50 protein-coding genes, 1 tRNA gene and 1 pseudogene (1 of these 52 only partly in view) are annotated in these 57,671 nt (G+C 53.8%); 29 read left to right on the top strand and 23 right to left on the bottom strand.

The window, feature by feature from the left end:
* The 7 genes from OMR58_RS09325 to OMR58_RS09295 form a co-directional block, all read left to right on the top strand.
* A protein-coding gene (locus OMR58_RS09325; RefSeq protein WP_264545770.1) for a ComEC family protein crosses the window boundary here: on the top strand, positions 1-362 show its final stretch. The gene continues 1,903 nt to the left of window position 1, outside the view; the window shows 362 of its 2,265 coding nt (coding positions 1,904-2,265); its start codon lies beyond the left edge, outside the window; the stop codon is at positions 360-362.
* A 35-nt stretch (positions 363-397) separates the two neighbouring features.
* Complete coding sequence (msbA, locus tag OMR58_RS09320; protein ID WP_264545769.1) at positions 398-2,146, top strand: lipid A ABC transporter ATP-binding protein/permease MsbA; 1,749 nt, start codon at positions 398-400, stop codon at positions 2,144-2,146.
* Positions 2,143-3,117, top strand: a complete 975-nt coding sequence (gene lpxK, locus OMR58_RS09315; RefSeq protein ID WP_264545768.1) for a tetraacyldisaccharide 4'-kinase — start codon at positions 2,143-2,145, stop codon at positions 3,115-3,117. The genes msbA and lpxK overlap by 4 nt, the downstream gene beginning before the upstream one ends.
* Positions 3,118-3,177: 60 nt before the next feature.
* Positions 3,178-4,401, top strand: a complete 1,224-nt coding sequence (locus tag OMR58_RS09310; protein WP_264545767.1) for a winged helix-turn-helix domain-containing protein — start codon at positions 3,178-3,180, stop codon at positions 4,399-4,401.
* A gap of 79 nt (positions 4,402-4,480) precedes the next feature.
* Positions 4,481-4,663 carry a Trm112 family protein gene (locus OMR58_RS09305; protein ID WP_105593439.1) on the top strand — a complete coding sequence of 61 codons (183 nt, stop codon included), beginning with the start codon at positions 4,481-4,483 and terminating at the stop codon, positions 4,661-4,663.
* Complete coding sequence (gene kdsB, locus OMR58_RS09300) at positions 4,660-5,406, top strand: 3-deoxy-manno-octulosonate cytidylyltransferase (protein WP_264545766.1); 747 nt, start codon at positions 4,660-4,662, stop codon at positions 5,404-5,406. The genes OMR58_RS09305 and kdsB overlap by 4 nt, the downstream gene beginning before the upstream one ends.
* Before the next feature lie 138 nt (positions 5,407-5,544).
* Positions 5,545-6,438 carry a YcbJ family phosphotransferase gene (locus tag OMR58_RS09295; protein WP_264545765.1) on the top strand — a complete coding sequence of 298 codons (894 nt, stop codon included), beginning with the start codon at positions 5,545-5,547 and terminating at the stop codon, positions 6,436-6,438.
* On the opposite strand, the gene elyC is transcribed toward OMR58_RS09295, so the two are convergent.
* On the bottom strand, positions 6,415-7,203 hold the full coding sequence (gene elyC / locus OMR58_RS09290; RefSeq protein WP_200561432.1) for an envelope biogenesis factor ElyC: 789 nt from the start codon (positions 7,201-7,203) through the stop codon (positions 6,415-6,417). The genes OMR58_RS09295 and elyC overlap by 24 nt on opposite strands.
* Positions 7,204-7,329: 126 nt before the next feature.
* Between elyC and cmoM the strand changes: the two genes are divergently transcribed.
* The 7 genes from cmoM (at position 7,330) to OMR58_RS09255 (ending at position 18,015) form a co-directional block, all read left to right on the top strand.
* Positions 7,330-8,115 (top strand): tRNA uridine 5-oxyacetic acid(34) methyltransferase CmoM, encoded by a 786-nt coding sequence (cmoM, locus tag OMR58_RS09285; protein WP_200545785.1) that lies wholly within the window; start codon positions 7,330-7,332, stop codon positions 8,113-8,115.
* Positions 8,112-9,434 carry a chromosome partition protein MukF gene (gene mukF / locus OMR58_RS09280; RefSeq protein WP_264545764.1) on the top strand — a complete coding sequence of 441 codons (1,323 nt, stop codon included), beginning with the start codon at positions 8,112-8,114 and terminating at the stop codon, positions 9,432-9,434. The genes cmoM and mukF overlap by 4 nt, the downstream gene beginning before the upstream one ends.
* Positions 9,415-10,134 carry a chromosome partition protein MukE gene (gene mukE / locus OMR58_RS09275; protein WP_105593433.1) on the top strand — a complete coding sequence of 240 codons (720 nt, stop codon included), beginning with the start codon at positions 9,415-9,417 and terminating at the stop codon, positions 10,132-10,134. The genes mukF and mukE overlap by 20 nt, the downstream gene beginning before the upstream one ends.
* A complete protein-coding gene (mukB, locus tag OMR58_RS09270; RefSeq protein WP_264545763.1) occupies positions 10,135-14,592 on the top strand; it encodes a chromosome partition protein MukB in 4,458 nt (1,485 codons plus the stop codon).
* Positions 14,593-14,755: 163 nt separating this feature from the next.
* On the top strand, positions 14,756-16,609 hold the full coding sequence (gene ldtD, locus OMR58_RS09265) for a L,D-transpeptidase (protein WP_105593431.1): 1,854 nt from the start codon (positions 14,756-14,758) through the stop codon (positions 16,607-16,609).
* Positions 16,610-16,794: 185 nt separating this feature from the next.
* The gene (locus OMR58_RS09260) at positions 16,795-17,343 is read left to right on the top strand and encodes a YcbK family protein (protein WP_264545762.1); all 549 of its coding nucleotides are present in this window, start codon (positions 16,795-16,797) and stop codon (positions 17,341-17,343) included.
* A gap of 42 nt (positions 17,344-17,385) precedes the next feature.
* Complete coding sequence (locus OMR58_RS09255; RefSeq protein WP_200561426.1) at positions 17,386-18,015, top strand: MBL fold metallo-hydrolase; 630 nt, start codon at positions 17,386-17,388, stop codon at positions 18,013-18,015.
* Positions 18,016-18,062: 47 nt separating this feature from the next.
* Here OMR58_RS09255 and OMR58_RS09250 read toward each other — a convergent pair whose 3' ends face one another.
* The 5 genes from OMR58_RS09250 to pncB all read right to left on the bottom strand — a co-directional run bounded on the left by OMR58_RS09250 (position 18,063) and on the right by pncB (position 24,063).
* Complete coding sequence (locus OMR58_RS09250; RefSeq protein ID WP_264545761.1) at positions 18,063-19,253, bottom strand: amino acid aminotransferase; 1,191 nt, start codon at positions 19,251-19,253, stop codon at positions 18,063-18,065.
* 111 nt (positions 19,254-19,364) lie between these two features.
* Positions 19,365-19,655 carry a hypothetical protein gene (locus OMR58_RS09245; RefSeq protein WP_200561422.1) on the bottom strand — a complete coding sequence of 97 codons (291 nt, stop codon included), beginning with the start codon at positions 19,653-19,655 and terminating at the stop codon, positions 19,365-19,367.
* 232 nt (positions 19,656-19,887) lie between these two features.
* Entirely contained in the window at positions 19,888-20,991 is a 1,104-nt protein-coding gene (gene ompC, locus OMR58_RS09240; RefSeq protein ID WP_279355976.1) for a porin OmpC, read from the bottom strand.
* Between the two features lie 298 nt (positions 20,992-21,289).
* Entirely contained in the window at positions 21,290-22,690 is a 1,401-nt protein-coding gene (asnS, locus tag OMR58_RS09235) for an asparagine--tRNA ligase (RefSeq protein ID WP_264545760.1), read from the bottom strand.
* A gap of 167 nt (positions 22,691-22,857) precedes the next feature.
* Positions 22,858-24,063 carry a nicotinate phosphoribosyltransferase gene (pncB, locus tag OMR58_RS09230; RefSeq protein WP_264545759.1) on the bottom strand — a complete coding sequence of 402 codons (1,206 nt, stop codon included), beginning with the start codon at positions 24,061-24,063 and terminating at the stop codon, positions 22,858-22,860.
* 262 nt (positions 24,064-24,325) lie between these two features.
* Here pncB and pepN point away from each other — a divergent pair, with 262 nt between their 5' ends.
* On the top strand, positions 24,326-26,941 hold the full coding sequence (pepN, locus tag OMR58_RS09225) for an aminopeptidase N (protein ID WP_264545758.1): 2,616 nt from the start codon (positions 24,326-24,328) through the stop codon (positions 26,939-26,941).
* A 51-nt stretch (positions 26,942-26,992) separates the two neighbouring features.
* On the opposite strand, the pseudogene ssuB reads toward pepN, so the two are convergent.
* The 4 genes and pseudogenes from ssuB to ssuE all read right to left on the bottom strand — a co-directional run bounded on the left by ssuB (position 26,993) and on the right by ssuE (position 30,395).
* Positions 26,993-27,781: pseudogene (gene ssuB, locus OMR58_RS09220) on the bottom strand (aliphatic sulfonates ABC transporter ATP-binding protein).
* Entirely contained in the window at positions 27,778-28,569 is a 792-nt protein-coding gene (ssuC, locus tag OMR58_RS09215; protein WP_264545757.1) for an aliphatic sulfonate ABC transporter permease SsuC, read from the bottom strand. Before ssuC ends, ssuB begins: the two are co-directional and overlap by 4 nt.
* Positions 28,570-28,643: 74 nt before the next feature.
* Positions 28,644-29,789, bottom strand: coding sequence for an FMNH2-dependent alkanesulfonate monooxygenase (gene ssuD, locus OMR58_RS09210; RefSeq protein ID WP_264545756.1), 1,146 nt, complete (start codon positions 29,787-29,789; stop codon positions 28,644-28,646).
* Between the two features lie 54 nt (positions 29,790-29,843).
* Positions 29,844-30,395 (bottom strand): NADPH-dependent FMN reductase, encoded by a 552-nt coding sequence (gene ssuE, locus OMR58_RS09205; protein ID WP_105593418.1) that lies wholly within the window; start codon positions 30,393-30,395, stop codon positions 29,844-29,846.
* A gap of 257 nt (positions 30,396-30,652) precedes the next feature.
* On the opposite strand from ssuE, the gene pyrD reads away from it, so the two are divergent.
* On the top strand, positions 30,653-31,663 hold the full coding sequence (gene pyrD, locus OMR58_RS09200; protein ID WP_105593417.1) for a quinone-dependent dihydroorotate dehydrogenase: 1,011 nt from the start codon (positions 30,653-30,655) through the stop codon (positions 31,661-31,663).
* 172 nt (positions 31,664-31,835) lie between these two features.
* Entirely contained in the window at positions 31,836-32,381 is a 546-nt protein-coding gene (locus tag OMR58_RS09195; protein ID WP_105593416.1) for a cell division protein ZapC, read from the top strand.
* 17 nt (positions 32,382-32,398) lie between these two features.
* On the opposite strand, the gene OMR58_RS09190 is transcribed toward OMR58_RS09195, so the two are convergent.
* Entirely contained in the window at positions 32,399-33,508 is a 1,110-nt protein-coding gene (locus OMR58_RS09190) for a YcbX family protein (RefSeq protein WP_264545755.1), read from the bottom strand.
* Between the two features lie 136 nt (positions 33,509-33,644).
* On the opposite strand from OMR58_RS09190, the gene rlmKL reads away from it, so the two are divergent.
* The 6 genes from rlmKL (at position 33,645) to rmf (ending at position 41,608) form a co-directional block, all read left to right on the top strand.
* Positions 33,645-35,762: a bifunctional 23S rRNA (guanine(2069)-N(7))-methyltransferase RlmK/23S rRNA (guanine(2445)-N(2))-methyltransferase RlmL gene (gene rlmKL / locus OMR58_RS09185; RefSeq protein ID WP_264545754.1), complete on the top strand. Its 2,118-nt coding sequence runs from the start codon at positions 33,645-33,647 to the stop codon at positions 35,760-35,762.
* A 6-nt stretch (positions 35,763-35,768) separates the two neighbouring features.
* Complete coding sequence (locus OMR58_RS09180; RefSeq protein ID WP_200561404.1) at positions 35,769-37,682, top strand: ABC transporter ATP-binding protein; 1,914 nt, start codon at positions 35,769-35,771, stop codon at positions 37,680-37,682.
* 18 nt (positions 37,683-37,700) lie between these two features.
* Entirely contained in the window at positions 37,701-38,975 is a 1,275-nt protein-coding gene (gene pqiA / locus OMR58_RS09175) for a membrane integrity-associated transporter subunit PqiA (RefSeq protein ID WP_105593413.1), read from the top strand.
* On the top strand, positions 38,962-40,602 hold the full coding sequence (pqiB, locus tag OMR58_RS09170) for an intermembrane transport protein PqiB (RefSeq protein WP_200561402.1): 1,641 nt from the start codon (positions 38,962-38,964) through the stop codon (positions 40,600-40,602). Before pqiA ends, pqiB begins: the two co-directional genes overlap by 14 nt.
* Positions 40,602-41,162: a membrane integrity-associated transporter subunit PqiC gene (pqiC, locus tag OMR58_RS09165; RefSeq protein ID WP_200561484.1), complete on the top strand. Its 561-nt coding sequence runs from the start codon at positions 40,602-40,604 to the stop codon at positions 41,160-41,162. The genes pqiB and pqiC overlap by 1 nt, the downstream gene beginning before the upstream one ends.
* 278 nt (positions 41,163-41,440) lie before the next feature.
* The gene (rmf, locus tag OMR58_RS09160) at positions 41,441-41,608 is read left to right on the top strand and encodes a ribosome modulation factor (protein ID WP_105593410.1); all 168 of its coding nucleotides are present in this window, start codon (positions 41,441-41,443) and stop codon (positions 41,606-41,608) included.
* 88 nt (positions 41,609-41,696) lie between these two features.
* Here rmf and fabA read toward each other — a convergent pair whose 3' ends face one another.
* Both fabA and OMR58_RS09150 read right to left on the bottom strand, forming a co-directional pair.
* A complete protein-coding gene (gene fabA, locus OMR58_RS09155) occupies positions 41,697-42,215 on the bottom strand; it encodes a bifunctional 3-hydroxydecanoyl-ACP dehydratase/trans-2-decenoyl-ACP isomerase (RefSeq protein WP_105593409.1) in 519 nt (172 codons plus the stop codon).
* Between the two features lie 68 nt (positions 42,216-42,283).
* Positions 42,284-44,050: a Lon protease family protein gene (locus OMR58_RS09150; protein WP_264545753.1), complete on the bottom strand. Its 1,767-nt coding sequence runs from the start codon at positions 44,048-44,050 to the stop codon at positions 42,284-42,286.
* A 185-nt stretch (positions 44,051-44,235) separates the two neighbouring features.
* On the opposite strand from OMR58_RS09150, the gene matP reads away from it, so the two are divergent.
* Complete coding sequence (gene matP / locus OMR58_RS09145) at positions 44,236-44,691, top strand: macrodomain Ter protein MatP (RefSeq protein WP_105593407.1); 456 nt, start codon at positions 44,236-44,238, stop codon at positions 44,689-44,691.
* An 88-nt stretch (positions 44,692-44,779) separates the two neighbouring features.
* Here matP and ompA read toward each other — a convergent pair whose 3' ends face one another.
* Positions 44,780-45,850: a porin OmpA gene (gene ompA / locus OMR58_RS09140; RefSeq protein ID WP_105593406.1), complete on the bottom strand. Its 1,071-nt coding sequence runs from the start codon at positions 45,848-45,850 to the stop codon at positions 44,780-44,782.
* A gap of 348 nt (positions 45,851-46,198) precedes the next feature.
* Positions 46,199-46,705 carry an SOS-induced cell division inhibitor SulA gene (gene sulA, locus OMR58_RS09135; protein ID WP_105593405.1) on the bottom strand — a complete coding sequence of 169 codons (507 nt, stop codon included), beginning with the start codon at positions 46,703-46,705 and terminating at the stop codon, positions 46,199-46,201.
* 214 nt (positions 46,706-46,919) lie between these two features.
* Here sulA and OMR58_RS09130 point away from each other — a divergent pair, with 214 nt between their 5' ends.
* Complete coding sequence (locus tag OMR58_RS09130; protein ID WP_200545806.1) at positions 46,920-47,528, top strand: TfoX/Sxy family DNA transformation protein; 609 nt, start codon at positions 46,920-46,922, stop codon at positions 47,526-47,528.
* A gap of 9 nt (positions 47,529-47,537) precedes the next feature.
* Here the strand turns inward: OMR58_RS09130 and yccS are convergent, their stop codons facing one another.
* Together yccS and OMR58_RS09120 are read right to left on the bottom strand one after the other, a co-directional pair.
* Complete coding sequence (gene yccS / locus OMR58_RS09125; RefSeq protein ID WP_264545752.1) at positions 47,538-49,691, bottom strand: YccS family putative transporter; 2,154 nt, start codon at positions 49,689-49,691, stop codon at positions 47,538-47,540.
* An 8-nt stretch (positions 49,692-49,699) separates the two neighbouring features.
* Positions 49,700-50,146, bottom strand: coding sequence for a YccF domain-containing protein (locus OMR58_RS09120; RefSeq protein ID WP_200545808.1), 447 nt, complete (start codon positions 50,144-50,146; stop codon positions 49,700-49,702).
* A gap of 135 nt (positions 50,147-50,281) precedes the next feature.
* On the opposite strand from OMR58_RS09120, the gene helD reads away from it, so the two are divergent.
* Positions 50,282-52,336: a DNA helicase IV gene (helD, locus tag OMR58_RS09115; protein ID WP_264545751.1), complete on the top strand. Its 2,055-nt coding sequence runs from the start codon at positions 50,282-50,284 to the stop codon at positions 52,334-52,336.
* 12 nt (positions 52,337-52,348) lie between these two features.
* On the opposite strand, the gene OMR58_RS09110 is transcribed toward helD, so the two are convergent.
* The gene (locus OMR58_RS09110; RefSeq protein WP_105593400.1) at positions 52,349-52,807 is read right to left on the bottom strand and encodes a methylglyoxal synthase; all 459 of its coding nucleotides are present in this window, start codon (positions 52,805-52,807) and stop codon (positions 52,349-52,351) included.
* A gap of 82 nt (positions 52,808-52,889) precedes the next feature.
* The gene (locus OMR58_RS09105) at positions 52,890-53,534 is read right to left on the bottom strand and encodes a DUF2057 family protein (protein WP_264545750.1); all 645 of its coding nucleotides are present in this window, start codon (positions 53,532-53,534) and stop codon (positions 52,890-52,892) included.
* A 188-nt stretch (positions 53,535-53,722) separates the two neighbouring features.
* Here OMR58_RS09105 and OMR58_RS09100 point away from each other — a divergent pair, with 188 nt between their 5' ends.
* Positions 53,723-54,142, top strand: a complete 420-nt coding sequence (locus OMR58_RS09100) for a CoA-binding protein (RefSeq protein ID WP_264545749.1) — start codon at positions 53,723-53,725, stop codon at positions 54,140-54,142.
* A 26-nt stretch (positions 54,143-54,168) separates the two neighbouring features.
* On the opposite strand, the gene hspQ is transcribed toward OMR58_RS09100, so the two are convergent.
* Together hspQ and rlmI are read right to left on the bottom strand one after the other, a co-directional pair.
* Positions 54,169-54,486, bottom strand: a complete 318-nt coding sequence (gene hspQ / locus OMR58_RS09095) for a heat shock protein HspQ (RefSeq protein WP_105593397.1) — start codon at positions 54,484-54,486, stop codon at positions 54,169-54,171.
* Positions 54,487-54,549: 63 nt separating this feature from the next.
* Complete coding sequence (gene rlmI, locus OMR58_RS09090; protein WP_264545748.1) at positions 54,550-55,740, bottom strand: 23S rRNA (cytosine(1962)-C(5))-methyltransferase RlmI; 1,191 nt, start codon at positions 55,738-55,740, stop codon at positions 54,550-54,552.
* 89 nt (positions 55,741-55,829) lie between these two features.
* Here rlmI and yccX point away from each other — a divergent pair, with 89 nt between their 5' ends.
* Entirely contained in the window at positions 55,830-56,108 is a 279-nt protein-coding gene (gene yccX, locus OMR58_RS09085; RefSeq protein ID WP_200545813.1) for an acylphosphatase, read from the top strand.
* 2 nt (positions 56,109-56,110) lie between these two features.
* Here the strand turns inward: yccX and tusE are convergent, their stop codons facing one another.
* Both tusE and yccA read right to left on the bottom strand, forming a co-directional pair.
* The gene (gene tusE, locus OMR58_RS09080; protein ID WP_264545747.1) at positions 56,111-56,437 is read right to left on the bottom strand and encodes a sulfurtransferase TusE; all 327 of its coding nucleotides are present in this window, start codon (positions 56,435-56,437) and stop codon (positions 56,111-56,113) included.
* A 109-nt stretch (positions 56,438-56,546) separates the two neighbouring features.
* A complete protein-coding gene (yccA, locus tag OMR58_RS09075; RefSeq protein WP_105593393.1) occupies positions 56,547-57,203 on the bottom strand; it encodes an FtsH protease modulator YccA in 657 nt (218 codons plus the stop codon).
* A gap of 216 nt (positions 57,204-57,419) precedes the next feature.
* Between yccA and OMR58_RS09070 the strand changes: the two genes are divergently transcribed.
* A tRNA-Ser gene (locus tag OMR58_RS09070) sits at positions 57,420-57,507 on the top strand.
* Positions 57,508-57,671 lie beyond the last annotated feature (164 nt).

The following is a 57,671-nucleotide window of genomic DNA, read 5'->3' as shown; positions in this document are numbered from 1 at the left end:
CCGGGGATATTGAGCGCGAGGCAGAGCTGCAGCTCGTTGCCGAACAGCGCGCCGCGCTGAGTGCCGATCTGTTGCAGGTTCCGCATCACGGCAGCCGTACCTCATCAACCCCGCCGCTGCTGCGTGCGGTAGCGCCGAAGGCCGCCATTGCCTCTGCTGCACGTTACAGCGCCTGGCGGTTACCCGCATCGAAAATAATTATGCGCTATGATGAAAATCGGATCATCTGGCGCGACACCGCACTTTCCGGGCAGATTAGCGCGCGCTTTTTCGTTGATAACTGGCATCTTTTGGGGTTAAGAGAACAAATAATGAACCGTTGGTATCATCAGTGGTTTGGCGTACCCAGGGAATCCAGGTAGAATGAGCGGCTATTTCAACTAAAGCTGGTTAAATAATGCATCTGGATAAAGATCTCTCAACCTGGCAGACATTTCGTCGTCTCTGGCCAATGATTGTGCCTTACAAGGCGGGATTATTTGTGGCCGCAGTCGCGCTGATCCTTAACGCGGCGGGCGATACGCTTATGCTGTCACTGCTGAAGCCTTTACTCGATGATGGTTTTGGCAAGGCGGATAGTTCTGTTCTGATATGGATGCCGCTGGCCGTTATCGGTCTGATGCTGATTCGTGGTATTACCAGCTATGTCTCAAGCTACTGTATATCCTGGGTGTCCGGTAATGTGGTCATGGGCATGCGCCGCAGGCTGTTCAGCCATATGATGGGAATGCCGGTCTCGTTTTTCGATCAGCAGTCGACCGGAACTCTGCTTTCGCGTATTACCTATGACTCTGAGCAGGTTGCGTCTTCGTCTTCCAGCGCGCTGGTGACGGTTGTACGTGAAGGGGCCTCGATCATCGGCCTGTTTATCATGATGTTCTACTACAGCTGGCAGCTGTCGTTGATCCTGATTGTTCTGGCACCGATTGTATCCTTTGCTATTCGCAGCGTGTCAAAACGCTTCCGTAATATCAGCAAGAACATGCAGAACACCATGGGGCAGGTGACCACCAGCGCCGAGCAGATGCTGAAAGGACACAAAGAAGTGCTGATCTTTGGCGGTCAGCAGATCGAAAGCGAGCGTTTCGACCGCGTCAGCAACCGTATGCGCCAGCAGGGGATGAAGCTGGTTTCAGCTTCATCCATCTCTGACCCCATTATTCAGCTGATTGCTTCGCTGGCGCTGGCATTTGTACTGTATGCGGCAAGCTTCCCAAGCGTGATGGAAACGCTGACCGCCGGTACGATTACCGTTGTGTTCTCATCGATGATTGCGCTGATGCGTCCGTTGAAATCACTGACCAACGTTAACGCCCAGTTCCAGCGCGGTATGGCTGCCTGCCAGACGCTGTTCTCGATTCTGGACAGCGAGCAGGAAAATGATAAAGGCACCCGTACCGTCGATCGCGTGAAGGGGGATATCGAGTTCCGAAATGTGACCTTCGCTTATCCAGGCCGTGAAATCCCTGCGCTGAAGAATATTAATCTCAATATTCCGGCGGGAAAAACGGTTGCACTGGTCGGGCGCTCAGGCTCAGGCAAGTCCACTATCGCCAGCCTGCTGACGCGCTTCTACGATATTCAGCAGGGTGAAATTCTGATGGATGGCCACGAGCTGCGCGAATATACCCTGTCGTCGCTGCGTAATCAGGTGGGGCTGGTTTCTCAGAATGTGCACCTGTTTAACGACACTATCGCCAACAATATCGCCTATGCGCGCAGCGAGCAGTACAGCCGTGAAGATATTGAGAAGGCGGCGATCATGGCCCATGCGATGGACTTTATCGGCAAAATGGAACATGGTCTTGACACCGTCATTGGTGAAAACGGCGTGCTGCTTTCCGGCGGCCAGCGTCAGCGTATCGCCATTGCCCGCGCACTGCTGCGGGACTGCCCGGTACTGATACTGGACGAGGCCACATCGGCGCTGGATACGGAATCCGAGCGCGCGATTCAGGCTGCGCTGGATGAACTGCAGAAAAACCGCACTTCGCTGGTCATTGCTCACCGTCTGTCGACTATCGAAAAAGCCGATGAAATTGTGGTGGTGGAAGACGGGCAGATTGTTGAGCGGGGCAGCCATGAAACGCTGCTGGCTGAACGTGGTGCCTATGCCCAGCTACATAAGATGCAGTTTGGTCAATGATTGAGCGTATCTGGAGCGGCCGCTCTGCGGTGTACGTGCTGCTGTTGCCGCTAAGCCTGCTCTACGGACTCATCAGCAATTTGTTGCGGTTGAGCTACGTTTGGGGCTGGCGCAAAGCGTGGCGTGCTCCGGTTCCTGTGGTGGTGGTGGGTAACCTCACCGCCGGTGGCAATGGTAAAACTCCGGTGGTTATCTGGCTGGTACAGGCCTTGCAGCAGCAGGGTTTGCGGGTTGGCGTGGTCTCACGCGGCTATGGCGGCAAGGCTGCGCGCTATCCCCTGGTGTTGGATGTGGAAACCAGTACGGCTGAAGCGGGTGATGAGCCGGTGCTGATTTATCAGCGTACCGGTGCTGCCGTGGCAGTATCACCCAGCCGCCGGGAAGCCGTTGAGGCCCTGCTTGCAGCCGGACCGATAGACATTATCGTTACAGATGACGGATTGCAGCATTACGCGCTGGCACGTGATATTGAAATTGTGGTTGTGGATGGCGAGCGGCGTTTTGGCAACGGCTGGTGGTTACCGGCGGGTCCGATGCGTGAGCGTGCCGGTCGGCTAAAACACGTCTCTGCGGTGATCAATAACGGCGGCGTGACGCAGCCGGGTGAACTGGCGATGCAGCTGGTGCCCGGTAAGGCGATTAACCTGTCCTCGGGCGCTGAACGTGATGCGTTAACGCTGAATAACGTCATTGCGATGGCGGGTATCGGTCATCCCCCGCGATTCTTCAATACGCTACGTAATCTGGGTATTTCTCCGGTAAAAGAGGTCGCTTTTGCCGATCATCAGAATTATAGCGCCGAGGAGCTTGGCGCTTTAGTTGAATCCGGGCAAACGCTGCTGATGACCGAAAAGGATGCGGTGAAAGCCCGGGCATTTGCCTGTCCAGACTGGTGGTATTTACCGGTGGACGCCGTTGTGCAAGATGCCGATGCGCTACTGGCTCGTATTCTGGCGCTGAGCAACGGCTAACGGTCGATCTCTGTTCTGCCGGTCAGCGCTTAACTAACCTGTTCGTTGACGGAGCGCGCCATGATCTCCTCAGATCTTTCTTTGAACCATGCCCGTCAGCTTCAGTTGGCGGCACAGGGATTATTACGGCCACTGCGTCGGAAAGCCCTTTTCGACGATCTGCTTGCCAGCATCCGGCAAATGTCTTTACTGCAAATCGATACCATTCATGTAGTGGCTCGCAGCCCCTATCTGGTGTTGTTCAGCCGCCTTGGTGGTTATCCCCCTGAGTGGCTGGAGCAGGCGCTGGCTCAGAAACAGCTGTTTGAATACTGGGCACATGAGGCCTGTTTTATTCCCATTGAGGATTATCCTCTGCTGCGCCACCGCATGTTGAACCCCACGGCGCTCGGCTGGAAATACAATCAGGCCTGGATGGATCAGCATCATCAGGAGATAACCGGACTGCTCGAGCATATCCGCGAACGGGGACCGGTCCGATCCGCTGACTTCGATGCTCCGCCGGGTCAGATACCGGGCTGGTGGTCGTGGAAACCACACAAACGCCATCTGGAGAATCTGTTCAGCGCCGGGGAATTAATGGTGACCGAACGGCGAAACTTCCAGCGGGTGTACGATCTGCGCCAGAAAATAATGCCGCAGTGGGATGACCGGCTGCACGCGCTGAGCGAAGAAGATGCGGTGCAGCAGATGCTGGAACGCAGTGCGGCCAGTCTCGGTATTTTCCATCCGTCGTGGCTGGCCGATTACTATCGACTGAAGCGTGCGCCGGTAGCATCTTATCTGGCACAGCGGCTGGAACAGGGGCTGGTTCGCGCGGTGCGGGTGGAAAAACTCGGTGAGCTGTACGTTCACCATACTCGCTATTCGCAGTTGGAAAACCCGCAGACAGCAACGCACACTGCAATACTCTCTCCGTTTGATCCGCTGGTCTGGCATCGTAAGCGAGCTTCGGAGCTGTTTAATTTCGACTATCGCCTTGAATGCTATACCCCCGAAGCCAAACGCCAGTACGGCTATTTTGTGCTGCCGATTTTGCACCGTGGTGCCTTAAAGGGGCGGCTGGATGCCCGTATGCTGCGCAAAGAGCGCGTTTTGCAGATCCGGGAACTGTGGCTGGAACCGGGTACGCGAATCAGTCAGCAGCTTCTGGATGATTTACCGCGTGCGCTGACCAACTTTGCCCGCTGGCAGGGCGCGGAATATGTCAGGCTGGACGCGCTGCCATCGGAGTTAGCGCATCGCTTGCCCGCCGTCTGGTCCACAGGGCCAGATAGCGATTAATCCCGAAGTTAGCAACAGCACCGGCGGCAGCTATGGTATTCTTTACCTACTGTAATTCCGGGTCCATTACGGAGGAACCATGGATCATCGTTTACTCGAAATCGTCGCTTGTCCTGTTTGTCACGGCAAGCTGTACTTTAATAAAGACCAGCAGGAGCTGATTTGTAAGCCTGACGGTCTGGCCTATCCGGTTCGTGACGGCATTCCTGTTTTGCTGGAAGTGGAAGCCCGCTCTCTGACGCTGGAAGAGACTCATCCATGAGTTTTATCGCCATTATTCCTGCCCGTTTCGCTTCCACTCGTCTGCCGGGTAAGCCGCTGGTTGATATCCACGGTAAGCCGATGGTTGTCCACGTCATGGAGCGCGCGCTTGAGTCCGGCGCCGAACGGGTTATTGTGGCGACCGATAACGCGGATGTGGCCCGAGCGGTTGAGGCTGCTGGCGGGGAAGTCTGCATGACGCGTCCCGATCATCAGTCCGGCACGGAACGCCTGGCGGAAGTGATTGAGAAGTATAACTTCCCGGACGATGCGGTTATCGTCAACGTGCAGGGTGATGAGCCGATGATCCCACCGGTGATTATTCGCCAGGTTGCGGACAATCTGGCTCAAAGCACGGCAGGCATGGCGACGCTGGCCGTCCCGATCACCTCTGCTGAAGAGGCGTTTAACCCGAACGCGGTAAAAGTGGTGCGCGATGCCAACGGTTACGCGCTCTATTTCTCGCGGGCCACCATTCCGTGGGATCGCGAGCGGTTCAGCTCTTCACGTGATGAGATTGGCGATACCTTCCTGCGCCATATCGGTATCTACGGTTATCGTGCCGGGTTTATCCGTCGCTATGTCAGCTGGGAAGCCAGCCCGCTGGAGCAGATCGAGCTGCTGGAGCAGCTGCGCGTGCTGTGGTACGGCGAGAAAATCCACGTTGATGTCGCAAAAGCGATTCCCAGCGTAGGTGTTGACACGCCAGAGGATTTACTTCGCGTCCGCGAAGCGATGCAGTAATGTCTGCGGGGCCGGTTATCTGGCCCCCTTATTCTTCGCTGAAATTGATCCCGCACGGGGTAAATTCCCCGCCTCAGCGCCATCATAGATACCCGCATTGTCCACAGGGTATGGCCCTCTGACCTGACAGGAGGAGAGATGGAACAACTTCGAAACGAACTGGCACTGGTACTGGGCGAAGCGGTCAGCCGCGTTGAATGTATTAAACGCCAGCCGGATGCCAGCCTCTACACGCTTTATGACGATAACGGCTATTCGCTGCCGATGGTCGCCAAGTATTTCCGCATTAAGGGCATCGCTGCACAGGAAGCGCACAAGTTGTCGTTACTGGCGCGTGAAGGAAAGGTGCGCGTTCCGGCAATCTATGGCCTGGTGATCAGCCAGCAGACGCCGCTGCATGAGGTTTTGCTGATTGAGCGGATGGGCGGCGTGTCGGTTGAGGCACCCTCCCGTACCTATACTCGCTGGCAGCAGCTACAGCAGCAAATCGTTGAAGGGCTGCTCAGCTGGCATAAAACCGATAGCCACGGGCTGGTGGGCACGGTGGACAGCACCCAGAGAAACACGTGGCCAGCCTGGTATAAGCAGCGGGTGGAAGTGATATGGGCGACGCTCAGCTATCTGAAACCGCCGCAGCTGACGCAGGAGGATCGGCAAATTCTGTATCGCAGCCGCGAGCACCTTGCCGCTCTGTTTCACGGTTTTGACGATCCCTGCGTACTGGTCCACGGTAATCTGGCGCTCAGCAGTATCCTGAAAGATGCCCGGGGAGACCAGCTACTGGCGCTTGTCAGCCCGGGTAACGTGCTGTGGGCCCCGCGTGAGTTCGATCTTCACCCCCTGTGCGGTAGTACAACGGGTGAAGAACTACTGGCCTGCTACCTGCAACGGGCACCGGTAGCTGAAGAGTTTGTTGCACGTCGCTGGCTGTATATCCTCTGGGAAGAGATGCAGCGGCTGATTTTTAACGCTCAGTTTGACCGCCAGCGCTTTGATATTGCAGCGACATCACTCCTTCCCTGGCTGCGTTGACGCGGCTTCTTCAGGCTTTATTGCCTGCCAGAGACGCCCGATCCACTCATATGCTGCGCGTTCGCTGTGCCCCAGCCATAAAGCTGACGGGGTATATTTATCCCAGTAGCTTATAGGAGAGTCGATAGCCATCTGGTTGGCCGGTGCGGGCCATGGCTGTAACCCCTGACGCTGGAAGAAAACCATCGCCCGGGGCAGATGGCTGGCTGAAGTCACCAGTGCGAAAGACTTTTTGCCAACAATTTTTGCCACTTCCTGTGCTTCTTCCTCGGTATCACGGGGTTTATCGAGGGTGATGATCGCTTCCGCAGGCACACCCAGCGACTGTGCCACACGTGAACCAACCTCAGCCGTGCTTAGCGGATTGGTCCTGGCCGCCGCGCCGGTGAAGATCATCTTTGATCCCGGATTGGCCTGCCAGATGCGGATGCCTTCCGTCAGGCGCGGCAGACTGTTATTAATCATGTTGGAGCTGGGGGCCCACTCCGGGTTCCAGGTATAGCCGCCACCGAGGACGACAACATAATCCACCGGGTGCTGATTTTTCCAGGTGGGCCAGCGGTTTTCCAGCGGCCTCAGCAGGCTGTCGGCCACCGGTTGCAGACCCAGCAGCAGCAGCAGCAGCCATGCAGCGGAGATAAGCGTTTTGCCACTTTTCTGCCAGCGACTGAACCAGAGCAGCAAAATCCCCACAGCCATGAGTATCAACAGCACTGGCAAAGGAAGCAGCAGCCCGCCGATGACTTTTTTTAAGGTAAAAAGCATGAAAACAGGTTCCTTTTGTCCGAAAAAACATCACCCGGAAGCCGCGTGATGACTGAAAGGTTTATTATCTGCCAGTGTATGCGAAAATGAGCGTCTGAATCACCCCTGAAAGCCGGAGCCGTCAGCATGCAGGATCGCAACTTCGATGATATCGCAGAAAAATTCTCCAAAAATATTTACGGTACGACTAAAGGCCGTATTCGCCAGGCCATTCTCTGGCAGGAGCTTGATGCGCTGCTGACAACGTTACCCGCTGCTCCACTGTCCGTTTTGGACGCGGGTGGCGGAGAAGGGCAAACGGGCTGCGGAATTGCCGCGCGGGGGCATAACGTTGTTTTATGCGATCTTTCAGCGGAAATGCTCAGCCGTGCACGTCGCCTCGCCGAAGAAAAAGGTGTGAGCGACAACATGCAATTTAAACAAATCAGCGCTCAGCAGGCAGGCCAATATTTGGATAAGCCCGTTGATCTGGTATTGTTTCACGCTGTACTCGAATGGGTGGCAGAACCGCAGCAGGCGCTGCGCGCGCTTTATGATGTACTCAAACCGGGTGGCGTATTGTCGCTAATGTTCTATAACATCAATGGTCTTACTATGCAGACCATGGTGCTGGGGAACTTTGGCTATTTACAAGCGGGATTAGGGAAGCGCAAACGTAAGACGCTGTCCCCCGACTACCCGCGCGATCCGCAGCAGGTTTATGGCTGGTTGCAGGAGTGCGGTTTCACAATTGAAAACAAAACCGGCATTCGGGTATTCCACGACTATCTGCGTGACAAGAATAAGCAGAGTGAACGATTTGATGAGGTTCTGGCGCTGGAGAAGCAGTACTGCCACCAGGAGCCATTTTTAAGTTTAGGGCGTTACATCCACGTCACAGCGCGGAAACCCATTCAAAAGGACGAGTTATGAGTGAATTTTCCCAGACTGTACCTGAACTGGTGGCCTGGGCGCGAAAAAATGATTTTTCCGTCTCTTTGCCAACCGAACGTCTGGCATTTTTGCTGGCCGTTGCGGCTTTAAACGGCGAGCGCATGGATGGCGAAATGAGCGAAGGCGAATTGATAGATGCTTTTCGCCACGTCAGCGACGGATTTGAGCAGACCAGTGAAACCGTTCTGGTACGTGCTAACAATGCCATTAATGACATGGTTCGTCAGCGCCTTCTCAATCGCTTTACCAGCGAATTTTCCGAAGGGAATGCTATTTATCGCCTGACTCCGTTGGCGATTGGCATCACCGATTACTATATCCGCCAGCGTGAATTCTCAACGCTGCGGCTGTCTATGCAGCTCTCTATTGTGGCGGGTGAATTAAAGCAGGCTGCCGATGCCGCCCAGGAAGACGGCGATGAGTATCACTGGCACCGCAATGTTTTCGCCCCGTTAAAGTATTCGGTCGCTGAAATATTCGACAGTATCGATATTACTCAGCGCATTATGGATGAGCAGCAGCAGGCGGTAAAAGATGATATTTCTCAACTGCTGAATAAAGACTGGCGCGCGGCGATTTCCAGCTGTGAGCTTCTGCTGAATGAAACGTCCGGTACGCTGCGCGAACTGCAGGATACGCTGGAAGCGGCGGGGGATAAGCTGCAGGCAAATCTGTTGCGGATTCAGGACTCAATTATGAACAGTCCGGACCTCGGCTTTATTGACAAGCTGGTCTTCGATCTGCAAAACAAACTCGACCGCATTATCAGCTGGGGCCAGCAGGCTATCGACCTGTGGATTGGCTACGATCGCCACGTGCATAAATTTATTCGTACCGCGATCGATATGGATAAAAATCGCGTCTTTGCGCAGCGACTTCGCGTCTCGGTGCAGAACTATTTCGATATGCCGTGGGCACTCACCTACGCCAATGCCGATCGCCTGTACGACATGCGCGATGAAGAACTGACGTTGCGTAATGAAGAGGTGACCGGTGAATTGCCGTCCGAACTGGAATACGAAGAGTTTAATGAAATTCGCGAGCAGCTTGCCGCGATGATTGAAGAGGCGCTGGCAATTTATAAAGCGCAGAAGCGGCCGCTGGATTTGGGCGCGGTGATGCGTGATTACCTGGCACAGTACCCGAGAGTGCGTCATTTTGACGTCGCGCGTATTGTTGTCGACCAGGCCGTGCGCTTAGGCGTGGCCGAAGCAGATTTCTCCGGTCTGTCCGCTGAGTGGCAGGCCATTAATGATTACGGAGCCAAGGTGCAGGCACATGTCATCGACAAATATTGAACAAGTGATGCCGGTTAAACTGGCGCAGGCACTGGCTAACCCGATTTTTCCAGCGCTGGACAGTCAGTTGCGCGCAGGCCGTCATATTGGTATTGAAGAGTTAGATAATCACGCTTTCCTGATGGATTATCAGGAGTTTCTGGAAGAGTTTTACTCGCGCTATAACGTTGAACTGATCCGCGCACCGGAAGGTTTTTTCTACCTTCGTCCGCGCTCCACAACGCTGATCCCGCGCTCGGTCCTGTCCGAGCTGGACATGATGGTCGGAAAAATTCTCTGCTACCTCTATCTCAGCCCGGAACGCCTGGCGAATGAAGGGATCTTTAGCCAGCAGGAACTGCACGATGAGCTGATGTCGTTAGCGGATGAAGGCAAGCTGCTGAAGCTGGTGAACCAGCGCTCAACGGGCTCTGACCTTGACCGGCAGAAGCTGCAGGAAAAAATGCGTGCGTCACTGAACCGCCTGCGCCGTCTGGGCATGGTCTGGTTTATGGGCAATGACAGCAGCAAGTTCCGCATTACCGAGTCGGTATTTCGCTTCGGTGCCGATGTGCGCAGCGGCGATGACGCCCGCGATGCGCAGCTGCGGATGATCCGCGACGGTGAGGCGATGCAGCTGGATGGCGGACTGGCGCTGAACGATGAAAATGATGACGGTGAAGCAGACCACAGCGCGCAGGAAAGCGGAGAGGAAGAATAAATGATTGAACGTGGCAAATTTCGCTCACTGACGCTGATTAACTGGAACGGTTTTTTTGCGCGTACCTTTGACCTTGATGAACTGGTCACCACGCTTTCCGGCGGTAACGGTGCCGGTAAATCGACCACCATGGCGGCCTTCGTTACCGCGCTGATCCCCGATTTGACGCTGCTGCATTTCCGTAACACCACGGAAGCCGGTGCAACGTCGGGCTCCCGCGACAAGGGGCTGCACGGCAAACTGCGCCCGGGCGTGTGTTACGCCGCGCTGGACGTGGTGAACTCCCGCCATCAGCGAGTGATCGTCGGGGTGCGCTTGCAGCAGGTGGCGGGGCGCGATCGTAAGGTGGATATCAAACCGTTCAGCATTCATGGCCTGCCAACGGCAATCAATCCGACGGAAATCCTGACCGAAACGGTCAATGCCCGCCAGGCACGCGTGCTGCCGCTCAGCGAACTGAAAGACAAGTTCGAAGCGATGGAAAGCGTACAGTTTAAACAGTACAACTCCATCACCGATTATCACTCGGTGATGTTTGACCTGGGCATTGTTGCTCGCCGCCTGCGCTCTGCCGCTGACCGCAGCAAATACTATCGCCTGATTGAAGCTTCGCTGTACGGCGGTATCTCCAGTGCGATCACCCGCTCGCTGCGCGATTACCTGCTGCCGGAAAACAGCGGCGTGCGTAAGGCATTCCAGGACATGGAAGCCGCGCTGCGTGAAAACCGCATGACGCTGGAAGCGATCCGCGTGACCCAGTCCGATCGCGATCTCTTTAAGCATCTGATTTCTGAAGCAACCAGCTACGTTGCCGCAGATTATATGCGGCACGCCAACGAGCGGCGTATTCATCTTGATGGTGCTATTCAGCTGCGCAGCGAGCTGTTTACCAGTCGTAAACAGCTGGTCGCCGAGCAGTTCCGCCACGTTGAAATGGCGCGTGAACTGGCCGAACAAAACGGCGCTGAGAGCGATCTCGAAACCGACTATCAGGGCGCCAGCGATCACCTCAATCTGGTGCAGACCGCGCTGCGCCAGCAGGAAAAAATCGACCGCTATGATGCAGACCTCGAAGAGCTGACCTTCCGCCTGGAAGAGCAGAACGAAGTGGTGGCGGAAGCGCGGGAAGTTCAGGAAGTAAACGAAGCGCGCAGCGAAGCGGCCGAGCTGGAAGTGGACGAGCTGAAAAGTCAGCTTGCCGACTATCAGCAGGCGCTGGACGTACAGCAGACCCGCGCTATTCAGTATCAGCAGGCGCTCCAGGCGTTGCAGCGTGCCAAAGAAATTTGTCAGCTGGGCGATCTCAGCGTGGAAAATGCCGAAGAGTGGCAGGAAACCTTCCAGGCTAAAGAGCAGGAAGCGACCGAAAAACTGCTGCAGCTGGAACAGAAAATGAGCGTGGCGCAAGCCGCCCACAGCCAGTTTGAGCAGGCTTTTGAGCTGGTTACGCGAATTGCCGGTCCTGTTAGCCGTGCCGATGCATGGCAGACCGGGCGCGATATGCTGCGTGATGCTGCCAACCAGCGTTATCATGCGGAGCAGCTTCAGCCGCTGCGTTCCCGTCTTTCCGAGCTGGAGCAGCGTCTGCGCGAACAGCAGGATGCAGAACGTCTGCTGAATGAGTTCTGTAAACGCCACGGCAACCGTGTTGAAGCTGATGAACTTGAGGCGCTTCACGGCGAACTGGAAGCGCAGATTGAACTGCTGAACGACAGCGTCGCCGATGCCGGCGAGCGCCGCATGGCACTGCGCCAGGAGCTGGATCAGCTGCGAGAACGCATTACGCGCCTGACCCGCCAGGCTCCACAGTGGCTGGCTGCGCAGGAGATCCTGACCCAGCTCAGCGAGCAAACCGGGCAGCCGCTGGAAAGCAGCCAGCAGGTAACCGAGTTCATGCAGCAGCTGCTGGAGAGCGAGCGAGAAACCACGGTTGAGCGTGACGAAGTTGCTGCCCGTAAGCGTGAACTCGAACAGCAGATTGAACGGCTGAGCCAGCCGGGCGGGGCGGAGGATAACCGTCTTAATGCCCTGGCCGAGCGCTTTGGCGGCGTGCTGCTGTCAGAAATTTATGATGATGTGACCATCGACGATGCGCCTTACTTCTCGGCGCTTTATGGTCCGTCTCGTCATGCGATTGTGGTGCCCGATCTTTCTCTGGTCCGCGATCTGCTGGACGGGCTTGAAGATTGCCCGGAAGACATCTATCTGATCGAGGGCGATCCACAGTCGTTCGATGACAGCGTATTTAACGTTGAGGAACTTGAAAAAGCGGTGGTGGTGAAAGCCGGCGATCGCCAGTGGCGTTATTCCCGCTTCCCGAAAGTACCGCTGTTTGGTCGCGCTGCGCGTGAAAATCAGCTTGAGCTGCTACACGCCGAGCGTGAAACCCTTGCCGAGCGGTTCGCCACGCTTTCCTTTGACGTGCAAAAAGCGCAGCGTCTGCACCAGTCCTTCAGCCGCTTTGTCGGTAGCCACCTTGGCGTGGCGTTTGAATCCGATCCGGAAGCGGAAATGCGCCAGCTTAACGCCCGGCGTAGTGAAGTTGAACGGGCGCTGAGCAATCACGAAAGTGAAAATCAGCAGCAGCGCCAGCAGTTCGACCAGGCCAAAGAGGGCGTCGCGCAGCTGAACCGCCTGCTGCCGCGTGTCAGCCTGCTGCTGGATGACACGCTACAGGACCGTTACGACGAAGTGCTTGAGCGTCTGGACGAGGCGCAGGAAGCTGCGCGGTTCATTCAGCAGCATGCTGCGCATCTGGCTAAGCTGGAGCCGATCCTTTCAGTATTGCAAAGCGATCCCGAACAGCACGAACAGCTGAAGCTGGACTATCAGCAGGCACAGCAGCAGCAGCGTGATGCGCGCCAGCAGGCTTTTGCGCTGACTGAAGTCGTTCAGCGCCGCACCCACTTCAGCTATACCGACTCTGCCGGGATGCTCAACGGCACCAGCGATCTGAATGAAAAACTGCGCCAGCGTCTGGAGCAGGCGGAAGGGGAACGCGCCCGCGCCCGTGAGCAGCTTCGACAGCATCAGACTCAGCTGACCCAGTATTCTCAGGTGCTGGCGTCGTTGAAAAGTTCGTATGACGCCAAGCGCGACATGCTGAAAGAGCTACAGCAGGAGATGCAGGATATCGGCGTGCAGGCCGATGCCAGTGCTGAAGAACGCGCGCGTCTGCGCCGGGATGAACTCTACAGCGCACTGAGTAATAACCGTGCGCGCCGTAACCAGCTGGAAAAACAGATCACCTTCTGTGAAGCCGAGATGGATGCGCTGCAGAAAAAACTGCGCCGCGTTGAGCGTGAGTACCATCAGGGTCGTGAGCAGGTGGTCAATGCCAAGGCAGGCTGGGTAGCGGTACTAAGACTGGTGAAAGATAACGGCGTTGAACGCCGTCTGCACCGCCGTGAGCTGGCTTATCTGGGGGGCGATGAACTGCGCTCCATGTCGGATAAGGCGCTGGGTGCGCTGCGTCTGGCCGTGGCGGATAATGAGCATCTGCGCGATGTGCTGCGCCTGTCGGAAGATCCGAAACGTCCGGAGCGTAAGATCCAGTTCTTTATCGCCGTCTATCAGCATCTGCGTGAGCGTATTCGCCAGGATATTATTCGCACCGACGATCCGGTTGAAGCGATCGAACAGATGGAGATTGAACTGAACCGTCTGACCGAAGAGCTGACCGCCCGCGAGCAGATGCTGGCGATCAGTTCACGCAGCGTGTCGAACATTATTCGCAAAACGATCCTGCGCGAACTGAACCGCATTCGTCAACTGAACCAGGGACTTCAGGCGGTCAGCTTTGGCCAGGTTAACAGCGTGCGGCTGAACGTCAACGTCCGTGAAGCGCACTCAACGCTGCTGGATGTGCTTTCCGAAGAGCACGAACAGCACCAGGATCTGTTTAACAGCAATCGCCTGACCTTCTCAGAGGCGCTGGCGAAGCTGTACCAGCGCCTGAATCCGCAGATTGATATGGGGCAGCGTACGCCGCAGACCATCGGTGAAGAGCTACTGGACTACCGTAACTATCTTGAGATGGAAGTGGAAGTTAACCGTGGTTCCGACGGCTGGCTGCGTGCAGAGAGTGGGGCGCTTTCTACCGGTGAAGCAATCGGTACGGGGATGTCGATTCTGGTGATGGTGGTACAGAGCTGGGAAGAAGAGTCACGCCGACTTCGCGGTAAGGATATTTCGCCGTGCCGGCTGCTGTTCCTGGATGAAGCAGCGCGTCTGGATGCGAAATCGATCGCCACGCTGTTTGAGCTGTGTGACCGTCTGGAGATGCAGCTTATCATTGCGGCACCGGAAAATATCAGCCCGGAAAAAGGCACAACCTATAAGCTGGTGCGTAAAGTATTTAATAATACCGAGCACGTGCACGTCGTCGGGCTGCGCGGATTCTCCGCTGATATTCCGGCGAATTCAGGTGCAACGGAGAGCAGCACCGGGGCTGGCTGACGCAGAATTATTACCGGGTAGAAGTGGTAAAATCCCTGTTAGCGGATTACTCTCAATAACGGCATTTGCAACGTAAGAGGCAAATGCCGTTTTCTGTTTATATACTTAAAATAGATGTTCACTATCGCTCAGCATTAGTTGCTGACTTATACAGGGAGCAAGGATGTTGCTGCAGAAATCTTCTATCGCTAAGGCCATTGTTATCGGCTGTAGCCTGATGTTTGGGCTGGCATACGTGTCTCCCTCTTTGGCAGGAATCCCGCCTGTTTCTGCTCCGGTTAATCATCGTGTTACCGTGGCGCAGAGTCAGGCTGACATTACCGCAGCGATGTCGCGCTTCGGTTCCCCGTTTTATCTAAAAACGTTGGCTCCGCTCTATGCTAATCGCGGTATGCAGCCGATGTGGCAGGATCGTCAGGCAATCCAGCAGTTCCAACAGCAGCTTGCCGAAGTGGCCATTTCTGGCGTTCAGCCGCAGTTTACCCAGTGGGTTAAGATGCTGACCGATAAAAATATCAGCGGGCTGGCACGTGACGTGGTGCTTTCTGATGCGCTGCTGGGCTATTTGCAATTCACCTCAAGTGTTCCGAGCAAGGGGGAAGTCTGGCTGTACAGCAATGTGCCGTATAAAATGGAAACCCCTCCGCTGTCGGTGATCAATCAGTGGCAGAAATCGGTGACGCATGGCAGCCTGAACGGTTTTATTCTCTCGCTGGTTCCGCAGCATCCGCAGTATTCGCGCATGCACAATGCCCTGAAAACGCTGTTAACGGATAGCCGTCCCTGGCCGCAGTTGACCGACAGACAAACCCTTCGCCCGGGGCAAATCAGCAACGATGTGCCCGCGCTGCGAGATATTCTGCAGCGTACAGGGATGATGTCTCCAGAAAATGAGCCGCCTAAGCCTGCCGATGAGGTAGTCGGTGCCGTTGATGCACCAATGGTGCATGACGATGATAATGCGCAGCCGGATGTCACAGCAGGGCAGAACCAGGCCGTCAACAGCGCTGTTGTTAGTCCTTCCGCCACCACTACCACCGATGTGCAGCCAGAAACACCGAATAACATCGGTAACGTGCAGGGCACGGTGGTGCCGGTAAACAGTGATAATGTTTACACGCCCGACCTGGTAGATGGTCTGAAGCGCTTTCAGCGTTGGCAGGGACTGGAGGCGGATGGTTTAATCGGCCTGCGTACCCGCGAATGGCTGAATGTTTCGCCTCAGCTGCGCGCTTCACTGCTGGCGTTAAATATCCAGCGACTGCGGCTGCTGCCCGATGACATGCACAACGGCATCATGGTCAACATCCCTAACTATTCACTGGCCTATTATGTTAACGGTAATGAAATTCTGTCCTCGCGGGTTATCGTTGGGCGGCCGGATCGTAAAACGCCGTTGATGCGCAGCGCATTGAACAATGTGGTACTTAATCCACCGTGGAATGTGCCGACTACGCTGGTACGCAAGGACATTGTGCCAAAAGTGAAGCAGGACCCCAGCTATCTTTACAAGCACAATTATACGTTGCTGTCTGGGTGGAGCGGTGAGTCGGAAGTCATCGATCCTTCAATGATCAACTGGAGCATGGTGTCCGCTGATTCATTCCCATACCGTATCCGTCAGGCACCGGGACCGACCAACTCGCTCGGACGTTATAAATTCAATATGCCAAGTTCAGATGCGATCTATTTACACGATACGCCGAACCACGGTCTCTTCCAGCGAGATATCCGCGCGCTAAGTTCTGGTTGTGTACGTGTAAATCGCGCTTCCGATTTGGCGAATTTGTTATTGCAGGATGTCGGCTGGAACGATACGCGTATTTCCGGTGCGCTGAAGGAAGGTAATACCCGATTTGTTTCTATCCGCCAGCGTGTTCCCGTGAACCTTTACTATCTTACCGCGTGGGTTGCTGATGACGGACAACCACAGTTTCGTACAGATATTTACAATTATGACAGTACCGCTCGTTCAGGGGCTCAGATCCTGAAGCGCGCTGGTCAGTTATTGCTCTAGCGGTTGATTATTCAGCAGTTCTGTGGCGGACAGCAAAACCGTCGCCGACCGGCGCAGCGGGAGTGTATAGCTTCTCTGCGCCGGTTTACATTTTGTCGGGTTGACGGGGGTTTGTTACATCGGTAAGGTTTTGGGCAGTGTTGTAAAAGCACGTTTCCAACTACTTTTCCAGGTAATACTGATTAATGGACAAATTCGACTCTAACCGCCGTAAATTGTTGGCGTTAGGGGGGGCTGCGCTTGGCGTTGCTCTCTTTCCGACACAGGCATTTGCTTCGCTTTCCACCTCCCGTCCTCGGGTATTGACGCTAAGCAATCTGAATACCGGTGAAAGCCTGAAAACGGAATTTTTTAATGGTAAAAAATATGACAAGGACGAATTAGCGCGTCTGAATCATTTTTTCCGCGATTACCGGGCGAACAAAATAAAGACTATCGATCCACATCTCTTTGATCAGCTCTTCCGTTTACAGACCATGCTGGATACTCGTAAACCTGTACAGCTGATTTCAGGCTATCGTTCACTCGCGACAAATAACTCCCTGCGATCCCATAGCCGTGGCGTGGCTAAACACAGCTACCATACCCTCGGCCAGGCGATGGATTTCCATATTGACGGCATTGCTCTCAGCAATGTGCGCAAAGCTGCTCTCGCTCTGCGAGCGGGTGGTGTAGGATACTATCCGAGTAGTAACTTTGTGCATATTGATACCGGTCCTGTAAGGCACTGGTAAAATGGAACGCCGGCCTTTTGTCGTTGCCGGCAGTGGAGCGTTATGAACTATCATATTATTCCCGTTACGGCTTTCTCGCAGAACTGTTCGGTGATTTGGTGCCCGGAAACCCGGGAAGCCGCTCTGGTCGATCCGGGTGGTGATGCGGACAAGATCAAACAAGAAATTGCCGCTCTGAATGTGGAACTGAAGCAGATTCTGTTGACCCACGGGCATCTCGATCACGTCGGGGCCGCCGCCGAGTTAGCAGAACACTACGGTGTTAAGATTGTCGGACCTCATAAAGCTGACCTGTTCTGGCTGGAAGGATTACCGACTCAGAGTCAGATGTTTGGCTTTGGTTACTGTGCACCCCTGACGCCAGATCGCTGGCTGGAAGAGGGCGAAACGGTGGCTGTAGGTAACGTTACGCTGGAAGTCCTGCTTTGCCCGGGGCATACCCCAGGCCACATCGTGTTTTTTGACCGGGTTGGTCGGCTGCTGGTTTCTGGCGACGTCATTTTCAACGGTGGCGTAGGGCGGTCTGATTTCCCACAGGGCAACCACAGCGATTTGATCGCTTCTATCCATACGAAACTGTTACCACTGGGAGATGACGTGACGTTCATTCCCGGTCACGGCCCAATCTCAACGCTTGGGCGGGAAAGAATCAGCAATCCTTTCCTGCAATAAATAAAAAAGCCTGCAAACGCAGGCTTTATTATTTCGTCCGTAGCGAATTACAGTACGGCGACGATTGCTTCACACAGCGCTGACATATTATCAGGTGTCATACCCGCCACGTTAACGCGGCCGGAATTAACCGCATAGACACCAAACTCATCACGCAGGCGTACGACCTGGTCTTTTGTCAGGCCGCTGAATGAGAACATACCGTTCTGGCTGATGATAAAGCTGAAATCACCCTTCGCGCCTTTTTCCTGCAGCGTATTAACAAATAGCTGACGCATACGCTGGATGCGCTGGCGCATATCGGCCAGTTCCTGCTCCCATAGCGCGCGAAGAGCCGTGTTACTGAGGATAGTCGCGACGACAGCTGCACCGTGAGACGGTGGGTTAGAGTAGTTAGCACGAATTGTCGCTTTAACCTGGCTAAATGCGGTATCTGCAACGGCTGCTTCAGCGGCCACCAGCGTAAATGCGCCTACGCGCTCGTTATACAGGCCAAAGTTCTTCGAATAGGAACTGCAAACAATCAGCTCCTGGTGGCTGACGGCAAAGATGCGCAGGCCTTCTGCGTCTTCTTCAAGGCCACGTGCGAAGCCCTGATAGGCGAAGTCGAACAGCGGTAGCCATCCTTTAGCCAGCGATAGTTTTGCCAGTGCTTGCCACTGTTCTGCCGTTGGGTCGATGCCGGTCGGGTTATGGCAGCAGCCGTGGAACAGAACCACGTCTCCGGCCTGCGCGGCGTCCAGGCTGCTGACCAGTGCATCAAAATCGAGAGCATGATTAGCGGCATCGTAATACGCGTATTCACAGACTTCCAGCCCGGCAGCGGCAAACACGTTCTTATGGTTCGGCCAGCTAGGATTGCTCACCCAGACGCGTTTAGCGCTGGTCTGGTTAGCAATAAAGTCCGCAGCAATACGCAGCGCACCGGTACCACCTGGCGTTTGTGCCGTGCGCGCACGTTTAGCGCTGATGATGGCGCTGTCGGCTGAAAACAGAAGTTCCTGCGTGCAGCGAGCAAAGTCAGCAATACCGTCAATGCTAAGGTAATTTTTGGTTGTTTCGTTTTCCAGCAGATACTGCTCAGCTTTTTTTACGCTGGCCAGCACCGGCGTTTTGCCGGTTTCATCTTTATACACCCCGATACCGAGGTTGATCTTATTTGGGCGATCGTCAGCACGAAACAGGTCGGCTAAACCAAGAATGGGATCGGCGGGTGCAGCTGCAATACGTTCAAACATAATTGAAGTCCGTTAGCTTAATCTAAAGCGAAGTGAGCAATCAGGTTACCGTCAGAAAGCTGAAATTGCCAACCGTTTGCGCTAAAAAAGCCGGGTAAAGATCAAGCTTCATTAAAAGAAAACTTTGACGATGGTCATGCAGGTAGCGGCAATGGCGACGGCGGTAGCAATTATCCAGCGAGTCTGGTTAGTTATCTCTCGGTGCATACTGCCAATCTCTTTGTGCATGCCGCCCATTTCTTTATGGATGCCCACCAGGCTCTGATGCATTTCCGTTCTCAGCTCCGCCAAATCAGTTTTGGTGGCAAATGTTTCTGAGCGCGCCATCAGGCAGGCGAGGTCGATTTTAATTTGGCCGGTGTCTTTTTCAAGCTGTTCAATACGATTGATCATGATGTCCATACTCTCTTCCTTATGCAGGTCCTTGCCTGAGAATGAGTGTACGGCAGCTGTTGGAAATATCACCCTTTATATCTAGACGAGCGTGGATTTATCACCGGGCTGGGAAGGGGATCGCAGAGTCTGTGTAATGGGCTGTAAATTGGCAGAACGGGGATAATGGAAAAACAAAAACGGGGCCGAAGCCCCGTTTGTTGCAAATTGCGCGGTGGGATATCCCACCGGCAAAAGGCAATTAGAACTGGTACTGCAGGCCAACACCAACAACGTCGTCGGTAGAGCGACCGGCTGCACGGGTGTAATCAGTGTCATCCAGCAGGTTGATTTTGTAGTCAACGTAGGTAGACATGTTTTTGTTGAAGTAGTAGTAGGTACCCACTTCGATGTATTTAACCAGGTCAGCATCGCCGCCGCCGAAGGTAGAACCGTTACCGCTGAAGCCGTCCAGTTCCTTACCTTTAGACTGCAGGTAAGCGATGGATGGGCGCAGACCGAAGTCGAACTGGTACTGTGCAACCACTTCGAAGTTGGTTGTTTTGTTAGCAGCTACGCCGGTGTTGCCGTAGTTGGTGGTGTTACGGGATTCACCGTAGAACGCCGCCAGGTATACGTTGTTCGCGTCATATTTCAGACCCAGACCGTATGCATCCGCTTTGTCGCCGGTGCCGTCTGCTTTCTGATCAACGGTACGGTTAGCAGAGAAGTAAGAACCTACTGCGCTGATGCCCATGCCGGTGTCATAGGCTACAGAAGTACCCCAGCCGTCGCCGTTCTGAAGTTGAACTTCACGGCCTTCGTTTTTGCCCTGGTACTGTACAGCGAAGCTCAGGCCGTCAACCAGACCGAAGAAGTTGCTGTTACGGTAAGTAGCAACACCTGAAGAACGACCGATCAGGAAGTTGTCGTTGTCCTGGTACAGGGTGTCATCGCCGAACACTGGCAGCTGGTCAGTGTAAGACATTGCGTCGTAGATCACGCCGTAGTTACGACCGTAGTCGAATGAACCCGCGTCGCCGAATTTCAGACCAGCAAAGCCCAGACGGGTTTTGTTACCGTCTTGAACGTCAGCGCCGCCTTCAGTGTGGTTAGCCTGGACGTTGTATTCCCACTGGCCGTAACCGGTCAGCTGGTCATTGATCTGAGTTTCGCCTTTAAAACCGAAACGCACATAAGTTGCATCGCCGTCGTCGCCAGCGTTGTCAGAGAAAGTGTGACGCGCATCAACTTTACCGTACAGATCCAGTTTGTTGCCGTCTTTGTTGTAGATTTCTGCTGCGTTGGCTGCACCAGCTGCTAACAGAGCTGGGATTACCACTGCAAGAATGTTGCGCTTCATCATTTTTATTACCCTCATTGGAGTTATTTGGACACCTGCCACTGCCGTCAATAATTCGTTACAGAACTATGATGAGAGTTTGGTGTCTTCCTGTGTCTGCACGCATCTTTCCATTCGTAGCGCGGTTAATCTAGTTGGAAAATGCTACTAATATCCTATTCTAGTTACAATAAGAAAATGTGTGTAACAAGATGTAAAAAACAGGGAACTTTGTGAGTCAACTCAAAATTTACAAAAATAAAAAAAGGCCAGCGTGGCTGGCCTTTGTATATATATGAATTTCTTATATTTAATTCTGAAATCAGAAAGAAGCGTTCCGCGGCGTACGTGGGAATGCGATAACATCCCTTACATTTTGTACCCCGGTGACATAGGCGATTAATCGTTCGAAACCTAAACCGAACCCTGAGTGAGGAACGGTACCGTAACGACGAAGATCGCGATACCACCAGTAATCTTCTTTATTCAGCCCCATTTCTGCCAGACGTGCATCAAGAACGTCTAAACGTTCTTCACGCTGGGAACCTCCGATGATTTCACCAATTCCCGGAGCCAGAACGTCCATCGCCGCAACGGTTTTACCGTCATCGTTCAGGCGCATATAGAACGCTTTGATGTCTTTCGGATAGTTTTTCACTACGACCGGGGCTTTGAAATGCTTCTCGGCCAGGTAACGTTCGTGCTCAGAGGAGAGATCGATACCCCATGAAACCGGATTCTCAAAGGCCTGGCCGGATGCCAGCAGGATCTCTACCGCTTCGGTGTAATCGACCTGGGCAAAGTCGGTGGTAACAAACCGCTCCAGGCGAGTGATGGCATCTTTATCTACGCGCTCGGCGAAGAAGGCCATATCATCGGCACGTTCTTCCAATACGGCTTTAAAGACGTATTTCAGCATCGCTTCGGCCAGCGCGGCGTTATCTTCCAGATCGGCAAAGGCGATTTCAGGCTCCAGCATCCAAAACTCAGCCAGGTGACGGCTGGTGTTAGAGTTCTCGGCGCGGAAGGTTGGGCCGAAGGTGTAAATTTTAGAGATTGCGCTGGCGTAGGTTTCACCGTTCAGCTGGCCAGATACGGTCAGGAACGACTCTCTGCCGAAGAAATCTTCTTCGTAGTTGACCTTGCCTTCCGGCGTGCGCGGCAGGTTTTCCAGATCCAGCGTGGATACGCGGAACATCTCACCGGCACCTTCGGTATCGGAAGCGGTGATCAGTGGAGTAGATACCCAGAAGAACCCCTGCTCGTCAAAGAAGCGATGCAGCGCCTGGGCCAGCGTATGGCGCACGCGGGCAACCGCGCCAATCAGGTTGGTACGCGGGCGCAGGTGAGCCACTTCTCGCAGATATTCAATGCTGTGGCGCTTAGCCGCCATCGGATAAGTATCCGGATCGTCAACCCAGCCAACCACTTCTACGTGGGTCGCCTGAATCTCAAAGCTCTGTCCTTCGCCCGGAGATTCCACCACTTTGCCGGTAACAATCACTGAACAGCCGGTGGTCAGACGCAGTACTTCATCCTGATAATTATTCAGAGAATTATTGACCACAGCCTGAACGGGATTAAAGCAGGAGCCGTCATAAACGGCGATAAAGGAAATACCGGCTTTTGAATCTCTTCGGGTACGCACCCAGCCACGTACGGTGACTTCGCTGTCAACCGCAACCCGGCCGTGCAGTACATCCGCTACAGGCACAACGCTCATATAAGTCTCTCACTATTGATCTGAATAGGAATGGTTACCCCAAATTTTGGGTCTTGCTATGTTACTTGCCGGGCGAGGAGAAACAAGAGGAATTCAATGAATGTGGGGAGATTTATTCAGTATTGGCGGAGTTGCGGGCCAGAAAGCATCTGGCCCTGATGGAAGTCCTAACTGGCTTTCTTCACCAGCGGCAGATCGAAAGCTTTACGCAGTGCGCGAACGAAGGCCTGATCCTGGCAAATCGTTTTGCCGGGGCTGTCGGAAAGCTTGGCTACCGGTTTGCCGTTACACTCGACCAGTTTAATGACGATGTTTAGCGGTTTAACCTGAGGAATATCGCAGGTCAGGCGTGTGCCAATACCGAACGCCACGTTAATACGCTGGCCGAAATAGCGGTAAAGCGCCACGGCGCTGTCGAGATCCAGATTATCGGAGAACACCAGTGTTTTGCTGAGCGGGTCGATTCCCAACTGCTGATAATGGGCAATCGCTTTTTCTCCCCACTCCTGGGGTTCACCGGAATCATGGCGCAACCCCTGATAGGCGCTGGCAAAGTTGCGGCCAAAATCGCGCAGGAAGGCATCCATCGTAATGCAGTCGGTGAGGGCGATACCCAACTGATCGGGGTACTCTTCCAGCCAGGCCTGCAGTGCTGCGCGCTGACTGTTCGCCAGTACCGGGCTGATTTGCTGATGTGCCTGGAACCATTCATGGGCCTGCGTGCCCATTGGCGCGATATCCAGCCGACGGGCAATCTCATAATTGCTCGAACCTACCAGCCAAGGGAAATCCTGCTTCAGCGTGCTGACAATCGCCAGATGCACATCCCACGAGAAGCGGCGGCGTGTGCCAAAGTCCATCAAACGGAAGCGCGACATATCCAGATCGGCGGTCAAATCGGCGAACTGGTCGAGCTTGCTTTTGAGCTTATCGACGGCCATTTCAGCCGTCACCAGCGGAGAGCGGTGGCGATGCACGACTTCACTGATCAACGCAAGTAGTGGGACTTCCCACATAATTACTTCACGCCACGGGCCGCTGATACGGATATCCAGCTTGCCCAGATTATTGCGTACCTGAACCTGTTGCGGATCGTATCGGAATTCCCTTAGCCAGGCGAGATAGTCAGCGGTAAAGAAAGGCAGGCCGGAGAGATAGGTGAACTCTTGATCGTTCAACGCCAGCGTAGCCATCATCTTTATCTGCTGCACGATTTCATCGGCATACAGGCCCAGCATATCGTCACCACGGCAGCGAAATTCAGCTGCAACCGTAACGTCATGATACCGGTGAAAAACCGCCTGCTGCATATGAAGTTTGTAGGCGTCGGTGTCCAGAAGCGTAGTCAAAATCGGGGAAGCGTGTCGTGTCATGGTGCGTTTCAGCATCCTCTGGCGAAGAGCGTTATCCCTGGTTCAAATGGAAAAAAGTCGCAGGAGTATAACCCGAATACTCATTTATTGAACCCGATCACAGCACAATTCAGACGGGCTGGTCGAGGACATTATGTGCTCATGTTAACAGTATGTATCATTTTCCATCAATCCCGCGTTTCGTGTGGAATCAACGTGGCAACCGTGCGATAACAGGAATAAACTTGAAATGTTAAATTAATTATCGACGTGAGAAGGACTTATGACGCAACTGCCGCAAGCTAAGAACCGCCATGATTATCGTGCACCCGACTACACGATTACCGATATCGATCTGACGTTCGATCTTAATGCCAGTACTACCAGGGTGACCGCCGTTAGTCAGATTAAGCGACTGGCGCACTCTGACGCTGAGCTGCGTCTGGACGGCGAAGATCTGTCGCTGGTGTCGATTGCCGTCGATGAACAGCCCTGGGAGCATTATCGGCTGGAAGAGGGGGCGTTAATTATCAGCCACCTGCCTGACGCGTTTACGCTGAAAATTGTTAATGAGATCCACCCGGATAAAAACACCGCACTTGAGGGATTGTACAAATCCGGCGAGGCCCTGTGTACCCAGTGTGAAGCGGAAGGTTTCCGTCATATAACCTGGTATCTTGACCGCCCGGACGTACTGGCCCGCTTCACGACAACCATTATTGCCGAGCAGGCGTTGTATCCTTATTTACTGTCGAACGGCAACCGAATTGATGGCGGCGAACTTGAAGGTGGCCGTCACTGGACCAAATGGCAGGACCCGTTCCCGAAACCCTGCTACCTGTTTGCGCTGGTTGCCGGTGATTTTGACGTGCTGCGTGACAGTTTCCACACCCGCTCCGGCCGCGATGTGGCGCTGGAGATCTTTGTCGATCGCGGCAACCTTGACCGCGCCGACTGGGCGATGACCTCGCTGAAAAACAGCATGAAGTGGGATGAAGAGCGCTTCGGTCTGGAATATGACCTGGATATCTTTATGATCGTGGCCGTTGATTTCTTCAACATGGGCGCCATGGAAAATAAAGGCCTGAACGTCTTTAACTCTAAATACGTACTGGCGAAGGCGGAAACCGCGACCGATAAAGATTATCTCGGTATTGAGGCGGTGATCGGCCACGAATATTTCCATAACTGGACCGGAAACCGCGTGACCTGCCGCGACTGGTTCCAGCTCAGCCTGAAAGAGGGGCTGACCGTGTTCCGCGATCAGGAGTTCAGTTCGGATCTGGGCTCCCGCCCGGTTAACCGTATTGACAACGTGCGCGTGATGCGCGGCGCGCAGTTTGCGGAAGATGCCAGCCCGATGGCGCATCCGATTCGCCCGGAGCAGGTGATCGAGATGAACAACTTCTACACGCTGACGGTGTATGAAAAAGGTTCGGAAGTGATCCGCATGATGCACACGCTGCTGGGCGAAGCGGGCTTCCAGAAAGGCATGCAGCTCTATTTCGAACGTCATGACGGCAGTGCGGCAACCTGTGATGACTTTGTGCAGGCGATGGAAGACGCATCGAATGTCGATCTGTCGCAGTTCCGCCGCTGGTACAGCCAGTCGGGTACACCGGTACTGAGCGTGCGCGATGACTATAACCCTGAGCTTGAGCAATATACGCTGCACGTCACCCAGATGACACCGCCGACCGCCGATCGTCAGGAGAAACTGCCGCTGCATATTCCGCTGGATATTGAGCTGTACGACAGCAAAGGTCAGGTAATTCCGCTGCAGCACAATGGCCACCCTGTACATAACGTGCTGAACGTTACCGAAAGCTTCCAGACGTTTGTTTTTGATGGCGTTCCAGTCCAGCCTGTACCTTCGCTGCTGCGTGAGTTCTCCGCACCGGTCAAACTGGATTACAACTGGAGCGACGCGCAGCTCACCTTCCTGATGCGCCACGCGCGTAACGATTTTTCGCGCTGGGATGCTGCGCAGAGTCTGATGGTGAATCATATCCGGCTGAACGTTGCCCGCTATCAGCAAGGGCAGCTGCTTTCTCTGCCGCTGCACGTGGCGGATGCCTTCCGCGCAGTGCTGTTAGAAGAGAACAGCGATCCGGCGCTGATGGCGTTAATCCTGACGCTGCCGAGTGAAAATGAAATTGCCGAGCTGTTCGATACCATCGATCCACAGGCAATCGCGGCGGTACGCGAAGCGCTGGTACGCACGCTGGCTGAGGAACTGACGGATGAGCTGCTGGCAGTATATCGGGCGAATCAAACCGCTGAATATCGTATTGAACATGCGGATATCGGCCAGCGTGCGCTGAAAAATGTCTGCCTGAGCTATCTGGCGTTCGGTGATGCGGCGGCGGCGGATAAACTGGTCAGCGATCAGTATCACCATGCTAACAATATGACCGACAGTATCGCTGCGCTGGCCGCGTCTGTCGCAGCACAGCTGCCGTGTCGTACTGAGCTGCTGGCGGCGTTTGATGAGCGCTGGCATCATGACGGACTGGTGATGGACAAATGGTTTGCCCTGCAGGCAACCAGCCCGGCTGAGGATGTGCTGACCCAGGTCAGAGCATTGCTGAATCACCGTTCGTTCACTCTCGGTAACCCGAACCGCGTTCGCTCGCTGGTCGGGGCGTTTGCCGCAGCCAATCCGTCGGCGTTCCATGCGCAGGACGGCAGCGGCTATCAGTTCCTGGTTGAAATGCTGACCGATTTGAATACCCGCAATCCGCAGATTGCGGCACGGCTGATCGAACCGCTGATTCGTCTGAAGCGTTACGATGCCTCCCGCCAGGCGTTGATGCGTAAAGCGCTGGAGCAGTTGAAGGGGCTGGATAAACTTTCTGGCGACCTGTTCGAGAAAATCGAGAAAGCGCTGAACGCCTGAATTTGGTGCCAGCGTTAAGCAAAGGGGGCGATTACATCGCCCCCTTTATTTTTAGCGCTGTGCGTAGCGCGGTTCAGCGGGAGCTGCCGGGCGCTTCAGCACGCGATCGAGGACTTCGGCTTCCAGCTCGGCCAGCCGTACGGAGCCTTTCCGTCGCGGGCGCGGCAGGTCAATACTCAGATCGAGGCCAATATTTCCCTCCTCTATTAACAGCACGCGGTCTGCCATCGCCACCGCTTAGCTGACGTCGTGCGTCACCAGCAGCACGGTAAAATGATGCTGCTGCCACAGCGATTCAATCAGGTCCTGCATTTCAATCCGCGTTAAGGCATCCAGCGCACCGAGTGGCTCATCCAGTAACAGCAGTCCTGGACGATGAATCAGCGCTCTGGCCAGTGCCACACGCTGTTTCTGACCGCCCGAGAGGGCCGCGGGCCATTCTCCGGCGCGATCGGCCAGCCCGACGGCGGCAAGTGCCTCCAGCGCATTTTGCTTCCAGTCACGCCCTTTTAGTCCCAGGCCGACGTTATCAATGACGCTTTTCCACGGCAGTAATCGGGCATCCTGAAACATTAGCCGGATATCTTCGCGCGCCTCGTTGAGCGGTGCGCTGCCGGCGAGAAGTTCGCCGCTGCTGGCTTTCTCCAACCCGGCCAGCAGCCGTAACAGGGTACTTTTACCGCAGCCGCTGCGACCGACCACTGCCACAAATTGTCCTGAGGGAATATGCAGATCGATGCTGTTCAGTACGGTGCGGCCATTGTACTGTTTGCTGACACCGTTAATGTTTAACGGTGTCCCTGCGTTCAAACGCGCCGGAGCAGAACTTAGCTCGCTCATGCATTCTCCTCTTTTAGTTGATATGCCGGATGCCAGCGCAGCCAGACGCGCTCCAGTAGCTGGGCGCTGACATCAGCCAGTTTCCCCAGCAGGGCGTAAAGAACGATCGCCACCACGACCACATCGGTTTGTAAAAATTCGCGGGCGTTCATCGCCAGATAGCCGATACCTGAATTGGCGGAAATTGTTTCAGCGACAATCAGCGTCAGCCACATCAGACCAAGAGCGAAGCGTACGCCAACCATAATTGAGGGCAGCGCACCCGGCAGCACGACCTGGATAAACAGGCTCCAGCCAGAGAGTCCATAGCTGCGCGCCATTTCCACCAGGCCGCGATCGACATTACGGATGCCGTGATAGGTATTCAGATAGATGGGGAACAGGGTGCCGAGGGCGACCAGAAAGATCTTGGCGGATTCATCAATGCCAAACCACAGTATTACCAGCGGTATTAGCGCCAGGTGAGGGACATTGCGCAGCATCTGTACGGAAGTGTCCAGCAGGCGCTCGCCCAGGCGTGACATGCCGGTTATCAGGCCCAGCAGCAGACCAATTGAACCACCTATGCCAAAGCCCAGCAGGGCGCGCCAGCCGCTGATAGCCAGATGCTGCCACAGTTCCCCGCTGGCGGAAAGTCGCCAGAAAGTGACAAGCACCGACTCGGGGGACGGCAGAATACGTGTGGAAAGCCAGCCGGTTTGAGATGCCAGCTGCCAGACAACGACCAGCAGTACCGGTAGCGCCCACGGCAACAGGGCATTGGTGATATGTTTAGTTGCTTTACTCATGCCTACCTCTGAACCCTCTCGGCGGGTATTGCTGTAAAACCAAAACGTCCGCACATCAGCACGGCGGGGCGTTGTTAGCTTTGAGAAACTTTCTGCGGCGCGAAATCATGCGCAACGTGCTCACCGTGGGCATTGATTTTCGCAGGCTGCGGTACCTCCGGGATCGCCAGATCGAGATGCGGGAACAGCAGTTCACCCACACGATAGGCCTCTTCCAGATGCGGATAACCGGAAAGAATAAAGGTTTCAATGCCGAGGTTAGCGTACTCCTGCATTCTTGCGGCTACCGTCGGGCCATCACCGACCAGGGCCGTACCGGCACCGCCGCGCACCAGACCGACTCCGGCCCACAGATTCGGCGCGATCTCCAGTTTGTCCCGCTTGCCGCCGTGCAGAGCGGCCATCCGCTGCTGGCCGACGGAGTCGGTGCGAGCCAGTGCGGCCTGGGCTTTGGCAATGGTGGCATCATCAAGATGGGAGATCAGTCGGTCGGCGGCCTGCCAGGCTTCCTCATTGGTTTCGCGGACGATCACGTGGAGGCGGATACCAAAGCGTACTTTACGACCCAGTGCGGCGGCTTTTGCCTGTACCTGAGCAATTTTTTCTTTTACCTGTGCAGGAGGTTCGCCCCATGTCAGATAGACATCGACCTGTTCCGCCGCCAGATCCTGAGCGACCTCGGATGAGCCGCCGAACCACAGCGGTGGCCTTGGCTGTTGTACCGGTTTAAACATCAGCCGTGCGCCGCGCACATTGACATGCTTACCTTCATAATCAACGGTTTCGCCTTCCAGCACCCGGCGCCAGACGCGGGTAAATTCTGCTGACTCAGCATAGCGTTCGCGGTGGTCGAGGAACACGCCGTCACCCGCCAGTTCTTCCGCATCCCCACCAGTCACCAGGTTAAACAGGGCGCGGCCGTTGGAAAGACGATCGAGCGTCGCGGCCTGGCGAGCCGCATGGGTCGGTGATGTGACGCCCGGACGAAGAGCAACCAAAAAGCGCAGACGCTGTGTCACCGGAATCAGCGAAGCAGCAACCAGCCAGGCGTCCTCACACGATCGCCCTGTCGGGATTAGCACACCGCCAAATCCCAGGCGGTCTGTTGCCTGGGCAATTTGTTGCAGATAGGTGTAATCCACCGGGCGGGCACCCTGGTTGGTACCCAGATAATGACCATCACCGTGAGTGGGAAGGAACCAGAAGACGGACAGGCTCATCGTTTTACTCCTTAATTCAGGGGCGTGGCTGCGCCAGCAGAAAACAGAAACGGGTTAAACGGCTGCGGCCAGCGGTTGATGGCGGCGGGCCAGCGCATGCCAGAAGGTATCTACCGATTCCTCAAGGCGTGCAGCCAGTCCAGCGGATAATTCAGGCTGACGGTCGTAGTGGGCGATCTGGCTGTCGTCGGCAAATACGCCGTGGAGTACTTCCTGTGCTTTCAGGGCGTTAAGCACCGGCTTCAGCGCATAATCGACCGCCAGCAGGTGGGCAACGGTGCCGCCGGTGGCCAGCGGCAGAACCACCTTATGTTCCAGCGCGCGTTCCGGCAGTAAATCGAGCAGGGTTTTCAGCGCACCGGCAAAAGACGCTTTATAGACCGGCGTTGAAACGATCAGTCCGTCGGCTTTTTCCAGATCCTCCTTAAAGGCCAGCAGGGCAGGGGAGTCAAAGCGCGCGTAAAGCAGATCTTCAGGATGGAAGTTATGCAGATTCCACGGAGTCACCTCAACGCCGCGCTGTTCAAGGGCATGCTGGCACACCGTCAACAGTGCGGTGGAGCGAGAGGGAAAGCGGGGGCTTCCCGCCAGAGTAATAACGCGCATAACCACTCCTTATAGCTAAAAGTTATTAATTAAACACATTCAAGAACTGATTGGCTTATCCTGACAGAGCAGGAAGAGGGGCTTAAATGATTTATCCGGCATTTTTTTGCCATTTTTTTCATATAGCGGCTGGCGGTGTTGACGGTGTCGCTAACATGACGCACTTTTTTTTAGCTTTTACGCCACGACGTTTCCATTTAGTGGCTGAATACCGGATAATACGACCCCGATTTTCTATCGGGACCTCAGGAGTGACCATGTACTATCCCCTCGTTCGTAAGGCGCTGTTCCAGCTCGATCCTGAGCGCGCGCATGAACTGACTTTGCAGCAGCTGACGCGCCTTTCCGGCACCCCCTTCACCGCCCTGATCCGCCAGTCATTACCGTTTAAACCGGTTAATTGCATGGGGCTGACGTTTAAAAATCCGCTGGGGCTGGCTGCCGGGCTGGATAAAAACGGTGAATGCATTGATGCCTTTGGCGCAATGGGGTTTGGTTTTATTGAAATTGGTACGGTCACCCCGCGTCCGCAGCCGGGTAATGATAAGCCTCGCATGTTCCGCGTTGTAGAAGCGCAGGGCATCATTAATCGCATGGGATTTAATAATCTTGGCGTTGACCATCTGGTAGAGAACGTTAAGAAAGCCCACTATGACGGCATTCTCGGCATTAATATCGGTAAGAATAAAGACACGCCGGTTGAGCAGGGAAAAGAAGATTATTTAACCTGCATGGATAAAATTTATCCGTACGCGGGCTATATCGCCATCAACATTTCCTCGCCGAACACACCGGGCCTTCGCAGTCTGCAATACGGTGAAGCGCTGGATGATTTGCTGCAGGCGATTAAAACCCGGCAGGGTGAACTTCAACAGCTTCATCATAAATATGTTCCTGTCGCGGTGAAGATCGCGCCCGATCTTTCTGAAGAAGAATTGATCCAGGTTGCCGATAGTTTGCAGCGACACAATATTGATGGCGTTATTGCGACCAATACGACCCTCGATCGTTCTTTGATTAAAGGGTTAAAACATTGTGATGAAGCCGGTGGGCTGAGTGGCCGTCCCGTACAGCTGCGCAGTACGGAAATTATTCGTCGACTCTCAGCTGAGCTGAAGGGCAGCATGCCAATTATTGGCGTGGGCGGTATTGATTCCCTGGTTTCAGCGCGTGAAAAAATGGAAGCGGGAGCTTCACTGGTACAAATATATTCCGGCTTTATTTACAAAGGTCCGCCACTAATAAAAGAAATTGTGACCCATATTTGAGTAAAAAATGCCAGGGGCTTTATTTTCGCCTCTGGCTCGTTTATATTTTGTTCTGTTAGATCGCTATTAAGTCATTTTGGCGTGTTGCTGTAAGTTAAAAAACAGCCGTTTTTTTCCCGGACCATGAATATTTTTCCGGACATCTGTAACCCTTATTACTACAGGACTCATCATGAGGATAAAACCGGACGATAGCTGGCGTTGGTTTTTCGACGCAGAACAAGACCGTATGATGCTGGACCTGGCTCGTGAACAGCCATTTCGCTCACGTTTTCCCCGCAAGATGCTCACGCCGGATGCCTTTGATGTTTCAGGCTTTTGTGTCGATGACGCTGCACTATTTTTCACCTTTGCTGAGCGATGCCGCCAGGCAGAGCTGGATTCTGAACAGCACGCTGAATTGGTGCTGAACGTGCTGGTGGCGACCCGTTTCCTCAAGCCGCTGATGCCGAAGAGCTGGCATTTTGTGACTCAGACGCACGGTGGCTTCCGTCCTGAGGAAGGCGATCTGGTTTGCGTTACCGTTAGCGATAGCGGTGAGCAGGCGACAATGATCGTCGTTGAATCGGGTGAGAACGCGGCGCTTTGCCTGCTGGCTCAGCCGGAGCTCATTCTGGCCGGCCGCAGTATGATGCTGGGTGATGCGATAAAAATTATGCACGATCGTCTTACGCCTCAGGTTAAACCTGATGCGCTGCGGTTTGCTCGCGCGGTGTAACTCACCGCGCAAGATCCTTAGCGTAGAATCAGATCCCCTGACGGGATACAGCTGCAGCTGAGTATAGTTCCATCCTTCCGTATTGCTCCTTTTTTCAATGCGCTGACCTCACCACTGACCAGAGTGACTTTGCAACTGCCGCAGATCCCTGCCCGGCAGGAGTAGGGAATACGAATCCCCTGCATTTCCAATTGCTCCAGCAGCACCTGCTGATTGTTGCCGCTGAACGCCTGACCGTTCCAATTCAGGGTCACCTCACCGGGCGGTTGTGTATCGACGGTCAGCGTTTCGGTAACTTCACCGCTGCCGTAGGCGCGGGCAGGCTGGCGTTTAATCACCTCAAGCCTGTCGCCACTCCGGATGACGCCGCTGCTGCGGGCGACCAGATTCATTCCGAAGTCGATATCTCCGCTGCCGTCCTGCGCGCTGCGAAAACGCTGGAGCGTGGACAGCGGTTCACCGCTGGGATGTTTGCGGCCACGCTGTGGGCTGATGGTGGTGAACACGCAGCGGCTGCAGGGTTTGGGCAGATCGAAAAGCACATCGCCGATCTTCACCGTTGACCAGCCGTCTTCGGCCCAGGCGTCCGCACCGGTAATCACCAGGTTTGGGCGGAACTGTTCCATCCTCACGCCTGCCGGGCAGCGCTGTTGTAAATCAAACAGTGAGGCTTCATTAACCAACAGATAGGGGAAACCATCGGCGAATCCGAGAGGAACCTGATCAAAATGTTTTACCCGGCGGGTCATGCGGGGGCCAACCCAACGTAGCTGAAGTGGTCGGGGGAAAAAGCTGCTCAGCCACTGGTTGATATTGTCTGGGGCAATCAGGGCGCTGAAGTGGCTTCCCCAGACTTCAGTGGGCTCACTGTCGGGGAGAAAATCCTCAAACAGCACCGTTGCGCTACTGCCATCGGGTGCGCTGAGCTGTAAACCACCCATAATTAAAGCCGGAGTGAACAACACCATTTCGGGATACTGGCGCGCGGTAATAAAGGTGCCATCAGGTTCGGTAAGCATAAAGATGCGATCGAAGGCAAGGCCGCTCTCTAAAGCCTGAGCATGCGAAACCTGCATGCCGCGCATGGATTTTACCGGGTGAATAAATAACCGTGACAGTGTGATCATGGTGCTGACTCCTTGTGCAGCCGGTATATGCCCCCTGTTAAGCCAGGGTTTCTGCAGCAAAAGAAGCTAACTTTATGACATGACGCCATGATTAGCTATAATGCGCAGCAATTTTCTGATGACGATAAGTGACACTATGAATTCTCTGTTTGCCAGTACGGCGCGTGGGCTCGAAGAGCTGTTAAAAAGTGAACTGGAAGCCCTTGGCGCGCAAAGCTGCCAGGTCGTCCAGGGCGGCGTACATTATCAGGGTGACGATCGTCTGATGTACCAAAGTCTGATGTGGAGTCGTCTGGCCTCGCGTATTCTGCTGCCGCTGACAGAATGCGGTGTTTACAGCGATCTGGACCTCTACCTCGGCGTGCAGGCTATTGACTGGCCGGCAATGTTCGGCAGCGATAAAACTTTCGCCGTGCATTTTAGCGGTCTGAACGAGGTTATCCGCAACAGTCAGTATGGTGCGCTGAAGGTCAAAGACGCCATTGTTGACAGCTTTACCCGTAAAGGGCTGGCGCGTCCGGATGTCGATCGCGAACTGCCGGATATCCGCGTCAATGTCTGGTTGAATAAAGACACGGCCAGCATCGCGCTTGATCTCAGCGGCGAAGGCTTGCATATGCGCGGTTATCGCCAGCAAACCGGTCAGGCACCGCTGAAAGAGACACTGGCAGCCGCTATTGTGCTGCGCTCCGGCTGGCAGTCGGGTACGCCACTGGTCGATCCGATGTGTGGTTCCGGTACGCTGTTGCTGGAAGCCGCCATGATCGCCTGCGATCGTGCACCGGGCCTGCACCGCAATCACTGGGGCTTTACCGGCTGGAGTAAATTTGATGCGGCGCTTTGGGGTGAAGTGAAGCAGGAAGCGCAGGCGAGAGCAAAGAAAGGCCTGCAGGATAATACCTCGCGCTTCTTCGGCTATGACAACGATCCGCGCGTGATTGAAAGTGCGCGGGCCAACGCCCGTCGTGCTGGCCTGGCTGAGCGGATTAGCTTCACCCTTCAGGATGTGCTGAAGCTGCAAAATCCGCTGCCGGAAGGTCCGGCGGGTACGGTGCTGAGCAATCCACCTTACGGTGAGCGTCTGGAAAGTGAACCTGCGTTGATCGCGCTGCACAGTCAGCTGGGCCGCCTGATGAAAGCTCAGTTTGGCGGCTGGAATCTGTCGCTGTTCAGCGCTTCACCTGAGCTGCTGAGCTGCCTGCAGCTGCGTGCAGATCGTCAGTTCAAAGCAAAAAATGGTCCGCTGGACTGCGTGCAGAAAAACTATCAGCTGGCCGCGAACCCGTCTGGCGGTGCCGTAGCACAGCTGGCGGATGATTATGCCAACCGCCTGCGTAAGAATCTGAAGAAGCTGGATAAGTGGGCGCGCCAGGAAGGGATTGAGTGCTATCGCGTCTATGATGCCGACTTACCGGATTATAACGTCGCCGTTGACCGCTACGCTGACTGGGTGGTGGTGCAGGAATATGCGCCGCCGAAAACCGTTGAGCCAGCTAAAGCGCGCCAGCGTCTGTTTGATGTCATTGCCGCAACGCTTAATGTCATGGAGTTACCGACCAACCGGCTGGTGCTGAAAACCCGTGAAAGGCAGAAAGGGAAAAATCAGTATCAGAAACTGGGCGAGAAGGGGGATTTTTTCCAGGTCAGCGAGTTTAACGCCAAACTGTGGGTCAATCTGACGGATTATCTCGATACCGGTTTGTTCCTCGATCATCGCATCGCCCGCAAAATGCTGGGCCAGATGAGTAAAGGCAAAGACTTCCTTAATCTGTTTGCCTACACCGGTAGTGCCAGCGTTCACGCCGGCCTTGGCGGTGCGCGCACCACCACCACGGTCGATATGTCGCGGACCTATCTGGAGTGGGCAGAACGTAACCTGCGGCTTAACGGTTTAACCGGTCGCCAGCATCGACTGATGCAGGCAGACTGCCTGAACTGGATGCGCGAAGCCGATGAACAGTTCGATCTGATCTTTATCGATCCGCCAACGTTCTCTAACTCCAAGCGAATGGAGGAGAGTTTTGATGTGCAGCGCGATCATCTGGATCTGATGAAGGATCTTAAACGTCTGCTGAGAGTGGGCGGCACCATTATGTTCTCTAACAATAAACGCGGCTTTAAGATGGACTTTGCCGGGCTGGAAGCGTTGGGTCTTGAGGCTCGCGACATTACCGCCAAAACACAGTCACAGGATTTTGCCCGTAACCGTCAAATTCACAACTGCTGGCTGCTGACGCACGCCGGTAAGGAATAAGTATTTATGTCACTAATCAGTATTCATGGCGCTTATCTTTCATTCAGCGATGCGCCGCTGTTGGATAACACTGAACTCCATATCGAAGAGAATGAGCGCGTTTGTCTGGTCGGGCGTAACGGTGCCGGTAAATCCACGTTGATGAAGATTATCAACCGTGAACAGCCTCTGGACGATGGTCGTATCATTTATGAACAGGATCTGATCGTCGCTCGTCTGCAACAGGACCCACCGCGCAACGTGGCAGGCTCGGTGTATGACTTTGTTGCCGAAGGGGTGGAAGAGCAGGCGGAGCACCTGAAAGCCTATCACGCTATTTCTCATCTGGTGATGGAAGATCCGAGCGATAAAAATCTCAATGAGATGGCGCGTCTGCAGTCGATCCTCGACCATCAAAATCTGTGGCAGCTGGAAAGCCGTATTCATGACGTGCTGGAGAAGATTGGTCTGGATGGTGACGCTGAACTTTCTTCCCTGTCCGGTGGCTGGCTGCGTAAAGCGGCGCTGGGGCGCGCGCTGGTCAGCAACCCAAAGGTGCTGATGCTTGATGAGCCAACCAACCACCTGGATATTGAAACCATCGACTGGCTGGAAACGTTCCTGAAAACGTTCCAGGGCAGCATCATCTTTATCTCTCACGACCGTTCATTTATCCGCAATATGGCAACGCGTATTGTCGATCTTGACCGCGGCAAGCTGGTGTCCTGGCCGGGAGATTACGATCAGTATCTGCTGGGCAAAGAGGAAGCGCTGCGCGTTGAAGAGATGCAGAACGCTGAATTTGACCGCAAGCTGGCGCAGGAAGAAGTGTGGATACGCCAGGGCATCAAAGCCCGTCGTACTCGTAATGAAGGACGCGTACGCGCACTGAAGGCCTTGCGCCGCGAACGTTCCGAACGTCGTGAAGTGATGGGCAAAGCCAACATGCAGGTGGAAGAAGCATCACGCTCCGGCAAAATTGTCTTCGAACTGGAAAACGTCAAATACGGTATTGCGGGCAAGCAGCTGGTTAACGATTTCTCTCGTCAGGTTCAGCGCGGCGATAAAATTGCTCTCATCGGCCCGAACGGCTGTGGCAAAACGACATTGCTGAAGCTGATGCTGGATCAGCTAAAGCCGGACAGTGGCCGAGTGCATATTGGTACTAAACTGGAAGTGGCCTACTTCGATCAGCACCGTGCCGAGCTGAACCCGGACCGCACGGTTATGGACAACCTGGCCGAAGGTAAGCAGGAAGTGATGGTAAACGGTAAACCGCGTCATGTACTCGGTTACTTACAGGACTTCCTGTTCCATCCAAAACGTGCGATGACGCCGGTGCGAGCCTTGTCCGGTGGAGAGCGTAACCGACTGCTGCTGGCTCGTCTGTTCCTGAAGCCGAGTAACCTGCTGATTCTCGATGAACCGACCAACGACCTGGATGTAGAAACGCTTGAGCTATTGGAAGAACTCATTGATGGTTACCAGGGAACGGTACTGCTGGTTAGCCACGATCGTCAGTTCGTGGATAACACCGTCACCGAATGCTGGATCTTCGATGGCACTGGTGAAATTGGTGCATTCGTTGGTGGCTACCATGATGCCCAGCTTCAGCGTTCTGCCTGGAAACAAAACCGTGCTGCCGCTAAAAGTGCGCCTTCTCAACCTCGTCAGGAAAGCGTAAAAAGCGAAGCAGTGAAAAAACCGGCTGCTAAGCTGAGCTACAATTTACAGCGTGAACTGGAACAGCTGCCTCAGAAAATGGAAGAGCTGGAAGCACAGCTTGCTGCATATCAGGCGCAGGTTGCTGATGTAAACTTCTTTAACCAGCCGCACGAGGCGACTCAGTCGGTTCTGGATGCGCTGGCAAAAGCCGAACAGGAACTGGAAACGGCGTTTGAACGTTGGGAATACCTTGAGTCGTTAAGTAACGGCGCGTAATTTTATTGAGGGAAAGGTATGTGTTCGTCGCACCACGCACATCAATGGATTCTATGTCCGCAGTGTGACCTCATGACACAGTTGCCCGTGCTTCTGCCGGGCAGCAAAGCAAGCTGCCCGCGCTGTCATACCACACTTCACTCCAGCTGGGTTGAGCCGCTCAGGCGGCCGGCTGGCTATGCGCTGGCGGCGCTGTTTATGCTGCTGCTGGCTAACCTCTTTCCCTTCGTTAATATGCGGGTTGCGGGTTTAAGCAGCGAAATTTCCATGATGCAGATCCCTCAGGTAATGGTTTCTGAGGACTACAGCAGTCTGGCTACGCTGTTTATGCTCTTCGTTCAGGGCGTGCCCGCGTTCTGCATGATAGCGATCCTGCTGCTGGTCAGCCCGTTAAAACTGCCGCTGCCGTTGAAACGGGGTATGACCCGCATCCTGATGCAGCTGCGGAGCTGGGGCATGGCGGAAATTTTCCTCGCCGGAGTTCTGGTCAGTTTCGTTAAGTTGATGGCCTATGGCGACATCGGCATTGGTAGCAGCTTTATCCCCTGGTGCCTGTTTTGCGTACTGCAACTGCGGGCATTTCAGTGCATAGAACGTCGGGTGCTTTGGCAGCGAGTTGCGCCATTACCCGCTCTGCCTGCGCGTCCGGTGGCGGGCATTAGCGGCCTGCGGCAGGGTATGCGCTCATGCTCATGCTGTACCGCAGTGCTGGCCAGCGATCGGTTAGTCTGTCCGCGCTGTGGGAGTCATGGCCATGCACGGCGTAAGCACAGTCTGCAGTGGACGCTGGCGCTGCTGTTGACCTCCATACTGCTTTATATTCCCGCTAACCTGATGCCAATCATGATCACCGAAGCGCTGGGTAACAAGATGGGTTCAACCATCATGGCCGGGGTTATCCTGCTGTGGAGCGATGGTTCCTATCCGGTAGCACTAGTGATATTCATTGCCAGTATCATGGTACCTTCATTGAAAATGCTGGCTATCGGCTGGTTGTGCTGGGATGTCAAGGGAGACAGTCGGCATCACCATGACAGTGAACGGATGCATAAAATTTATGAAATGGTCGAGTTTGTCGGACGCTGGTCAATGATTGACGTTTTTGTTATTGCCGTACTGTCGGCACTGGTGCGTATGGGGCGGTTGATGAGCATCTATCCCGCAACGGGCGCGCTGTTATTCGCGATGGTGGTGATCCTGACAATGTTTGCTGCTATTACGTTTGATCCCCGACTAACCTGGGATCGGGTGAAAGATAAGAGTACTGAGGAGTCGTTTAGTGACGGACAATAATCACAGCACCGCCAGGGTAGAACATATTAAACGCTGGTCCCCGGTTTGGATCGTGCCGATTGTGACCGTGCTGATCGGCGCATGGATACTGTTTTATCATTTCAGTCATCAGGGGCCGGAAGTGACCCTGATTACTACCAATGCAGAAGGCATTGAAGGTGGAAAAACCACCATTAAAAGCCGCAGTGTGGATGTCGGCATCGTAGAGAGCGCGGTGCTGACCGACGATCTGCACCACGTTGAAATTAAAGCGCGTCTTAACTCTGGTATGGAGAAACTCCTGCGCGAAGACAGTGCTTTTTGGGTCGTCAAACCCACTATTGGCCGCGGTGGCGTTAGCGGTCTGGGAACGCTGTTGTCCGGAGCCTATATTGAGCTTCAGCCCGGTGCAAAAGGCGAAAAAGCAAAACAGTATGAACTACTGGATGCACCGCCGTTGGCTCCACCGGATGCAAAAGGGATCCGCATCACTCTGGACAGCCGCAAAGCCGGCCAGCTAAACCCGGGCGATCCGGTCCTGTTCCGTGGTTATCGCGTTGGTTCAGTAGAAACCAGTTCATTCGATACCGATAAACGTATGATCGGCTATCAGTTGTTTATTGCCGCGCCTTACGATCGGCTGATTACCACCAATGTTCGCTTCTGGAAAGACAGCGGCATTGCGGTTGATATGTCCGCATCGGGGATGCGGGTCGAAATGGGATCGCTGGCAACGCTGCTAAGCGGTGGGGTGAGTTTTGACGTACCGGAAGGCTGGGAGCTGGGTAAGCCCGCTGAAAATAAAGCGGAGTATCGGTTATTTGACGATCAGCGTAGCATTCAGGATTCTCTCTACAGCGAGCACAAAGATTTCCTGATGTTCTTTAACGAATCGGTTCGCGGCCTGAATGCGGGTGCGCCGGTTGAATTCAGGGGTATTCGCCTTGGTACCGTGGCTGAAGTACCGTTCACCGCGCCGGGTATCGCTCAGCGCCTGAATAACGATTACCGCATTCCGGTGCTGATCCGTATAGAACCAGAGCGTTTCCGTAAGCAGCTGGGAGAAGGTTTCAACTTCGAGCAGCATCTGAAAAGTGGTATCAGTGAGGGGTTACGCGCCTCCCTTAAATCTGCCAACTTGCTGACCGGTTCGCTATACGTGGATCTGGATTTCTATAAAAATGCCAAAGCGGTAACTGGTTCGTCTAAATTTGGAGATTACGAGCTGATTCCGACGGTCAGCGGTGGACTTGCGCAGCTTCAGGAAAAGCTGGTGGAGTCGCTGGATAAGATCAATAACCTGCCGCTGAATCCGATGCTGAACGAGGCAACCGGTACGCTGAAAGAGAGCCAGCGCACGCTGCGCGAGCTGCAAAAAACGCTGGATAACCTCAATCAAATCACTTCCAGTCAGGCGATGCAGGAGCTGCCGGCAGATATGCAGAATACGCTACGTGAACTGAATCGCAGCATGAAGGGCTTCCAGCCAGGATCGCCGGCTTACAACAAAATGGTGGCGGATTTGCAGAGTCTGGATCAGGTGATGCGTGAGCTACAGCCGGTGCTAAAAACGCTGAACAATAAAAGTAATGCGTTGGTGTTTGAAGCGAAACCCGGTCAGGACCCACAGCCGAAGAGGGCGAAATGATGATGAAATGGATACCCTTAGCGCTGATACTTGCGGTGACTGCCTGCAGCAGCACGCCAGAAACACGCTATTATCAGTTGCCTGTTGCAGGCAGTAATACGGTGGTGAGCAGTCAGACTTTTTCCCGGCCAATCTGGGTAGAGGCGGTATCGATCCCGGATTATCTGGCAGGTAACGGCGTGGTCTATCAGAGCAATGACGTTCAGTACGTTATCGCCGCTAACAATCGCTGGGCCAGTCCGCTCGACCAGCAGCTACAGCAAACGCTGGTCAGTAATCTGAGCCGTGAATTGCCCGGCGCGGTGATTTCTTCTTCGCCCCTTGGTCAGCAGCACGATACACTCAACGTGACGGTCACCGGCTTTCATGGGCGCTACGATGGCCGTGCAGTGATCAGTGGTGTGTGGATGCTGCAGCGTGAAGGCCGCTTAGAGAAGCGTGCGTTTATGCTGGACCTGCCGCAAAGCGAGGACGGTTATGATTCGCTAGTCAGAACGCTCTCTCAGGGATGGCAACAGATCTCGACCCAGATCGCAAATGCGATAAATCAGCAACGTTAGTTATTATTTTTACAAATGGCCTAAGCCTTTGATTATCGCAAAATGAGACTTTTGCATAATCGAAGGCTTTTTTATTGCTAATCATCCACCTGTAACCTTTCAGTACCAATAAACAATGCAAAATTATGAAAATGCCAGGTCATAAATATGACATTGGCGTGAAATTTGCGCATTGATCTTTTATTACCGCAGAGGTAGAACTTAATTGTGGCTGCGCACTCAGTAGCCACTGTTTTCTTTCCACCAGATTCCACCAGACAAAATGAGGGAAACGCGGCATGAAGAGACAGAAACGAGATCGCCTGGATCGGGCACATTCACGAGGTTATCAGGCGGGCATTACCGGACGCTCAAAAGAGATGTGTCCTTACCAAATGCTAGATGCTCGATCTCACTGGTTGGGAGGTTGGCGACAGGCCATGGAGGACAGGACGGTTACCGCGTAACGCCTGTTCAACGTAAAGGAATAAACCTCCGCTGCTGCGGAGGTTTTCGGTTCTGCAGGTCATTGTTTTGCAACAATGACCAGAACGATTAGAAAGCAGTTGTATCTTTGAACAGACCTACTTTCAGGTCGGTAGCGGTGTAAATCACCTGGCCATCGACCAGCACTTCTCCATCAGCAACGCCCATCACCAGTTTACGGTTAATAACGCGTTTAAAATGAATACGGTACGAAACCTTTTTCGCCGTTGGCAGGACCTGGCCGGTGAATTTCACCTCGCCAACGCCCAGCGCACGGCCTTTACCTTCAGCGCCTAACCAGCCGAGGTAAAAACCGACCAGCTGCCACATTGCATCCAGACCCAGGCAGCCAGGCATAACCGGATCGCCAATAAAGTGGCAGCCGAAGAACCACAGGTCCGGATTGATATCCAGCTCGGCCTCAACAAAGCCTTTACCGTAGTTGCCGCCATCTTCTGTCATTTTGATTACGCGGTCCATCATCAACATATTGCCGGCTGGCAATGGCGGGCCTTCTGCACCAAAAAGTTCACCGCGACCAGAAGCAATCAGGTCTTCTTTTGTATAGGATTCGCGTTTATCTACCATATTCTCAATAAGCCTTATTTTAGTGAATCACGAATTTTAGCTAACACGTGTACGCTGAACAAGTCCGATCAGCGCTGGTTGAACCAGTTTAACCAACGCAGTGCCCACGGAAGCTGTCGTGCATCCTGTTGGTTAATCTGAGCAATGCGATCCTGAATAGAACGCAGCAGGCAAGGATCGTTCTCCTTGTCCCATTCAACACCCGTTAACAACGGCAGGGCTTCATCCACGCTGGATACGGCCCACAAATGGAATTTACCTTCCCGCACAGCATCTACAACTTCTTGTTGTAACGAGAGGTGACGTACGTTGGCCGCAGGAATAATAACGCCCTGATTGCCATTTAGCGTACGTTGATTACAGATATTGAAGAAGCCTTCAATTTTTTCATTTAATCCGCCCACGGGCTGAACGCGACCAAACTGATCGACGGAACCGGTAACGGCAATTTGCTGATTGATTGGCTGTAAAGCGAGTGCGCTGATTAATACGCAAAGCTCTGCCAGCGAGGCGCTGTCGCCATCAACTTCTGAGTATGACTGCTCAAATACCAGAGAAGCGGAGAAGGGCAGCTGTTGGTCCAGCTCCAGCTCGGCGATCAGCCAAGCCTGCATAATCATCATGCCTTTAGCATGGATATTTCCACCGAGTTCTGCTTTACGCTCTACATCGGTAAACTCGCCGTCACCTACATGCACCACGCAGCTGATACGCGAAGGCTCACCAAACGGACGTGGGTGACCCGGGAAATCGATCACCGAAAGTGCGTTGATTTGGCCAACCATTTCACCTTCGGTTTCGATCAGAATCTGGTCAAGCAGAATGTCATCACGGACGCGCTCTGAAAGGAAACCTTCACGCCATTCGCGGGTAGTGAGAGCGTCGCGTAAATTTTCACCGTTTACGTTCTCATCTTCACTGTAAAGTGCAGCATCCTGCAGCTGACGTGCCAGCCAGGTTGGATCTAGCGGAAGTGTCTCCTGATCGCCGGTATAGCGGGCTGCTTCGCGGATGAGCACTGGCCAGAAATCAGCTGCCGGGGCTGGATAACCAAGGCTCTGTGCAATGTTGAGCACCCACTGCATCCAGTTAGTGAATTCTTCCTCATCAACCAGCTGGATGTTCTCTTCAAACTCGCTGTAAAGCGACAGTGAAGCCAGCTCGGGTTCCATATCCTGGAAATCAGCCAGTGCATCACGATCGCCGGTGAGAACCAGACGAAGCTGCATCGGCATTGACGGGACGTCTAGCGGGAGAGGCCGTGTTTCATCCTGCGAATACCAGTCAAAGCGCTGGTTGACTATGATTTTTTTCAGGCGTAGCCAGAGTAATGGCTGTGCCAGCAGCGCGCGCAGGGAGAGAATCAGCACGCCGCCGTTGGCGCGGTGAACAAGACCCGGAGACAGCGTGAGTATTGAGTTATAAACACGAACACAGCCAAAAAGCTGCTCGGCTTCGATCCAGTCAGCCTGATGAACGCCGCCGGTGCTGGCAAAATTATCATCTGAACTTTCCGCAGGGCGCCAGATGACCTTCTGCGGTTCAACCAGGTAGTGCCCACCGTATAACAGGTTTGCATCATCCTCTTCATCTGATTCGACGAGGGAAGAGAGGACATCCTGTAGCAAAGCCAGATATTCGGCGCTTTCGGCGCTTTTGACCAGCATAAGCGGTACTTTAGCCGGGGTTTGCAGAAGCAGGCTGAGGCCGTTGAACAGGCGAGACTGCACGTTAGCAAAACACTCTGTCTCAGTGGTGGCAGCCTGTGAGATGAGATGCTGGAAGCGTTCTGTATCGGGCTGTAGGGCGCGCCACTCTAATCGGTTGTTGGTCAAAGTTATCGTATTTTTCTGAAATGAATAAAAGCGGCATTATACAATAATTCAGCCTGTTAAGCACAGCAGACATGCGGTTCTGTATTAACTGAATTGAGATTCACGGCCTGGTTCCGGTTTTCTTTGCAGCCAGATTAAAAAAAGCTGTTATTCTTAACTTGTTATAGGATCAGCATGAGATTCCGATGAAATATCAACAACTGGAAAATCTTGAAAGCGGATGGAAATGGAAATACCTCGTCAAAAAACACCGCGAAGGTGAAGCGATCACGCGCTATGTCGAGTTAAGCGCAGCGCAGGCGGTCGTGGATGAGTTGTTGGCGATGGAGAATACTCCCAATCTGGTTTTGACCTGGATTAACCAGCATATTAATCCGGCTCTTGAAAACCGTATGAAGCAGACGATTCGCGCGCGTCGTAAACGCCATTTTAATGCTGAACATCAGCATACGCGGAAGAAGTCTATCGATCTGGAATATCTGGTGTGGCAGCGTCTTGCTGGACTGGCGCAGCGCCGTAACAGTACGCTTTCGGAAACGGTGGTGCAGCTCATTGAGGATGCGGAACGTAAAGAGCAATATGCCAGTCAGATGTCCTCACTTAAGCAGGATCTTAAGGCTATTCTCGGAAAACCTGAATAACAGGACGGGAAGCAATTTAACTCTCAGATGCTGTAATGAAGGAAATAAAAAACCCCGCCGAAGCGGGGTTTTTTGCTCAAAGCGTCACTTAAGCCTGAGGCTGAGTTACAACGTCTTTGATGCCTTTAACTTCGATTTCTACGCGACGGTCTGGCGCCAGGCAGTCGATCAGAGCCTGACGGCCTTTCACGCTGTCACAGGTGTTGCCAGTAACTGGGTTAGATTTACCCTGGCCACGTGCAGAGATCTTGTTAGCTGGGATACCTTTAGATACCAGGTAGTCCACTACTGACTGAGCACGTTTCTCAGACAGTTTCTGGTTGTATTCTTCAGAACCGATGCGGTCTGTGAAGCCCAGTACTACAACAGAGCCATCTTTAGGGTCCAGATTGCTCAGCTGGGTGTACAGCTGATCCAGAGCCTGCTGACCTTCTGGTTTCAGAGTGGCTTTGTTGAAGTTGAACAGCACGTCAGACTTCAGGGTGAAACGCTTGGTTTCAACAACTGGAGCTGGAGCTGGTGCTGGAGCTGGTGCTGGAGCAGCAGCTTCTTCCTGACCGAAACGGTAAGAAACACCTACGCTGAACATAGAGTTGTCAGGACGTGCACCAACGGTACCTGCGTCACCGATGTTGTTAACCCACTGGTAGTCCAGACGGGTTGCCCAGTTTGGAGTCAGAGCATATTCAACACCCACTGCTGCCAGTGGAGAAACGCCAGTGTCGTGATCGCTGATGCGATCGCCGCCAACTACCTGCTGAGTGGAGTCAGCACGCCAAACCATACCACCCAGACGGGTGTACAGGTCCAGGTTGTCCAGAACCGGGTAGCTCAACTTAGCTGCCAGCTGAACGCCCTGCGCTTTGAATGCGCCATTGACCTGATCGCCTTTGTTAGGCATACGGCCCAGCCAGTCATAACCCAGTTCGAAGCCCAGGTATGGATTCGCCTGATAACCAACGAATGCACCAGCACCAAGCTGGTTTTCATGAGTTGGGCCGTCGTTGTTTTGGTAACCGTTACCGTAGTAACCTTTGTCGTGGTACTGAGACCAGCCCAGTTTAGCACCGGTATACCAGGTGTCATCTTTAGGAGCGGCCTGCGCTACGGTAGCGAAGCCAGCCAGTGCCACTGCAATTGCGATAGCTGTCTTTTTCATTTTTGCGCCTCGTTATCATCCAAATAGGCAATGAGCTTAAATTAAGCTCTTTGGTTAAATCCTTTGCCGGGTTGTCATGCTCGTTTATGACTCTTCCAAAAAAAGGAGGTTATTGAGCACCCTGGCGAGATAAAGTCTACAACGTACTAGCAAACTTACAAGTGTGATATGACGCTGGCCGGTAAAAAAATGGGGAATCTTACATATTTTTTAACATTCCGAACGGAATTATGTGTATAAGAAATGGTCAGAGACGCAGCTAACCTATTGTACAGCCGCGTCATAACATTATCTGGGGCTTAAGGCGTGTACCACGAGAAAAAATCCTGAGAATTATCTCATTTTTACTTAATGATACAAACTTGAATGAATTTTTAACCCGCTAAGTGGTCTGCCTGACTGAGAATTTGCACGATCGGGACGCATGATTAACCCCAGTGCCTGGCCAGAGTTTGCTGCTGCCAGCAGTCGTGCACGATCGCTCTCCGAAACATCCTCTTCGAACCACCCCAAAACGACGCTGTAATTACCTGTTTGCAAAGCTTTAATCATTGCTTCAACGGTGGTGATTGGCCCTGAATGTGCGGCTTGCATAACGCGATCTAAAGGCAGCCCTGAACGCTGCAACCACTCGCGGCTCAACTTTTGATGAGGAGTGAGCCACAGCTGCCAGCGAGACTGTTTGCCTAACTGCTGTAACAGAGGGAGCAGCAACAGCTGCGTCATACCTGGCTGGTTCTCGCTGTAAATTAATTCGCTAATCAGGCCAGCGGCATTAGCTGGAGCAGATGTCACGCGTGATGAAACGTGGAATGCACTATTAACTGATTGAGATTTCGGGAAATAGGTATGCATGATGTCTTCGCTCGCAATGTCACTGTATGAATATACAGTATATGTGTAATGGACAAAGATCAACCTTATTTTTTTGATTACGCCTCGCAAAATCGCAAGATAACTTGAAACATTGTCATTTATTCATTGAACCTGTAATACGGATTGCCTATGTTTCAATATGTTGATTTTTCGGGATTTATGCGAATGTTCTTAAGCTGAGCAGGGAGTTGCTATGAGTAGTTCAAAACAGAGAATTGAGCAGACGAAACAGCGTTTAGCGGCGTTGGGGCCGGTGGAATCACGCACACAGTTTGGTGGCTATAGCCTGTCTGTGTCGAAGACCGTATTTGCAGTTGTTGCCGATGGAGAACTGTATCTGCGTGCCTGCGAACAGGCCCAGCCATATATAAGTGAAAGGAAAATGCAGCCCCTGCATTTTGTAAAGCGAGGTCTGCCGGTTGCCCTTAATTACTACCGTGTTGATGGTGTGCTGTGGTCCGATGCCGACCAGCTAGTGGCTATTTCTTCACTGTGTCTGAATGGTGCACGGCAGGAATTAAAAGAGAGGCTAAGGAATCGGCGTATCAAAGATCTACCCAATATGGGGATTCGGATGGAGGCGTTGCTGCGGGAAGTCGGTATTTGTTCCATTGAAATGCTCATGGAACAGGGGGCAAAACGAAGCTGGCTTAAACTGCGGGCTATCAATAAACATCTTGGTCTTTCGGTGCTATTTGCTCTTGAGGGGGCGATAGTTGGCAGCCACTATGAGGCGCTGCCGACCGCAGTTAAAGAGGAATTGCGCGCCTGGTTTAAAAGCAATGCGCATCGAAAAGGGTGATTTTTTTCATTAAGCCTGGTTGCCGGTACGTTGAACAATCTGCTGTTTAAGCCTGGCAATTTCAGGTAACAATGCCACCAGCAGGCCCACCTGCTGTAAGACAAGCGGTTCTTTGGTGGCATTATCTGACTCAGTTTTCTGAATCCGTTGTGCCAGGTTTGCCATCATGCGCTGCGCTTTAGCTTCATCCACCACTTCAATATGCAGGATATCATCAACATAGCAGACGGCATCATCCATTAGCTGAAGCAGATTGGTGTTTTCGAGTTTCTCACGGTGTGCCCCCAGCGCTGAAATGTAGCTCAGGAACGAGTGGTTCAGACACAGTAGTCGGAAAGCGGCTTCACGAAGTGCGCTATCCGCTTTACTTTCAGCCGGGATATTCGATACCACGGCAGCCAGCTCTGCATCACCGTTGTGGGCATCCCGCCGTGCGATGCGGTAATCAAGGCGATTGTCTTTTCCCTGATGATACTGCACCAGCACTGCATCCAGGTAGCGGCAGTTAGCATTGAGCGTTCGCTCCGCCACGGCCGGAAGTCTGAGAAAACGCCAGTCCGGCCAGATAAATGCGACGGCCAGCCAGGCAATGCCACAGCCCAGCAGCGTATCAATAATGCGTGGCAGCGCGACTTCAAACCCTTCGCCCAGCAGATTGAAGCACAGCAGCACCAGCAGCGTGATAAACATGGTGGCATGGGCATACTGAATGTTACGGAAGAAGAAGAACATCACGCCGGTAACGACGATCAGCATCAACTGCCCCTCAATAGACGGTACCAGCCAAAGGAGAGGCAATCCGAGAGCAATTCCTGTCAGTGTACCGACGATTCGCAGCGCCAGCCGCCTGCGCGTGGCACTGTAATTGGGCTGGCAAACAAACAGGCTGGTTAGCAGTATCCAGTAGCCGTGCTGCAGGCCGGTGAATTGAATAAAAGCGTAACCGGCGCACAGGAGAAGCGAGAGTCGGACTGCATGGCGGAACAGCGGCGATTCCGCACTCATATGGCGGCTGAGGCGCAGGCGGATATCGCTCCAGCCGGTTAGCCCCTCGCGGGAAAGCGATTGATCGTGGTAATAACCGCCTTCCGCCAGCGCCTGTTCTGATTCAATCGTTGCCAGCTGGGCATCGATCGCTTTCAGATTGTTCAGCAGGAAGTGCATCGCTTTTACTTCCCGGCTCTCCGGCTGTTGCTCAGTCAGTCTCTGGAGCGCTGCGTTAAGATTGGCAAACACGCGTTCAAAGCGCAAATCATGCTGATAGGTTTCACGCAGCAGGATGGCGCGTGAAAGCTGTCGACATGCCACGGCCTGCAGCGTTAACAGGCGCTGAAAGCGGAAAAGAATATCACTGGCACCCCATGCTTTACGCAGAGAATGGTACTGCACGTGCGAGGAACTGGCGCGCTCATGGATATCCTGAGCCACAAAATAGTAATGAAGCGTGCGCCTGGTTCCGCGCTGGCCGCGATCTCCTCGTAGCCGCGACTGTATAGACGCTTTTGCCTGGTTCAGCAGGGTGACCAGTTGACTGTTTGCCATAGCGACATCCACCATCGCCTGCCGGTCATCTTCTTCAAGGTCAGGATCGAACAGGCTGGCTTTGGCTTCCAGATACTGTGCCAACTGCGCATAGCAGCGTGACAGGTTTTCCTGCAGCGGGCGGATAGGAAACAACAGGTGCCCGAACAGCGTCAGCAGGTTATACCAAATGGCGCCGGTCAGCAGCAGGATGGGCTGCAAGTACCATTGGGGAAACAGACCAATTCCCAGCATGGTGTAGATGGCAATCAGTAATGCGCCGAAGGCAATCGTTGCGTAACGCGGCCCCAACGCGCCCAGCAGAATAAAGCCCCAGCTAGAGATCGCCAACCCGATAACAAACAGCCACGGATGTGGAAAGAGCAGCTCAACAGACACGGAAGCAATACAGAAACAGATCAGCGTAATAAGCAGGTTACGCAGGCGGCCGCTGAGGCGATCGTCGAGATCGGTCAGCGCGGCGGCAACGACGCCCAGCGTTAGCGGTATTGTCCAGGTGATCTGATGCAGCCACCAGGGGACGGCCGTAGTGCCAATCAGAGCCAGCGTAATGCGAATATTGTACAGCCAGCTGCTGTTAAACGCATGCCGGCGAAGGTTATCGATCAGCGAGGTTTGCATGGTACGGCTCACGAAAAACGACGGCGCGCATTGGCTTCACGTGCAGCGCGTGCGACTTCAACGGGCACGACGCGGCGCCCCACCGGCCAGAGTGCGATAACGGCAATTTTCAGGTTAGCGATGCCCACCGGAATACCAATAATCGTCAGACATTGCGCAATACCTGCGGTGATGTGCATCAGGCACAGCCACCAGCCGAAAAAAATCACCCACAGAATATTAAGCAGCGTACCGCCTGAGTTCATTAGTGCACTTTTTCCATCAGGGTTTATCTCATCCACATGTATCGCTTCATTACCGAAGGGCAGCAGTGAAAGTTTAGTGATTTCCCAGCATGAACGGGTCAGCGGCAGGGTAAAAATCAACACGATACTGACTAATGTGGCCAACAACCATGACAGGGTGGTCAGACAGCCGCCCAGAATGAAATTGAGGATATTAAGTATGGCGCGCATCGGTGGTGTCCCCTTAGGCGTTGAGAGAAGTCTCAGTGACAATTCATTGATTGTAACGCGTTTTAACGCTGGAGAGGTAAACTGTCGCCAGCTAAACTATGTGCAGATGAAATTAACCGCAGCAGGGTCGCAGGAATGGAACTGAAAGCAACATCGCTGGGTAAACATCTGGCACAACATCCTTACAATCGGGTGCGGCTGTTGAATGCTGGCGTTGAGGTCAGTGGTGAAAAACACGAGTATCTGATTCCCTTTAATCAGCTGTTATCCATAGCCTGCAAGCGTGGTCTGGTTTGGGGCGAGCTGGAATTTTCATTGCCTGACGATAAAGTCGTTCGTTTGCACGGTACGGAATGGAATGAAACGCAGCGTTTCTACCACTACCTCAGCCTCGCCTGGCAGCAGTGGAGCCAGGAGATGAGTGAAGTGGCGGCCGGAGTATTAAACCAGCAGGCCGAAGCCATTCGTCTTGCCGAGCAGCAGGATCGTTGGCTGAAACGCAGCGATATTAGCAGCTGGCAGCAGGCGATCCGTAAATCCTTCGACGCCGTGCCGCTTCCTGTATCCCGCCTTGATGAGTTTGATAACTGCCGCGAATCCTGGCGGTATTGTCAGCAGTGGCTGAATGACAGTGACAGCCAGCGCGTGAAGCGTAACGCGCACTGGACGGAGCGTATGCTGGAACAGCATGCCGATTATTTCGAGCAGGTGGAGAGTTCGCCGCTGAATCCCTCGCAGGCGCGAGCGGTGGTCAATGGCGAAGATTCGGTGCTGGTACTGGCCGGAGCGGGCAGCGGTAAAACCTCGGTGCTGGTTGCGCGGGCGGGGTGGCTGTTGCTGCGCAAACAGGCGACGGCGGAGCAGGTGCTGTTGCTCGCTTTTGGTCGTAAAGCGGCAGAAGAGATGAATGAGCGTCTGCGTTCACGCCTGCACAGTGAAGACTTCTCGGCACGTACCTTCCACTCTCTGGCGCTGCATATTATTCGTCAGGGCAGCAATAAATCCCCCGCGATCAGCAAACTGGAAAGCGACACAGCGGCGCGTCATGATTTGCTGATTAGCGTCTGGCGGCAGCAGTGCAGTGAGAAAAAAGCCCACGCCAACGGCTGGCGTCAGTGGTTGAGTGACGAGCTGGAATGGGAGATAGAGGAAGGAAACTTCTGGCAAAGTAACAGCCTGGCAAAGCGACTGGCGACACGCCTTGAACGCTGGCTGGGACTGATGCGTATGCATGGCGGTGCCCAGGCGGCAATGATCGACGGTGCGCCGGAAGAAATCCGCGAACTGTTTAGCAAAAGAGTCAAGCTGATGGCTCCGCTGCTTAAAGCCTGGAAAACCGCACTCAAGGACGAGGGGGCCGTCGATTTTTCTGGCCTGATCCATCAGGCGATTAACATCCTGGATAAAGGCCGCTTTATTAGCCCGTGGAAACACATTCTGGTGGATGAGTTTCAGGATATCTCGCCGCAGCGGGCAGAACTGCTGGCTGCACTGCGTCGGCAAAACCGGCAAACCGCACTGTTCGCCGTCGGCGATGACTGGCAGGCGATATATCGGTTCAGCGGTGCTGAAATGACCCTGACCACGGCGTTTCATCACTATTTTGGTGAGGGCGACCGCTGCATACTTGATACCACCTACCGCTTCAATCAACGCATTGGGGAAGTTGCCAACGCCTTTGTACAGCGTAATCCGCACCAGTTGAAGAAAACGCTGAACAGCCTGGCCAAAGGGACCAAAAAATCTATTCAGCTATTGCCGGAAGATCAGCTGGAAGCACTGCTGAATAAAATGAGTGGCTACGTTCAGCCGGACGAGCGGATTATGGTGCTGGCTCGCTATCATCACCTTCGCCCTGAGGTATTGGATAAAGCGGCAACTCGCTGGCCAAAACTCAAACTGGAGTTTATGACTATCCACGCCAGTAAAGGACAGCAGGCGGAGTACGTTATCCTACTGGGACTGTCTCAGGGGGATGAGGGTTTCCCTGCACCGGCGAGGGAATCGGTGATGGAAGCGGCGCTACTGCCCAAGGTGGAAGAGTTTCCCGATGCCGAGGAGCGTCGACTGGCGTATGTCGCCATCACCCGTGCAATCCATCAGGTCTGGCTGCTTTACGATCGCGATGAACCTTCGGATTTTGTTGCCGAACTGGGCCGCCAGGGCGTTCCGCAGGTGCGAAAACCCTGACGGCAGAAGCGGTTACTTCAGGCGCTGCTGCAGGTAGCGCTCGTAATCCGGGATCTGGATTTCAACCTGCTGATCGAATAACGGCGAGTGGATAATGAAATCAGCGGTTGCGCGGTTGGTTGCCACCGGGATATTCCACACGGTAGCCAGACGCAGCAGGGCTTTCACATCCGGGTCGTGCGGTACGGCGTTCAGCGGGTCCCAGAAGAAAATCAACAGATCGATTTTCCCTTCCGAGATCAACGCACCCACCTGCTGATCGCCGCCCATCGGGCCGCTGAGCATGGCGGTAACCGGCAGGCCGGTTGCTCGCTGTACCAGATTACCGGTTGTGCCGGTGGCATACAGCGTATGGGGCTGCAGCTTTTCTCTATGGATATTTACCCATTCCATCAGGGAGTTTTTACAGTGGTCATGAGCGACCAGCGCAATATGTTTTTGCGGCTGTATCTTACGAGTGGTCTGGTCCATTCAGATATCCTGGCTATGTAGGGTAACGGCAGAAACGTCAAATAAACAGAAAGTTGAGTGTAACGTTGCGGTTAAACGGATATCAACTGGTATGTAAGGCTTTCATCAGGGTAATAAAACGCTGGCGGGTGGCAGCATCAACCTGCTGATACCAGAGATGCAGCATCCTTTCCGCTGCCGAACGGCGATCGAGAGCCAGATCCTGCTCCTGTGCAGCGCTAAGGGCAGTATGTTTACCCGACTGCGCAAAACGTGGAACTGAGGCGTTTTCTCCGTTCAGGTTATAGTGAATCATCGCCTGTTCAAAATCACTGCTGGTAGTAACGGTCAAAAAATCGCGCTTATTTTCGATCTCGCCGCCTTTTTCATCGACTAAAGTAAACTGCGGTTTCTTGTCGAACATTCTGGCTTCGCGTACGGAAGCTAAAGGGGGAAGCTGAATCAGCACCGATTGACTGCGGGCGGTAAACGTCACAATTTGCGGAGCTGAAACCCAGGTCACGGGAGTATGGGCAGGGATATGAAACGATTTCTCTACGCGAAAAAGCAGCTGATGTTCGCCGCGCTCCAGCTCTAATCCGTCAGCGCCTTTTAGCAGCGAACCGGAAATTTTATGCCCGTCCAGAACCAAAAGGTCGATATCGGCAGAAAGCTTTAGCGTGGTTGCCTGCACAGAAGAGGCAATCAGCATTATGACCAGCCCGATTATGACCTTAAACAGCTTCATTCTTACTCCAGACGAGCAAAAGGTGAGAAAACGTCGAATGTATCAAAGTCTTTCAGTATGGCATCATATTAACATTTAAACACACTTAATCGTGCTATTGATCGTGAATTACTGAAGTGGTGATACTGAGCCAGGCGAATCAGTCATAATGAGAAAATACAGGCCGTTAACCCGAACCGGAGAGAAAAATGGATGACAAAAAGATTATCAATGTTCTGACCAGTAGCAAAACTATCGCCCTGGTAGGGGCCACAGATAACGAGCAGCGCCCGGCCTTCCACGTTATGGAATATCTTCTTTCTCAGGGTTATGCCGTTATACCGGTCAACCCTAAACTGGCCGGTCAGAAACTGTTGGGGCAGGCGGTTTATGCCGAACTGACAGACATTCCTCAGCCTGTCGACATGGTGGATGTTTTCCGCAATGCGGAGGCGGCGTGGGGCATTGCCCAGGAGGCGATTTCCATCGGTGCGAAAACGCTGTGGCTGCAGATTGGGGTGATCAACGAACAGGCTGCGGTGCTGGCGGCGGATGCCGGGCTAACCGTTGTCATGGATCGCTGCCCGAAAATAGAAATCCCGCGCCTTGGGTTGGCGAAGAGCGCATAAAAAACCCTGCTTTAGCAGGGTTTAAATTAATTTCTCAGGCTTGGAGACTGCAGCTGCTGGCGAATGGAAAGCGCCAGCTCATCCAGCGACTGTTGATCAGGATGTTCTCCCGGCTGCTCCCAGGCAATCTGCGCTTCGGCCAGGTAGGTGTGTACCGTCTGGCCTTCTTCATCTTCCATCACCACATGATACCAGGGCGCTGCACGCATTGCTTCGCTGCCGCTGATATCTTCACTGACCGACTCTTTCAGTGAATACTGAGGATCGACATCGACTATCACGCCCAAAAAACCCAGCAGCTGATGACGAACCTGCTGACCAATACCGTATTTGCTGGCAATCATGGGTGACCTCCTGAAACGTTGCCCTTACCACACTGTATGGAGGCGAAGGCAACACTTTTCAAGTCACAGCACGCGGCAGGCGAAACCTTTCAGATAAAGTCCTTCCGGATAGCTGGAAATAACCGGATGATCGGCAGCCTGACGGAACTGCTCAATAATCTGTACGTCGCGCTTAGCATCGACGGCGGCATCTGCAATGAGTTTCTGGAACAGTTCGGTAGGCATCAGTCCGGAGCAGGAGAAGGTCATCAGCATACCGCCCGGGTTCAGCAGTTGCATTGCCAGCATATTAATGTCTTTATAGCCACGGCACGCACCCATCAGCTGATTTTTATTCTCAACAAACTTAGGTGGGTCCATCACGATCAGATCGAATTTTTCGCCTTCGTCACGATAGCGGCGCAGCAGTTTGAAAACGTCATCGCGCAGGAACTGGGCCTTGCTCAGATCCAGACCGTTTAACTCAACGTTCTGCTTTGCCACATCGAGCGCAGCCTGCGAAGTATCAACGCTGATCACTTCACGACAGTTGCCCATCAGGGCGGAAACTGCGAAACCACCGGTGTAAGAGAAGCAGTTCAGCACGCGGCGATCTTCTGCATAGCGGCGGGTTGCCAGACGGCTGTCGCGCTGATCGAGGTAATAGCCGGTTTTGTGACCGGTCTGAATGTCCACCAGCAGCTTCATTCCGTGTTCGGTAATCGGCAGCAGTTCCGGTGGCGTTTCGCCCAGAACAACACCCTGGGTCAGCTCCAGACCTTCTTTTTTACGGACGCTAACGTCAGAACGATCGTAAATTGCGCAGCCCGGATAGCAGGTTTGCAGCGCGGTGATCAACGCGGCACGCTGGTATTCCGCTCCGGCAGACAGGAGCTGCAGCACAAGGAAGTTACCGAATCGATCGATAGTGATTCCCGGCAGCCCGTCGGATTCACCGGCAATCAGGCGGTAGCTGTCAAGATTGTCACGGTGAGCCAGCCAGTCGCGCAGCTGCTGCGCGGCCTGCAAACGGCGGACAAAAAAGTCGATATCAATCGATTCGTCGTGCTCCCAGCTCCAGACGCGTGCGCGAATTTGCGACTGTGGAGACCAGGCGGCACGCGCCAGCCATTTTCCCTGGCTATCGCAGACATCAATAGTTTCACCCGACTGGGCTTTACCTTCCATGCGGGCAATCGCCCCGGAGAACACCCATGGATGGCGACGGAGTAAGGACTTTTCACGCCCTTTGGCAAGAATCAAACGAACAGTCATAGTTAGTTATGCTTATACTCAGAGAATCAGGCGATATTGTCCGGTGCTGACTGGGAAAAAGCAATCAGTGGCGGAGATAAGGAGAGAAAATGGCGAGTGTCGGTCTGCGTGCATGGGTTTACGGCAGAGTGCAGGGCGTCGGGTTCCGCTACAGTACCCAGCGCGAAGCAAAAGCTCTGGGGCTTACGGGCCATGCGATAAACCTTGATGACGGCAGCGTAGAAGTTTTGATGTGCGGTGAGCAGCAGCAGGTTGATGCGCTGCTCGGCTGGCTGCAAGCAGGAGGGCCGCGAACCGCCAGGGTTGAACGCGTACTGACGGAGCCCTGCCAGCCTGCTGCCGGGTTAAAAGGGTTTACGACCGGCTAGCGTTACAGGCACTTTGCGGGCTTGGGTAAACCGGCAATTTTAGTGGCCTGTTTAGCGGGGCCTTTCGGGAACAGTCGGAAAAGATAACGGCTGTTGCCTTTCTCTTCGCCATACTTCTGTGCCATGGCTTTCACCAGCATGCGTACGGCCGGAGAGGTATTAAACTCCAGATAAAATTCGCGCACGAACCGAACGACTTCCCAGTGTGCGTCGCTCAGTTCAATGTTTTCTTCTTCCGCCAGCAGCGGTGCCAGCGCTTCGCTCCAGTCTGCGGTGGATTTCAGATAGCCCTGCGCGTCGCGCTCAATCTCTCTGCCTTCAAATTGCACTCTATTACCTCTACAGACTGATTCACTCTGCGGCGGAGTTTAACAAACTTTTACTTCAGCCAAAAACAAAGCCCCGCATAAGCGAGGCTTTGTTTGCATCAGGTCAGAATTAGTTGCTGCGGGACATGCCCAGCAGGCTCAACAGACTAACGAAGATGTTGTAGATCGAAACGTACAGGCTGACGGTAGCGCGAATATAGTTGGTCTCGCCGCCGTTAATGATGTTGCTGGTTTCCCACAGGATGGCACCGGTAGAGAATAAGACAAACAGCACGCTGATCGCCATATGCAGCGCCGGGATGTTCAGGAAAATGTTAGCCACAACCGCAATCAGCAGCACGACAAAACCTGCCATCAGCATGCCGGACAGGAAAGACATATCCTTACGAGTGGTCAACACGTAGGCTGAACAGCAGAAGAACACCAGCGCAGTACCGCCCAGCGCCAGTCCAATCACATCACCCATGCCGGCAGACAGGAACGAGTTCAGGATCGGTCCCAGGCAGTAGCCAAGGAAACCGGTAAAGGCAAACGCAGCCAGAATACCCGCCGGGCTGTTAGCCAGACGATAGGTCAGGAACATCAGGCCGTAGAAACCCACCAGCATCAGGATCAGTCCTGGGGAAGGCAGAGCAAACACGGTGCTCAGCGTGGCGGTGACGGCGGAAAATGCCAGCGTCAGGCCCAGCAGGAAATAGGTATTACGTAAAACTTTGTGCGTGCTCAACAGCGAGCTTTCGCGTGAGGAATAAACTATGCGATCCATAAAGCACCTCTCAGGGTCACTAAAATACCAGAGAGAATAAAGAGGGAAGGGCGAAGGGGAAAGATGTTTTACCCTTCTTTACTCGCTAAAGCGCTGATAACTTAAGCAGATTGGCGAATATCACAGCGAGCGCGTCGTTTTCGCTGATTTTTCAGGCAAACGAAACAAAACCTGCTTTACAAGCCCGGTCGGGATGTTTATAGTGCGCCCCATTGTGGAAGCGTGGCCGAGTGGCTGAAGGCACCGGTCTTGAAAACCGGCGACGGGAAACCGTTCTAGAGTTCGAATCTCTACGCTTCCACCACCTAATTCTACGGGTCAGCGAAAGCTGGCCCGTTTTGCTATGCGAAAAATAAATTTGCAGGCAAAACGAATACGCTAAGCTTGTCTCTGTCTCTGTCTCTGTCTCTGTCTCTGTCTCTGTCTCTGTCTCTGTCTCTGTCTCTGTCTCTGTCTCTGTCTCTGTCT

Source organism: Erwinia sp. INIA01 (genome assembly GCF_025947915.1).
Taxonomy (GTDB): domain Bacteria; phylum Pseudomonadota; class Gammaproteobacteria; order Enterobacterales; family Enterobacteriaceae; genus Erwinia; species Erwinia coffeiphila.
This window is presented reverse-complemented; position numbering and strand designations above follow the sequence as displayed.

What these genes read in the sequence shown, in the direction of transcription:
- elyC (WP_200561432.1), bottom strand. Translation starts at nt 7,203, where the DNA reads ATGCTTTTTACCTTAAAAAAAGTCATCGGCGGGCTGCTGCTTCCTTTG.
- OMR58_RS09130 (WP_200545806.1), top strand. Translation starts at nt 46,920, where the DNA reads ATGAGTAGTTCAAAACAGAGAATTGAGCAGACGAAACAGCGTTTAGCG.
- ssuE (WP_105593418.1), bottom strand. Translation starts at nt 30,395, where the DNA reads ATGCGCGTTATTACTCTGGCGGGAAGCCCCCGCTTTCCCTCTCGCTCC.
- yccA (WP_105593393.1), bottom strand. Translation starts at nt 57,203, where the DNA reads ATGGATCGCATAGTTTATTCCTCACGCGAAAGCTCGCTGTTGAGCACG.
- ompA (WP_105593406.1), bottom strand. Translation starts at nt 45,850, where the DNA reads ATGAAAAAGACAGCTATCGCAATTGCAGTGGCACTGGCTGGCTTCGCT.
- OMR58_RS09110 (WP_105593400.1), bottom strand. Translation starts at nt 52,807, where the DNA reads ATGGACCAGACCACTCGTAAGATACAGCCGCAAAAACATATTGCGCTG.
- OMR58_RS09120 (WP_200545808.1), bottom strand. Translation starts at nt 50,146, where the DNA reads ATGCGCGCCATACTTAATATCCTCAATTTCATTCTGGGCGGCTGTCTG.
- ssuD (WP_264545756.1), bottom strand. Translation starts at nt 29,789, where the DNA reads ATGAGCCTGTCCGTCTTCTGGTTCCTTCCCACTCACGGTGATGGTCAT.
- lpxK (WP_264545768.1), top strand. Translation starts at nt 2,143, where the DNA reads ATGATTGAGCGTATCTGGAGCGGCCGCTCTGCGGTGTACGTGCTGCTG.
- OMR58_RS09100 (WP_264545749.1), top strand. Translation starts at nt 53,723, where the DNA reads ATGGATGACAAAAAGATTATCAATGTTCTGACCAGTAGCAAAACTATC.
- msbA (WP_264545769.1), top strand. Translation starts at nt 398, where the DNA reads ATGCATCTGGATAAAGATCTCTCAACCTGGCAGACATTTCGTCGTCTC.
- OMR58_RS09310 (WP_264545767.1), top strand. Translation starts at nt 3,178, where the DNA reads ATGATCTCCTCAGATCTTTCTTTGAACCATGCCCGTCAGCTTCAGTTG.
- rmf (WP_105593410.1), top strand. Translation starts at nt 41,441, where the DNA reads ATGAAGAGACAGAAACGAGATCGCCTGGATCGGGCACATTCACGAGGT.
- sulA (WP_105593405.1), bottom strand. Translation starts at nt 46,705, where the DNA reads ATGCATACCTATTTCCCGAAATCTCAATCAGTTAATAGTGCATTCCAC.
- ssuC (WP_264545757.1), bottom strand. Translation starts at nt 28,569, where the DNA reads ATGAGTAAAGCAACTAAACATATCACCAATGCCCTGTTGCCGTGGGCG.
- ompC (WP_279355976.1), bottom strand. Translation starts at nt 20,991, where the DNA reads ATGATGAAGCGCAACATTCTTGCAGTGGTAATCCCAGCTCTGTTAGCA.
- yccX (WP_200545813.1), top strand. Translation starts at nt 55,830, where the DNA reads ATGGCGAGTGTCGGTCTGCGTGCATGGGTTTACGGCAGAGTGCAGGGC.
- fabA (WP_105593409.1), bottom strand. Translation starts at nt 42,215, where the DNA reads ATGGTAGATAAACGCGAATCCTATACAAAAGAAGACCTGATTGCTTCT.
- rlmI (WP_264545748.1), bottom strand. Translation starts at nt 55,740, where the DNA reads ATGACTGTTCGTTTGATTCTTGCCAAAGGGCGTGAAAAGTCCTTACTC.
- OMR58_RS09105 (WP_264545750.1), bottom strand. Translation starts at nt 53,534, where the DNA reads ATGAAGCTGTTTAAGGTCATAATCGGGCTGGTCATAATGCTGATTGCC.
- OMR58_RS09195 (WP_105593416.1), top strand. Translation starts at nt 31,836, where the DNA reads ATGAGGATAAAACCGGACGATAGCTGGCGTTGGTTTTTCGACGCAGAA.
- hspQ (WP_105593397.1), bottom strand. Translation starts at nt 54,486, where the DNA reads ATGATTGCCAGCAAATACGGTATTGGTCAGCAGGTTCGTCATCAGCTG.
- mukE (WP_105593433.1), top strand. Translation starts at nt 9,415, where the DNA reads ATGTCATCGACAAATATTGAACAAGTGATGCCGGTTAAACTGGCGCAG.
- matP (WP_105593407.1), top strand. Translation starts at nt 44,236, where the DNA reads ATGAAATATCAACAACTGGAAAATCTTGAAAGCGGATGGAAATGGAAA.
- OMR58_RS09295 (WP_264545765.1), top strand. Translation starts at nt 5,545, where the DNA reads ATGGAACAACTTCGAAACGAACTGGCACTGGTACTGGGCGAAGCGGTC.
- mukF (WP_264545764.1), top strand. Translation starts at nt 8,112, where the DNA reads ATGAGTGAATTTTCCCAGACTGTACCTGAACTGGTGGCCTGGGCGCGA.
- OMR58_RS09250 (WP_264545761.1), bottom strand. Translation starts at nt 19,253, where the DNA reads ATGTTTGAACGTATTGCAGCTGCACCCGCCGATCCCATTCTTGGTTTA.
- OMR58_RS09305 (WP_105593439.1), top strand. Translation starts at nt 4,481, where the DNA reads ATGGATCATCGTTTACTCGAAATCGTCGCTTGTCCTGTTTGTCACGGC.
- ldtD (WP_105593431.1), top strand. Translation starts at nt 14,756, where the DNA reads ATGTTGCTGCAGAAATCTTCTATCGCTAAGGCCATTGTTATCGGCTGT.
- pqiC (WP_200561484.1), top strand. Translation starts at nt 40,602, where the DNA reads ATGATGAAATGGATACCCTTAGCGCTGATACTTGCGGTGACTGCCTGC.
- pyrD (WP_105593417.1), top strand. Translation starts at nt 30,653, where the DNA reads ATGTACTATCCCCTCGTTCGTAAGGCGCTGTTCCAGCTCGATCCTGAG.
- pncB (WP_264545759.1), bottom strand. Translation starts at nt 24,063, where the DNA reads ATGACACGACACGCTTCCCCGATTTTGACTACGCTTCTGGACACCGAC.
- kdsB (WP_264545766.1), top strand. Translation starts at nt 4,660, where the DNA reads ATGAGTTTTATCGCCATTATTCCTGCCCGTTTCGCTTCCACTCGTCTG.
- OMR58_RS09255 (WP_200561426.1), top strand. Translation starts at nt 17,386, where the DNA reads ATGAACTATCATATTATTCCCGTTACGGCTTTCTCGCAGAACTGTTCG.
- asnS (WP_264545760.1), bottom strand. Translation starts at nt 22,690, where the DNA reads ATGAGCGTTGTGCCTGTAGCGGATGTACTGCACGGCCGGGTTGCGGTT.
- pqiA (WP_105593413.1), top strand. Translation starts at nt 37,701, where the DNA reads ATGTGTTCGTCGCACCACGCACATCAATGGATTCTATGTCCGCAGTGT.
- pepN (WP_264545758.1), top strand. Translation starts at nt 24,326, where the DNA reads ATGACGCAACTGCCGCAAGCTAAGAACCGCCATGATTATCGTGCACCC.
- yccS (WP_264545752.1), bottom strand. Translation starts at nt 49,691, where the DNA reads ATGCAAACCTCGCTGATCGATAACCTTCGCCGGCATGCGTTTAACAGC.
- OMR58_RS09180 (WP_200561404.1), top strand. Translation starts at nt 35,769, where the DNA reads ATGTCACTAATCAGTATTCATGGCGCTTATCTTTCATTCAGCGATGCG.
- OMR58_RS09190 (WP_264545755.1), bottom strand. Translation starts at nt 33,508, where the DNA reads ATGATCACACTGTCACGGTTATTTATTCACCCGGTAAAATCCATGCGC.
- mukB (WP_264545763.1), top strand. Translation starts at nt 10,135, where the DNA reads ATGATTGAACGTGGCAAATTTCGCTCACTGACGCTGATTAACTGGAAC.
- rlmKL (WP_264545754.1), top strand. Translation starts at nt 33,645, where the DNA reads ATGAATTCTCTGTTTGCCAGTACGGCGCGTGGGCTCGAAGAGCTGTTA.
- helD (WP_264545751.1), top strand. Translation starts at nt 50,282, where the DNA reads ATGGAACTGAAAGCAACATCGCTGGGTAAACATCTGGCACAACATCCT.
- cmoM (WP_200545785.1), top strand. Translation starts at nt 7,330, where the DNA reads ATGCAGGATCGCAACTTCGATGATATCGCAGAAAAATTCTCCAAAAAT.
- OMR58_RS09260 (WP_264545762.1), top strand. Translation starts at nt 16,795, where the DNA reads ATGGACAAATTCGACTCTAACCGCCGTAAATTGTTGGCGTTAGGGGGG.
- OMR58_RS09245 (WP_200561422.1), bottom strand. Translation starts at nt 19,655, where the DNA reads ATGGACATCATGATCAATCGTATTGAACAGCTTGAAAAAGACACCGGC.